This is a genomic window from Geodermatophilus sp. SYSU D00708, from assembly GCF_054050115.1.
This window is the reverse complement of record NZ_JBJGYS010000019.1, coordinates 1-56347: the sequence shown is the minus strand read 5'-3', so window position 1 is coordinate 56347 and position 56347 is coordinate 1. Positions and strand designations below refer to the sequence as shown.

Sequence of the window (56347 nt, the reverse complement as noted above, 5' to 3'; positions counted from 1 at the left end):
CCGACGCCGGGAAGTGGGCGAAGTTGGCCCCCGTTCCCGCGCCGACCTCGACGACCCGCCCGGAGACCTCCGCGAGCAGCCGCTGCCGGTGCTCCCCCGCCCCGGACCGCTCCATGGCCGGGGCCAGCCGGGCGTAGAACCGGGCGAACAGGGGGTGGTCCACCCCGTCGGAGGCGCGCACCCGCCCAGGTCACCAGAGCGCGCGGGCGGCTGTCCACGGGCCCGGACCCGGCGGGTCGGAGGTCCCGGCCGGTCAGCCGAGGGACAGGACCCGCACCAGCAGCCGGGCGGCGTCCCCGCCGTCGGTCAGCGCGACGTCGAGCGCGCCGGGGACGTCGAGGTCGTCGAGGAGCCGGTCGGTCACCGCACCGGCGGCGGACGGCGAGGACGACGGCCGGCCGGCGGCGGCGTACAGCGCGTCCAGCCGCTCCGCGGCCCGCTCCACCAGTTCCGGCCGGTACTCCCACGGCTGCGACCACGGCCGGTCGAGCACCAGCAGGCGCAGCGCCGGGCCGCTGGCCACCCGCAGCAGGTCGGCGACCAGGGTGAGGTTGCCGGTGGACTTGGCCATCTTCGCGCCGTCCTGGGAGACCGCCCCGACGTGCACCTGCGCCCGCGCGAACGGGCCGACGCCGGAGGCCGCCTCGGCCATCGCCGTCTGGTAGCCGTGGTGCGGGAAGGCGAGGTCCGCGCCCCCGACGAGGACGTCGACGCCGTGCCCGAGGGTCGCCGTCGCCATGGCCGCGCACTCGGCGTGCCAGCCCGGCCGCCCCCACCCCCACGGCGAGGGCCAGGCGGGGTCGCGGTCGCCGGAGGGCCGCCACACGGGCACGTCGAACGGGTCGTCGCGCAGCGGGTCGTCGGGACCGTCGCCGAACTCCGCGGCCAGCTGCCGCGCCCGGGCGGCGTCCAGCCCGGAGCGGGCGACGACGTCCCCGGCGCGGAAGTAGACGTGCCCCTCGCGCACGTAGGCGCGGTCGGTGCGCAGCAGGGCGGCGGCCAGCTGCTGCACGTGCGAGACGTGGTGCCGGGCCCGCGGCGCGGCCGTCGGCGGCCGCACGCCGAGGGCGCGCATGTCCTGCTCGAAGGCGAACTCCTGGCTGAGCGCGAACTCGTCGTAGTGCCGGCCGCGGGCGTCGGCGGCCCGGGTGAGGACGTCGTCGACGTCGGTCACGTTGCGGCTGGTCCGCACCTCGGCGCCGGCCATCCGCAGCACCGCCCCGAGGACGTCGGCCCACACGAACGTCGCCGCGTGCCCGAGGTGCGTGACGTCGTAGGGGGTGATGCCGCAGACGTAGACGCGGGCGGGGCTGACGACCGGCAGCGGGCGGCCGGCCAGCCGCAGGTCGCCGGTGCGGACGTCGACGGGCTCGCCGACCCGGCCGGCGGCGCCGACGATCCCCGAGGAGCTCAGTGGAGGCAGTGCCATGCCGCCATCCTGCCCGCCTGGCCTGGCCGGTTGCCGCCCGGCCGGAGGACGTGCTTCTCTCGGTGCGTGTACCGGGGTCCGCGCTCGAGCCGCGACGCGTTCTGCGTCTGCCTGCTCGCGGTCACCCCGCTGATCGTCGACGACCGGCTGTGTCCGGCGGGCCGCCCCGCCCGCTGAGCGCCCCCGCTCGGTGGGCCCGCTCCCCCGCCCGCCGGACCCCGAGGACCTCCCCGTGACCGACCGCGTCGCCGCTCCTGCCCTGCCCGTCCCCGACCGGCCCGCTCCCGCCGCGCCCCGCCCGACGCCGTGGCGCCGGCTCGTCGCCGCGGTGACCGCCGCCCACCGGGCGTCCGTCCCCTTCTGACCGCCCGCGGGGACCTCGGTCCCGCGCCTGCCCCGGCCCTGGACCCTGGTGCCCGGCGGGCCGGTGTGGTGCGCTCCGGGTACGGCGGCCGGCGACGGCCGCCGGACCCTCGGGAGGACGCCCATGTCCGCCGCTGCGCACTCGTCCCGGCTCCCCGACGTCGGCCCGGACGAGGCCGCGGCCATGGTGGAGCGCGGCGAGGCCGTGCTGCTCGACGTCCGCGAGCCCGCCGAGTGGGCCGCCGGGCACGCGCCCGGCGCGGTCCACCTGCCCCTCGGCCTGCTCGACCCGGCCGCCGTCCCCCCGGGCCGCACCGTCGTCGCCGTCTGCCGCTCCGGCAACCGCTCGGGCACCGCGGCCGACCGGCTCGGCGCGGCCGGCGTCCCGGTGCGGAACCTGGCCGGGGGCATGCGCGCCTGGGCGGCCGAGGGCCGGCCGGTGGTCACCGACTGCGGGCAGCCGGGCACGGTTCGGTGACCGCGGTCGCCGTCGCGCTGGGGCTGGGCATCGGCCTGGTCCTCGGCGCGCTCGGCGGCGGCGGAGCCGTCCTCACCGTCCCGGCGCTGGTCCACGTGCTGGGCCTGGACGCGCAGGCGGCGACCACGGGCAGCCTGGTCGTCGTCGGCACCAGCGCGGTGGTGGCGGCGCTGGGGCACGCCGCCAGCGGCCGGGTCCGGTGGGGTGTGGCGGCCGGCTTCGCCGCCGCCGGGGTCCCCGCGGGGCTCGCCGGCACGGCACTCAACCGGCGGGTGGACGGCGACGTGCTGCTGCTGGCCTTCTCCGGCGTGGTGCTGCTCGCCGCCGCGGCGATGCTGGCGCAGACGCGGACGGCCGACCGCCGGCCGGCACCGGTCGGCGCCCCGGCTCCCCCGGACGAGCCGCCGGCGCCGGAGGCGTGGGGCCGAACCGCGCGGGTGCTCGCCGCCGGGCTGGTCGCCGGGCTCGCCACCGGCTTCTTCGGTGTGGGCGGCGGCTTCGTCATCGTGCCGGCGCTCGTCCTGCTGCTGCGGCTGCCGATGCCCGTGGCGGTGGGCACCTCGCTGGTGGTGATCGCGGTCAACTCCGGCGCCGCACTGATCGGGCGGGCCGGCACGGCGCAGTTCGACTGGGCGGTCCTCGCGCCGTTCACGCTGGCCGCGGTGGCCGGGTCACTGGCCGGCAAGCGGGTCGCCGACCGGCTGCCGGCCCGCTCCCTCACCCGCGCGTTCGCCGTGCTGCTGGTGGTCGTCGCCCTGTACACCGGCGGCAACGCACTGGTCGGGTTGGCCGGGTGACCGCTGTGCGACCGTGTCCCGCATGGTCGCCGTCCTCTCCATCCAGTCGCACGTCGCCTACGGCCACGTGGGCAACTCCTCGGCGGTGTTCCCGCTGCAGCGCCTCGGCATCGAGGTGTGGCCGGTGCACACGGTCCAGTTCTCCAACCACACCGGCTACGGGGAGTGGCGCGGGCGGGTCTTCGACGGGCCGGCCATCGAGGAGGTCGTGCAGGGCATCTCCGAGCGGGGCGTGCTGGGCAGCTGCGACGCCGTCCTGTCCGGCTACCTGGGGTCGGCCGACATCGGCCACGCGGTCGTGCAGACCGTCGCCCGGGTGCGAGCGGCCAACCCCGACGCCGTGTACTGCTGCGACCCGGTGATCGGGGACGTCGGGCGCGGCGTGTTCGTCCGGCCGGGCATCCCGGAGTTCATGCGCGAGGTCGCGGTGCCCGCCGCCGACGTCGTCACGCCCAACCACTTCGAGCTCGACTCGCTGTCGGGCCGGACCACCCGGACGCTGGCCGAGGTCACCGACGCCGTCGCCGCCGTCCAGGCGCTCGGCCCGCGGGTGGTGCTCACGACGTCGCTGGTCACCGACGACACCCCGGAGGACTCGGTCGACCTGCTCGCCTCCGAGGGCGGCCGGCACGTCCGCGTCCGGACGCCGCGCCTGGGCGTCGACGTGAACGGCGCCGGCGACGCGATCGCGGCGCTGTTCCTCGCCCACTGGCTGGCCGGCCGCGACGTCGGCACCGCCCTGGGCGCCGCCGCGGCCTCGGTGTACGGGCTGCTCAAGCGGACCGAGGACGCCGGCTCCCGCGAGATCCTGCTCGTCGCCGCGCAGGAGGAGTTCGTGGCGCCGTCCCGCACCTTCGAGGTCACCGAGGTCTGAGCAAGCCCCCCTGCCCCCACCGCTCGCACGCTCGCGGCGAGACCCTGCAGGGGGGCCGTCTCCAACCGGCGAGTCGGGCACCCGGGGCTCAGCATGGACGGGTGAGCCTGTTCCGCACCAAGCCGGTCGAGACGCTCGGGGACGACGAGAGCGAGCACGTCGGACACCTGCGCCGGCACCTGAGCGCCCGCCACCTGGTCGGTTTCGGCATCGGGGTCGTCATCGGCACCGGCATCTTCACCCTCACAGGGGTGGAGGCCCGCGACACCGCGGGGCCGGCCGTGGTCATCTCCTTCGCCCTCGCCGGCGTCGTCGCCCTGCTCGCCGCGCTCTGCTACGCGGAACTGGCCGCCTCCGCCCCGACCGCCGGCAGCGCCTACTCCTACGCCTACGCCACCGCCGGCGAGCTGGTGGCCTGGGTGATCGGCTGGGACCTGTTCCTGGAGTTCGCCCTCGGCGCGGCCGTGGTGGCCCGGGGCTGGTCGGGTTACGTGGGCAACCTGCTGGACCTGCCGCCGTCCCTGTTCGGCGAGGAGGCCACGGTGAACATCGGCGCCGCCCTCATCGTCGTCGTCCTCACGGTGGTGGCGGCGCTGGGCGTCCGGGAGTCCGCCCGCGTCACCGGGGCGCTGGTGGTCATCAAGGTGGCCGTCTGCGTCTTCGTGGTCCTCGCCGGCGCCTGGTTCGTCCGCGGCGCCAACCTCACCCCGTTCGTGCCGCCCGCGCAGCCGGCCGAGGGGTCCGGGGGCCTGGCCCGCCCGGTGATCCAGGCGATCGCCGGCATCGACCCGGTCGCGTTCGGCGTCGGCGGCGTGCTCACCGCCGCCGCGGTGGTGTTCTTCGCCTACACCGGCTTCGAGGCGGTGGCCAACATGTCGGAGGAGACCCGCCGGCCCGGCCGGGACCTGCCGCTGGGGCTGCTGGGCACGCTCGGGCTGTCGACCGCCCTCTACATCGGCGTCTCGCTGGTCGTCGTCGGGATGGTCCAGTACGACCGGCTCGACCGCGGCGCACCCATCGCCGACGCCTTCGACCAGGTCGGCCTCGGGTGGGCGTCGGCGCTCATCGCGCTGGCCGCGGTCGCCGGGCTGACCTCGGTGATCCTGGTCGACCTGATCACGGTCAGCCGGATCGGTTTCGCGATGGGCCGGGACGGGCTGCTGCCGCCGGCCGTCGCGCGGGTCAGCCCGCGCACCGGCACGCCGGTGCGCATCACCCTCGGCTTCGCCGTCCTGGTGCTGGTCATGGCCACGTTCGTGCCGCTGGGCACGCTGGCCGACCTGGTCAGCATCGGCACGCTGTTCGCGTTCCTGCTGGTGTCGGTCGCGGTGATCGTCCTGCGGCGCACCCGCCCGGAGATGCGCCGGCCGTTCCGGGTGCCGCTGTCCCCGGTGCTGCCCGCCGTCTCCGCGCTGGCCTGCCTGTACCTCATGCTCAACCTGAGCATCGAGACGTGGCTGCGCTTCCTCGGCTGGCTGGCGCTGGGCCTGCTCGTCTACGCCGTCTACGGCTACCGGCACTCCCGGCTGGGCGCCCGGACCGGGCGGGACGTGCCAGCCCGGCGAGGCTGACGCGGGGCGGTCCGGCGACCGGCACCCGGGTGGTGCGCCATCGGCGAGTCGCATGGGTGCAGGGTCTCCGGGGTAGCCCCGGCCGACGTCCGCCGGGGAGCGACGGGAGCCCGGCCCGGGCTCCGTGCCCCCACGTCCTCGCGGACCCACCGAGTCGAGCCCCGGCTCTCCACGTCCTCCACTTCCTGGCCGTGCCACCGGCCGTGCCCCGGCTCATCGCCGCCGACACGAGGAGAGCGCCCCGTGAACCGCACCGTCATCGCCCGTGGCCTGGTCACCACCGTCGCCGCCATCGCACTCGGCGGCACCACGCCCGCGGCCGCCGCTGTCGGGGCCGCCGCTGCCCAGGCGCCCGTGGAGGTCCCCGCCTCGCCCGAGGTGCCGCCGACCTCACCGACGGCCTACCTGTTCGCCGAGACCCTCGCCAAGCTCTCGGGTGAGCAGCTCGAGACCACGTTCCTGGCGGAGATCATCCCGCACCACCGGGCGGCCATCGAGATGGCGCAGCTGGAGCTGGAGCGAGGGGCGAGCCCCGACATCCGCACGCACGCCGACAACATCGTCGCCAACCAGCAGCACCAGATCGACCAGTTCACCCGGTGGCTGGACGAGTGGTACGGGCTGACCCCAGAGGCGGCGATGGCCCAGGCGCCCGAGGAGGCGCGCCAGGAGATGGCGCTGCTGGAGCAGGAGACGCAGCAGATGGTCGACGAGCTCGCCGGGGTCCCCGCCGGTGAGGAGTTCGACGTCGCGTTCGTCCGCATGATGGTCCCCCACCACCAGGCCGGCATCGTCGAGTTCCTGGAGCCGCAGGCCCGAGCCGTGCACGCGGAGCTGCGCGTGGCCGCGACCTCGGGCATCACCACGCAGGAGATGCAGGTCGCCGACTTCCTGACCTGGTTGTCGGGCCGGGCCTGACGCGCGTCCGGGGGCACTCCGGGGTGGGAGCCCTGGCCCCGCCCCGGGGTCCCACGCTGAGCTTGCGACGGGCGGGGAGGACGGGCCCTTCTCAGGGGATGAGCACGAGCTTGCCGTGCGTGTGCCCGGCCATGCCCTGCCGGTGCGCCGCGGCGACGTCGTCGAGCGGGTAGGCCCCGGCGAGGACCACCTCGAGCCGGCCGTCGCCGGCGAGTTCGGCCAGCTCGGTACGGGCGGCGTCGCGCAGCGCGGTGCCCGGGTCGGCCCCAGGCCCGCTGCCGAGCACCTGCAGCCCCTCGGCGGCACCGCGGGCGAACGCGGCGATGGAGGCGATCCGCCGCCGGTCGGGCACCAGCTCCAGGGAGACGTCGACGGCCTCGTCGGTGCCGACAGCGTCCACCGCCACGCTGACCCCGCCGGGGGCGAGCTCCCGGACGCGGTCGGCCAGCCCGGGGCCGTAGCGGACCGGCTCGCCGCCGAGCCGGCGCACCAGGTCCGCGCCGTCCCCGCCGACCGTGCCGACGACGCGGGCCCCGCGCAGCGCGGCGAGCTGCACAGCCATGAGCCCGACGCCGCCGGCGGCGCCGTGCACGAGCACGGTGTCGCCCGCGCCGACACCGGTGGCGGTCAGCGCGTGCACCGCGGTGGCGCCGGTCAGCATCAACCCGGCGGCCTGCTCCCAGCCCAGCGACGCCGGCTTGGGCACCAGCGCCGAGGCGGGCGCGACCAGTTCGGCGGCGTAGGCACCGGAGAGCCGGAACCCGATCACCTCGTCCCCGACCGCGACCGGGCCGGCCGGGCCGACGGCGTCCGGCCCGACCGCGGTCACCACGCCGGCGGCCTCGAAGCCCAGCCGCAGCGGCAGCCGGGCCGGGTCGGTGCCGAACGCGCCGCTGTAGGACTTCCAGTCCGCGGGGTTCACCCCCGCCGCGCGGACGGCGAGCCGCGCCTGCCCGGGGCCGGGCTCGCGCACCGGCTCGTCGACGACGGAGAGCACCTCGGGCCCGCCGTAGCGGGTGGCCAGGACGACGCGGGTCATGCCGTCCCGAACCCGGTCGCGGGCCCGGCTGTTCCGGGCCCGCGACCGGCCGTCACTCGCTGGCGGCCTTGCCCGTGTCGCCCTCGCCCTGCTTGCTGCTCGGCGGGCCGATCCAGACCGTCTTGGCGTTGGTGAACTCGTACATGCCCACCTCGGTCAGCTCCCGGCCGTAGCCGCTCTGCTTGACCCCGCCGAAGGGCAGCTCCGGGTAGCTGGTGGTCATGCCGTTGACGAACGCCATGCCCGACTGGACGTCGCGGATGAACCGCAGCCGCTCGCCCTGGTCCTCGCTCCATAGGTTGGCGCCCAGCCCGTAGACGTGGTCGTTGGCGATGCGCAGCGCCTCGTCGAGGTCGGCGACGGTGAACAGCGCCGCGACCGGGCCGAACACCTCCTCGGAGTACACCGCCATGTCCGGGGTCACGCCGGTGACGAGGGTCGGCTCGTAGAACCAGCCGGGCCGGTCGACCCGCTTGCCGCCGGTCACCACGGTCGCGCCCTTGTCGACGGCGTCCTGCACGTACCGCTCGACGTCGTCGCGACCCGACTCGGTGGCCAGCGGGCCCACCTTCGTGCCGTCGTCCATGGGGTCGCCCACCGTCAGGGCCGCCAGCTTCTCGGCGAACAGGCGGGTGAACTCCTCGGCGACGTCGGCGTGGACGAAAAACCGCTTGGCCGCGATGCAGCTCTGCCCGTTGTTCTGGCAGCGCGCGGTCACCGCCACCTCGGCGGCCTTGTCGAGGTCGGCCGACGGCATGACGATGAACGGGTCGCTGCCGCCGAGCTCGAGCACGGTCTTCTTGACGACCTCACCGGCGACCCGCGCCACCGCCTCGCCCGCGGCGTTGCTGCCGGTCAGCGTCGCGGCCACCACCCGGTCGTCGCGCAGCACCCGCTCGACGGCGCCGGACCCGATGAGCAGGGTCTGGAAGACGTCGGCCGGGAAGCCGGCCTTGCGGAACAGCTCCTCGAGGTAGAGCGCGGTCTGCGGCACGTTGCTGGCGTGCTTGAGCAGGCCGACGTTGCCGGCCATGAGCGCCGGCGCGGCGAAGCGCATCGCCTGCCACAGCGGGAAGTTCCACGGCATGACCGCCAGCACCACGCCGAGCGGCTGATGGACGACGTAGGCCTCCACCGCCCCGACCTTCTCGGCGTCGGCCGGCTGGGGTTGCAGCATGTCCTCGCCGTGCTCGGCGAAGTAGCGCAGCGCCTTGACGCACTTGGCGGCCTCGGCCTTCGCCGACGCCAGCGTCTTGCCCATCTCGGTGGTCATGAGCTCGGCGACCTGGTCGGTGTCGGCCTCCAGGACGTCGGCCGCCGAGCGCAGCCAGCCCGCCCGCTGCCGGGGGTTGGTCAGCCGGTACTGCGCGAACGCCGCCGCGGCGCGCTCGAGCTTCTCCTCGATCGCCTCCTCCGACAGCGGCTCGTAGGTCTTGAGCGTCTCGCCGGTCGCCGGGTTGATCGTCGCGATGGCCATGGGGTCCTCCCTGGGGTGCTCGGTGTCGGCGTCGGCGTCCCGGGCGTCAGGTCTTGCTCTTGCCCTGGGCGCTGGAGTGCTCGTGCCGATCCTGCCCCTTCTCCACGTGCCGGGTCTGCTTCGAGGCGCCGGTGGTCACGCCGGCCTCGCTCGGTGACATCCCCTCCTTCTTCGCCTGCCGCGCGGCGGCCTGCTGCTCCTGCTGGTTGGTCTTCTTGCTCATGCCTCCCCGGTTCCCCGTCCCGGTCGGGCGCACACGCCCGCGAGGACGTCGAGGGTCCGTCGCGCCATCAGGCCGGCGTCGAACGCGGCGACCGCCCGCCGCCGGGCACGGGCGCCCAGTCCGGCGCGCCGGTCGGGGTCGGCCAGCAGCGCGGCGAGCGCCGCGGCCAGCGCCGCCGGGTCCTCCGGGGGGACGACGACGGCGTCCGCACCGACCGCGGCCGCGACGTCCCCGACGTCGGTGGCCACGCACGGCAGCCCCTCGGCCATGGCCTCCAGCAGCACCAGCGGCATCGCCTCCCGGCGCGAGGACAGGCAGAAGACGTCGAGGCCGGCGAGGAAGCCGCGGACGTCGGTGACGAAGCCGGGGAAGGTCACCGGGAGCCCGGCGGCCGCGGCCCGCAGCCGCTCGCCGTCGCGCCCCTCCCCGCCGACCACCACCTCCAGCGGCACGCCGTCGGAGGTCAGCCGCCGCACGGCCGCCAGCAGCACGTCGAAGCCCTTCTGCGCGGTGAGCCGGCCCAGCCCGCCGACCCGCGGCACCGGCCGGCCGGCCGGACCGGCGGGCGTGTCCGGGACGTCGACGCCGTTGGGCACCACGTGCACCCGCCCGGCCGGCACGCGCAGGTCGGCGACCACCTGGTCGCGGGCGCCCGACGCCGGGGTGAGCACCGCGGCCAGCCGGCCGTAGAGAGCGGCCAGGTGCGCCCGCCGCTCGCCGGCGCCGGTGTCCCCCGGCAGGTGCAGGACCCCGGCGGTGGGCGCGACGGCGAGGGCGGCGGCCAGCGCGGCCGCGTTGGAGCCGGGGTCGACCAGGTTGACCAGGACGGCGTCGGGCCGCTGGGCCGCCAGCGCCGCGCGCACCGCCGGGGCCGCGCCGGCGTGCCGGGCGAGCGGGACGACGGCCAGCCGGTCGGCGGGCACCTCCCCCGCGAACTGCGCCGCCACCGGCTCCGCGGCCACCAGGGACGCCACCGCGCCGAGCGGGCCGGCCCACCGCAGCAGGTGGGCGAGGTAGACCTCGGCGCCGCCCCAGGCGTCGGAGTCGCAGACCAGCGAGATCCGCAGCGGGCCGCTCACCGGGCCGCGTCCCGGGCCGCCGCGGACAGCAGGTCCCGGGCCGCGGCGAGCACGTCCGTGGGCCGCACCGAGGCGGCGCAGCGGAAGTCGATCGGGCAGACCAGGTGGGGGCAGGGCGCGCACGGGACGTCGGCGACGACCGCGCGGTGCCGCGGCCCGCGGTGCGCCCAGCGCACGGGGTCGCCGGCCAGGAAGACGGTGACGCTGCGCGCCCCGACCGCGGCGGCCAGGTGCGCCGTCCCGGTGTCGTTGCCGACCAGCAGCGCGCTGTCGCGCAGCAGCGCGGCCAGCCCGCCCAGGCTCGTCGCGCCGGTGAGGTCCGCCGCCGGCGCCCGCATCGCCGCGACGACCGCGGCGCCGACCGCCCGCTCGGAAGGCCCGCCGGTCACCACGACGTCCGCGCCGTCGCCGGCCAGCGCGTCCCCGACCTCGGCGTAGCGCTCGGCGGGCCAGCGGCGGGTCGGGGACGACGCCCCCGGGTGCAGGACGACGTACCGGCCGGGCACCAGCCCGTGCGGGGCGCGCTCGGCCGCGGCCTCCGCCTCGTCGTCGGCGGTGACCGGGAAGCTCATCTCCGGGGGTCCACCCCGCGGCAGGCCCAGGTGCTCGAACAGCCGCAGGTGGCGCTCGGCCTCGTGCCGGTCGCCCGGGTAGCGCAGGTGCAGCGGCCCGGTGCCCGGCGGCGGGGACCAGCCGGTCGGCGCGAACCCGCCCACGAGCCGCGCGCCCAGGGCCGCCGTCACCCGGTTGGCCGCCGGCCGGTCGCCGTACACCTGGAGGGCGAGGTCGAAGCGCCGCAGCGCGGCCTCGGCGAGGAACGGCGCCCAGCCGCCGGGGTCCGGCGCGCACCCGGGCGGGCGGTCGGGGACCTCCTCGACCCCGGGGAAGGGCAGCAGCTCGTCGACCGCGTCGCCCATCCGCGCCACGACCGGCGCCATCTGCGGCCAGGTCACCAGGCTGACCTCGAGATCGGGCCGGGCGGCGCGCAGCCGGCGCAGTGCCGGCAGGGAGCACAGCAGGTCGCCGAGCCCCACCCGCAGCCGCACCAGCGCCACCCGGCGCACGGACGGGTCGCGGAGGGGGGCGCGCACCCGGGTCCCCTTCCCGTCGGCGGGCCGGCCGTAACTCTGCTCTACTGCGGCAGGTGGGAGGTCCGCGACGCCGCGTCCCCGCTCCGGTCGGGGCGCTGCACGTGCTGCGGCTGTGCAGCGTGTTCGAGCCCGTCCCGGCCGGTGGCGCCGCCGGTCCGGGTGCCCTGGCCGGCGAGCTGGCGCACCGGGCCGCCCGCTACGACCCGATCGGCGGCATGCAGAACCACACCGCCACGCTGACCCGCTGCCTCGACGCGCGGGGGGCCGTCCAGACGGTGGTCACCTCCCGGCTGGCCGGCCCGCGCGGCAGCACGCCGCTGGGGCGCGCGGCGCGGGTGCACCGCACCGGCCTGCCGATCCCGCGGCTGCGCCAGCTGTGGGCGCTCGGCGCGCTGCCGGCGGTGCTGCGGCTGGCGCCGGTCGACGTGGTGCACGGCCACCAGGGCGAGGACCTCGCCACCCTGCCGCTGGCGCTGCTGGCCGCCCGGCGGCACCGCTGCCCCCTGGTGGCCACCGTGCACTGCAGCGTCGGGCACACCGTGCGCGGCCGGTCTCTCCGCGCCCGGCTGCTGCGGGCGGTCGGCGGGCGGATCGAGCGGGCGGTGCTGCGGCGGGCCGACACCGTCGTCGTCCTCACCGAGCGGGCCGCGGCGGCGCTGCGGGCCGACGGGATCCCGGCCGACCGCGTCGTCGTCGTCCCGTCCGGGTTCGACCCGGCGCTGTTCGCGGCCGTGCACGACGACGTGTTCCCGGCGGCCGGCCGGCCGCGGATCGGCTACGTCGGGCGCCTGGCCCCGCAGAAACAGGCCGACCTGCTGGTGGCCGCCTTCGGCCGGATGCGGCAGGCCGCCGACCTCGTCGTCGTCGGTGACGGCCCCGACCGGGACCGGGTCCGCGCGCTCGCCGCGAGCAGCCCCCGCGCCGACCGGATCACCCTCGCCGGGTTCGTGCCGCACTCCGCGGTCCCCGCGGTGCTCGCCTCGCTCGACGTCCTCGTGCTGCCCTCGGCCTACGAGGAGATGGGGTCGGTGCTCACCGAGGCGATGGCCGCCGGGCTGCCCGTGGTGGCCAGCGCCGTCGGGGGCATCCCCGAGGTGGTCCGGGACGGCGGCTCCGGCCTGCTCGTGCCCCCCGGGGACGTCGACGCGCTGGCCGCGGCGCTGGACCGGGTGGTCGCCGACCCGCGGCTGCGCACCCGCCTGGCCACCGGGGCGCGGGCCCGTGCGCGCGACTACGCCTGGCCGCGGCTGGCCGCGCGCGTGGCGGCGGTCTACGCCCGGGTGCGGGAGGAGGACGCCGCGGCCGGGGCGGCGGCGTGAGCGCGGTCGCCGTCCTGGTGCCGGTGCACGACCAGGCGGCCTTCCTCCCCCGCGCGCTCGACGGCCTGCTGGCCCAGCGGCACCGCGACTGGACCGCGGTGGTCCTCGACGACGGCTCCCCCGACCCCGGCGCCGTCCGGGCGGTGGTGGACGCCGTCGGCGACCGGCGGCTGCGGCTGCTGCGCTGGCCGGCCAACCGGGGCCTGGGCGCGACGCTCAACGCCGGCCTGGACGCGGTCGCCGCGCCGGTGGTCGCCTACCTCCCTGCCGACGACGTCTGGTCCCCCGACCACCTGGGCGCGCTGCTGGAGTGCCTGGCCGACCCGGCGGTCGCGCTGGCCCGCAGCGGGCTGACCGAGCCCTCGGGCACCGGCTACGCGCAGCTGGTGCAGGTCGCCCACCGCCGCACCGCCGACCGCTGGACCGAGCGGGCCGAGCTGGAGTCCGACGACCTCGGCCGGCTGATGTGGGACCGGCTGCGCACCCGCGGGACGACGGCCGACACCGGGCAGGTCACCTGCACCTGGACCCGGCACCCCGGCCAGCGCTCGGCGGCGATCCGCGAGTCCCTCGACGGCGGGCTCAACGTCTTCCGCAGCCGGTACCGGGTGGCCGGCCCGCTGCGCTTCGCCTCCACCGACGGCGGGTCCGTGGACGAGGCCGCCCGCTACGCCCGGTTCCGGGAGCGCGCGTACCCGTCGTCGGCCGACGGGCTCTCGGTGCTGCTGGTCGGCGAGCTGGCGCTCAACCCCGAGCGGGTGCTCGCCCTCGCCGAGCGCGGCCACCGGCTGACCGGCCTGTGGACCACCGACGGGCTCGGCGACGCCACGGTGGGGCCGCTGCCGTTCGGGCACGTCCGGGACCTGGACCGGGACCGGTGGCAGCAGGAGGTCGCGGCACTGGCCCCGGACGTCGTCTGGGCCCAGCTCAACTGGCGGGCGGTGCCCTTCGCGCACGCGGTGCGGCGCGCCGTACCGCACCTGCCCTTCGTCTGGACGTTCAAGGAGGCGCCGCAGCGCAGCATCGTGCGCGGCGAGTGGCCGCTGCTGGCCGACCTGGTCGCCGGCGCCGACGCGTGCCTGCTGGCCACCGAGGAGGAGCGGGACTGGTTCGCCGCGGCGCTGCGCGGCCGGGTCGACCCCGCGCGGCTGGACGTCCTCGACGGCGACCTGCCCAAGCGCGACTGGCTCGACGCGCCCCCGTCCCCGAAGCTCTCCGCGACCGACGGGCAGCCGCACACCGTCGTCGTCGGCCGGCCGGCCGGGTTCGACCTGGCGTGGGTGCTGGAGCTGGCCCGGCGCGGCGTGCACACCCACCTGTACGGGCAGGTCCGCGCGCCGGGGCCGAAGGGCGCGTGGGCCGGGTGGCTGGACCGGGCCCGGGCGGAGGCCCCCGGGCACGTGCACCTGCACGCCGCGGTCGGTCCCGAGGACTGGGTGCGGGAGCTGTCCCGCTACGACGCCGGCTGGCTGCACCGCTTCGGCAGCAGCAACGGCGGCGACCTGCGGACGGCCACGTGGGACGACCTCAACTCGCCGGCCCGGCTGCCGGTGTGCCTGGCCGCCGGGCTGCCCCTCCTGCAGCAGGCCAACCCCGGGTCGCTGGTGTCGGTGGAGCGCGTGCTGCGCCGGGACGGCACCGGGCTGTTCTACCGCTCCCCCGACGACGTCGCCGGCGTGCTGGCAGCGGAGCTCGCGGACCGGCGCGGCGGCGCGGCGGCCCTGGCGGTGCGGGAGCAGCACACCTTCGACGCGCACGCCGACCGGGTGGTGTCGCTGTTCCGGTCGGTGCTGGCCGCGCCCCGCCGCCCCTAGGACGTCGCCGGGCCGAGGCGGAGGCGGACCAGCCGGTCGCCGTCGACCTCGGCCTCGGCGACCCCGCGGTCGCCGGCTCCCCCGTCGTCGAGGCGCACCGTCCAGGTGGTGCGTTCCCGGCTCACCTGCTTGCGCGTCACGTCGATGCGCGCGGCGTGCGCCAGGTCGCCGAGCACCGCCCGGACCCCGGCCCCGCGGACCGGGCCGCGGACGGGGAACGGTGCGGCGCTGCTGACCTCGGCGTCGTCGGCCAGGCTGCGCACCATCGCGTCGGCGTCGCGCCGGTGCCACGCCCGCTCGAAGGCCAGCGCGGTGAGGAACGCGTCGGCCTGCCGTGTCCCCTGGGCGACCAGGCCGCGGAGGAAGCGGGCGTCCCGGTTGACCTTGGAGACGGGGCCCAGCCACCGCGACGACGGGGGCCGGGCCATCTCGATGACCCGCACGGTCACCTGCTTGTAGCCCCCGCCGACCAGCAGGCCGTCGGCGAGCAGCCGGTCGACCTTCTCGATGACGTGCAGCTCCTGGTAGAGGGAGAGGTTGCCGGCCAGCTCGTTGCGCCGGTCGGCGATGGCGAGCACGCTGCGCGGCACGCGGTCCCGGGCCGTCGGGTTGATCTGGACGACCCACAGCTCGTCCGGCTGCGCGTCGAGCAGCTCGCGGACCGGCGGGTTCTGCGAGAACAGGCCGTCCCAGTAGGTGCCACCGTCGGCGCGCACCGCCGGGAACGCGGTGGGGATCGCCGCCGACGCCAGGACCATCTCCGCGGTGATCCGCTCGTGGCGGCTGGAGAAGGCCCGGAACCGGCCCGACAGCACGTCGACGGCGCCGATCAGCAGCAGGGGGTGGCGCGCGTGCGCGTCGACCTGGAACCGGTCGAAGTCCACCCACCGGTTCAGCAGCGCCCGGAAGTGCTCCAGCCCGGTGACCGGGATGTCGTACGGGCTGACGGCCGGCAGCAGGCCGACGCTCTGCAGCGTGGTGCCCCACAGCATCCACCCGTTGATGACCCGCTCGACGGGGCCGGCGGCGGCGTTGTCCGCCCAGAAGCCCTCCAGCCGCGACCGGGCGGCAGCGGGCTCGCCGTCGACCAGCGCCGACCAGGCCAGGACCGCGCACACCGCGCCGCCCGAGGTCCCGCTGAGGCCGACGACGCGGTACCCGTCGAGCTCGTCGGCGGTCAGCAGCCGGCCGAGGACGCCCGCGGTGAACGCCGTGTGGCTGCCTCCGCCCTGGCAGGCGATCGCCACGCGCCGCTGCGGTGCGCCGGTCATGCGGCGGGGCCGGCCGGGGCCTGGGACGGCGAGTCGCTGGCCGTCCCGGGCGACTCCACGGACGGTGTGGTGCCGGCCTCCTGGTCCCGGGACCGGTCCGGCCGCCGCCGGCTCAGCCGGCCGTCCAGGTACGGCAGGTGCAGGTGCCGCAGGCGCACGTGCGGGTGCGGCAGCCGGGCGACGACGGCGGGCGGCAGGTGCACGTGCGGCAGGTGCAGGTGCGGCCGGTGCCGCCCGGTGGCCGCCGGGGCCTGCGCGAGCAGGGCGGCGGCCCGCGCGCGCAGGGACGCCTGCTCGCGGGCACGGATCGCCGCCTGGGCTGCCCGGTGGCGGGCCTCCCACCGCGCGGTGTTGCTCCGCGCCAGCCAGATGACCAGCGCGGTCACCACCAGGAAGCCGAGGACGCTGACGCCCGCCCACCCCATGACGGCCCCTCCTCTGGAGCCGCCGCGCAGCCCGGGAGCCCGGCGTCCGCGGCGATGAGCGGAGGATCCCCCCACGACGCTTGCGGAACAAGTCCGTCCGTCACGGCGCGCGGGCGACACGCCGGTAGACGTCCAGCAGCGCCTCGACGTGGTCTGCCGGGTCGTGCCGCGCGCGGACCCGGGCCCACCCGGAGCGGCCCATCGCCGCGGCCGCGGCGGGGTGCGCCACCACCCGGGTGAGCGCCCCGGCCAGGGCGCCCGCGTCGCCGGGCGGGACCAGCAGGCCGGTGCGGCCGTCGTCCACCAGCTCCGGGATGCCGCCGATGGCGGAGGCGACCACGGGGACGCCCTGCGCGGCCGCCTCGAGGACGGCCATCGGGCAGTTCTCCTCCCACAGCGCCGGCAGGACGGCGACGGTCGCCTCCCGCAGGTGCGCCCGGACCGCCTCCGGCGGCTGCGGGCCGAGGACGTCGACCGGCAGCCCCTCGGCGGCGACCCGCGCCCGCACCTGCCGCTCCACCCGGCTCGAGCCCAGCAGCCGCACCCGCACGCCGGCCGGCAGCCGGCCCGCGGCGTCCAGCAGCACGTCGACGCCCTTCTCCGCCACCAGCCGCGAGGCGTACAGCACGACCGGCGGGCCGTCCGGCGCCGGGCGCGGCGCCGGCGCGGCGGCCACCGGGTTGGGCAGCACGGTGACCCGCGCGGCCGGCAGCCCGCCGGCCACCACCCGCTCGCGCAGGTGCGCGCTCGGCGCGAGCAGGGCGTCGACCCGCTGGTACACCCCGCGCGCCCGGGAGGCGTAGGCGTCGGCGGCCGCGGCGACCGAGCGCCAGCGGGAGCCCTCCAGGCACCGGTGCCGGACCACCTGCCCGTACCGCCCCGACAGGCACCGGGTGCACGGGGCGCCCTCGGTGAACAGCCGGTAGTTCGGGCAGACCGGCTTGTAGTCGTGCAGCGTCATGACCGTCGGCACCCCGCGCCGGCGCAGCGCGTCGAGCACCGAGACGGTGAGCCGCTCGAAGACGTGGTGCACGTGCGCCACGTCGGGACGCGCCCGGTCGACCACCCGCGTCAGCGCCCGGTACGCCCGCGGTGACCAGGTGCCGGCCCACGCCTCCCCGGCGCGGGTGCGGGCGCCCGCCCCCGCCGCGGCGGGCAGCAGGTCGCGCACCGGGGTGGGCAGGGTGCGCTCCTCGGCGACGGCGAACGGCACCACCTCGGAGCCGGCGGCGCGCAGCAGGTCGGCGGTGAGCACCAGCACCGTCTCGGCTCCGCCTGGGCCCGGCGTCCAGTGGTTGCCGACCAGCAGGACCCGCACGTCAGGGGGCGGCGAAGCGCAGCACGGCCTGCAGCGGCGGAGCGGCCAGCCGGCGCCCGGCCAGGTCCGAGAGCAGCCGCGGCCCCTCCTCGAAGGGCAGGACGTCGGTGACCAGGCAGCCGCGGACCTCGTCCCCGCGGGCCCGCAGCAGGTCGAGGGTGACCTCGGCCAGCGCGGTCCGCGGCCACGCGCCGGCCATGCCGCGGGGCACCCGGCTGATCTGGGCGCAGACGACCGACAGGCCGTTGTGGTGGAACTCCTCGCCGAGCCGCACCGCCTCCGCCCCGGCCTGGTAGAAGCCCAGGTCGACGGCGACGCCCTGCGGCCGCAGCGCCTTGAGCGCGGTGGCCAGCGCGGCGTCGTGGCCGCGGCACTGCAGCACGACGTCGGCGCCGGCGTCCCCGGGGCCGTGCCGCCAGCGCTGCTTGACCGCCCGCCACGCCGAGGCGTCGGCGTCGTCCACGGTGGCCAGGCCCAGCGTCTCGGCGACCGCCCGGCGGGCCGGTGAGGGCTCGGCCACCACGACGTCGGCGGCGCCGTGCCGGACGGCCAGCAGCGCCGAGAGCAGGCCGATCACGCCCGCGCCGGTGACGAGCACGTGCCGGTCGCGGACGCCGGCGTCGAGGGCCGCGCCGGGCCCGGCGAACGCGGCGGCCGCGTGCAGCAGCCCGTTGACGCAGATCGGCCCCATCTGCGCCAGGTAGACGCCGAGGACCGGGTCGAGGTCGTCGGGCACCGGGACGACGGTCGTCGTGGCCGGGTCGACGCAGCGCCCGGTGCGGTGCCCGTAGGCCAGCGCCACCAGCGATCCCTCGGCGAGGGCGGGCGTGCGGCTCTCGGTGACCCGGCCGACCTCCATGTAGCCCAGCGCGCGGACGGGGTAGGCCGCGGTCGGGCCGCTGTCGTCGAACGAGCGGGTGTCGGGGTCCCAGTGCAGCAGGTGGTGCGGGTCGGTGCCGCGGACGATCGCCACCTCGGTGCCCGCGCTCACCCCGCTCCACTCGGTGTGCACCCACGCCTGGCCGGCGCCGGGCTCGGGCTCCTCGTCGTCCAGGATCGCCGGCTCACCGGGCGAGACGACCCCGATGGTGCGGATCGGCCGCCCGCTCACAGCTGCACCGTCCCGCCGTCGGCCGCGGCCCTCGCCACCGCGGTGGCCAGCCGGTGCGTGCGCAGCGCCTCCCGGTACGGCGTCCGGACGTCGTCGCCCTCCCCGCGGACCGCGGCGACGAACGCGCGGTCCTCGGCCTCGATCGGGTCGACCCGCCGGTCGACGGTCCGCTCGCCGTCGGCGTCGCTGACCACCAGCTGGTGCTCCGTGAGGAACAGGCCCAGTCCCGGGGCGATCAGCTCGACGCCGATCCGGAAGCCCCGGGGCAGCAGGCAGCTGTTGGCGAACGAGCCCACCGCCCCGCTCTCGAAGCGCAGCGCGGCGGTGCACACGTCGAGGATGTCGCCGGGGCCGTCCGGGGACCGGGAGCCGGTGGCCCAGCCGCCGGCCACCTCCCCGACCAGCACGCGGGCGACGTCGAACAGGTGGGTGGCCTGCTCCACGGTCTGCCCGCCGGAGCCGTCCTGCCGGGCCCACCAGTCGACCCGCGGCGCCCGGTCCAGCCAGGCGCCGAGCACCATGCGCGCCGGCGCGCCGGCGAGCAGGTTCCGGGCCAGATCCAGGGTGTCGAGGTGGCGCCAGTGGTAGCCGACCGCGGTGAGCAGGCCGGCGGCGTCGACGCGGTCGGCCAGCCGCTCGGCGGTCGCCAGGTCGGTGGCGAGCGGTTTCTCCACGAACAGCGGCAGCCCGCGGTCGACCGCGGCCTCCTCCACCGCGCCGTGCGCGTGCGGCGGCACGCAGACGTAGAGCGCGTCGAGCTCCTCGCCGTCGAGCAGGTCCTCCCACCGGGCGTACGCGGCGGCGCCGGAGCGGGCGGCCAGCACCTCCGCGCGGTCCGTGCGCGGGTCGGCGACCCCGGCGACGGCCACGCCGTCGATCCCGCACAGGGAGTCCACGTGCCGCCCGGCGATGAACCCGGCCCCCACCAGGCCGATCCTCGTCGTCACGCCGCCTCCCTGCCCAGGGCGCCCGCCCGGCAACCCCGGGACGGGCGGCGTACCGGCCGGCCGTCCCGGGTAGACCGGACGGGCGCAGCCCACGCGCGCGGAACGGGCCGACCTCCCGGGAGCACCGTGACCGCGAAGCCGTTCGCCGACCGGGCCGAGGCCGGCCGCGCCCTCGCCGCCCGCCTCGCCGACTCCGCCGGCCCGGACACCGTCGTCCTCGGGCTGCCACGGGGTGGGGTGGTGGTCGCCGCGGAGGTGGCCCGGGCGCTCGGCGGGACGCTGGACATCGTCGTCGTCCGCAAGGTCGGCGTGCCCTGGCAGCCGGAGCTGGCGATGGGCGCGATCGCCGCCGTCGGCGAGGAGGTGGAGACCGTGCGCGAGGAGCGGGTGCTCGCGCGCGTCGCCGTGGACGACGAGGCCTTCGGCCGGGCCCGGGAGGGCGAGATCGCCGAGCTGCGCCGCCGGGAGGCCGCCTACCGGCAGGGCCGGGCCGCGACCCCGCTGGCCGGGCGGCCGGTGGTCGTGGTGGACGACGGCCTGGCCACCGGCTCCACCATGCGCGCCGCCGTCGCCGCCGTCCGCCGGCAGGGACCGGCCCGGCTCACGATCGCCGTGCCCGTCGCCTCGCCGAAGGCCAGCGAGCGGATCGCGGCCGAGGTCGACGGCGTGGTCTCGCTCTGGGCGCCGGCGTCGTTCGCCGCGGTCGGCCAGGGCTACGACGACTTCCGCGCCACCACCGACGACGAGGTCCGGGCGGCGCTCGACGGCGCCGCGCGCTGAGGCGTCACGACCCCGGCCCCGCGGGTAGGGGGCGGCCATGAGCGAGCGTCTGGTCGCGGACCTGGTCGTCGAGCGGCTGCGGCAGTGGGGCGTCCCCCGGGTCTTCGGCTACTCCGGCGACGGCATCAACGCCGTCATGGGCGCGCTGCGGCGGGCCGGGAAGCCGGAGTTCGTGCAGGCGCGGCACGAGGAGGCCGCCGCGTTCATGGCCGTCGGGCACGCGAAGTACACCGGCGGCGTCGGCGTCGTGCTGTCCACCCAGGGGCCGGGCGCGGTGCACCTGCTCACCGGCCTCTACGACGCCAAGCTCGACGGCGTCCCGGTCGTCGCGGTCATGGGCCAGCAGCAGCGCACGGTGATGGGCTCGCAGTACCAGCAGGAGATCGACCTGCTCTCCCTGGTCAAGGACGTCGCCGCGCAGTTCGCGCAGGTGGCGTCCACGGCCGAGCAGCTGCCCCTGGTCCTCGACCGGGCGTTCCGCACCGCGCTGGCGACCCGCTCCCCGACGGTCGTCGTCCTCCCCCACGACGTGCAGCAGCTGCCGGCCCCCGAGGGCGACCAGGAGCACGGCGTCGTGGTGACCGCGCCGACCTGGCGGCAGGGGCGGGTCCTGCCGCACGACGACGACCTGCGCGCCGCCGCGGACCTGCTGGACGCCGGGGAGCGGGTGGCGCTGCTGGTCGGCCAGGGCGCCCGGACCGCCCGCGCCGAGGTGCTCGCCGTCGCCGAGCGGCTGGGGGCGGGCATCGCCACCAGCCTGCTGGGCAAGCCGCACGTCGACGAGGACCACCCGCTCGCGGCCGGCGTCATGGGCCACCTGGGGACGACGGCCAGCGGCTTCGTCCTCGGGAACTGCGACACCCTGCTGATGGTCGGCACCAACGACCCGTGGACCGAGTACTACCCGCCGCCGGGGCAGGCCCGGGCCGTGCAGATCGACCTCGACGGGCGCCACCTGGGCGGCCGCTACCCGGTGGAGGTCCCGCTGCTCGGTGACGCCGGCGAGACGCTGCGCGCGCTGCTCCCGCTGCTGGCCGAGCGGGACCGCGGCCCGTGGCGGGCCGAGGTCGAGGGCGCCGTCCGCTCCTGGCGGGATCTGGCGCAGCGGCGCGCGCACACGCCGGCCGAGCCGGTGAACCCGGAGCGGGTGGTGGCCGAGCTCAGCCCGCGGCTGCCCGCCGACGCGCAGGTGGCCGTGGACGTCGGGTCGGTGACCTACTGGTACGCCCGCCACCTGCGGCTGCCCGAGGCGGTGCCGGCCCACCTGTCGAGCACGCTGGCCTCGATGGGCTGCTCGGTGCCCTACGGGCTGGCCGCCAAGCTGGCCGAGCCGGGCCGCCCGGTGGTCGCGCTCAGCGGGGACGGCGCGATGCAGATGCTGGGCAACGCCGAGCTGGTGACCGTGGCGCACCGCTGGCGGCAGTGGGCCGACCCCCGGTTCGTCGTCTGCGTGCTGCACAACCGCGACCTGGCCGAGGTCACCTGGGAGCAGCGGGAGATGGAGGGCGACCCCCGCTTCGACGACAGCCAGTCGCTGCCGGACTTCCCCTACGCCGGCTACGCCGAGCTGCTGGGGCTCACCGGGATCCGGGTGACCGACCCCGCCGAGCTCGGTCCGGCGTGGGACCGGGCGCTGGCCGCTGACCGGCCGGTGGTGCTGGAGGTCCTGGCCGACCCCGACGTGCCGCTGCTGCCGCCGTTCCCGGCCGGGAAGCAGAAGCTGGACTCCTTCCGCTCCGGGCTGGCGCAGGAGGGCCCGGCCGGCGAGCACGCGCGGGCGCTGCTCGACACCTACGCCGCTCAGGAGGGCGCGCAGACCTCGTGACCCGCGGGTGGGCCGCCCCGGACACCGGGCGACCCCACCCGATCACCGTCCGCCGTGGCCGCGGTCACCCGGTCGGACGAATCCGAGCAGGTCCGCGCGCCGTGGCGTCGCAGGAGTTCACGCAGCGTGATCGGATCCGGCGCGTCGCTGCACCGAGCCGGGGAGAGCCGCGTGACCGCAGTCCAGCACCGTCCGACGAGCAGGACCTCCGCCGTGCGGCGGTCGCCGGTGCGCCGAAGGCTGGTCCTGCTGGCGGCGGCGCTCGGGCTGAGCCTGGTCCTGCCCGCGCTGCCGGCCACCGCGGCGTCCCCGGGTGCCTGGACCTCCCCGTCGGGCGGGAACGGCAACGCGCTGCACAACCCCGGCGAGGCGACCATCACCCAGGGCAACGCCGCCCGCCTGGCCCAGGCGTGGACCGCGGACCGGGCCAACGCCGAGGGTGGCCAGCGCCCGACCGTCGTCGGCGACGTCGTCTACTACGTGCACCGGTACTGGAGCCCGACCGACCCGAGCACCCTGGTCGCGGCCTCGACGCGCACCGGGAAGACCCTGTGGCAGGTGTCCCTGTCCGCGCCGAACAAGCTGTTCTTCCCCGACGGCGTCACCGTCGCCGGCAAGCTGGTGCTGATCCCGTTCCAGGAACCGCGCACGGCCGGGGCCGGGCTGATGGCGGTCGACACGTCCAGCCGCAGGGTCGTCTGGACCAGCGAGGTGGCCCCGAACAGCGCGCAGAGCTACGCCTGGTCCAGCCACCGCGTCTACGCCGACGCCACCCGGGCCTACGTGTACCTGTCGGACTACACGCTGGCGGCCTACCGGCTCAGTGACGGCAAGCTGCAGTGGACCGTCCGCCTCGAGGACCGCGAGGGCGTCGGGATCGCACTGGGCGCCGGCGTCCTGTACGTCGGCTACGAGCCGCGGACCTCGGGGATCACCGCCTACGACGCCGCCACCGGACGCAGGCTCTGGAGCGCACCCGGGCAGGGCACCCCGGTCGTCGCCGGGAGCCGCGTCCTCGCGCGCACCGGGAACTCCGTCGTCGCGGTCGCCGCCGCCGGCTGCGGCAGGGCCACCTGCCCGGCGGTGTGGACGAGGTCGTTCCCGTCGGGCACCGAACTGGCCCTGGGCGCGGCCGACGGCAACACCGTGTTCGTCACCTACCGCAGGCCCGTGCCGGCCAACCGCTACGGCGACACCCACGCCGGGGTGATCGCCCGCCTGTCCGTCGCGACCGGCGCGCAGCAGTGGACGACGACGCTCGGCGACTACTCCACCCCGGTGGTGCGCGGCGGCAGCGTGGTCTGGGTCGTCAACGAGTACCGGACGTCGTCCGGCGTGCTCGCCTACCGGATCCTCGGGTTCGCCGCCACCGGCACCAGGACCTCGGCCCTGGTCAGCATCCCGGCTCGGCAGAGCGGCTTCCCGCAGACCCTGACCATCGGCGGCGGCACGCTGTTCACCAAGACCAACGTCCCGCAGTCGCTGGTCGCCTACCGCGTCCCGGGGACCTGAGCCGCCCACGGCGTCGGAGGGCGACCCGGGGGCTCGGGACCAGCCGGACCCATCCGGTGGCAGCGGGCCTCAGCCGGAGGTGAGGACCGACCAGGCCGTGGGCTGCACCCGCCACGTCCGGGCCGGGACCGGGTCCCCGAGCTCGCCGTCGGCGTCGAGCATGACCGGCGTCCCGGAGATCGTCACCTCGCGGCCGGTCACGACGCGGACGTCGTTCCGCGCGGTGTGCCGGCCGGTCCGCAGCGCCAGCGCGAACGCGGCCCGGGCCAGCGGCCCGGTCGCGGTGCAGACGACGACGTGGGCCAGGCCGTCGTCCGGCCGCGCGGCCGGCGCGAGGGGGCGTCCGCCGCCGATCGTCGGCCCGTTGCACACCGCCGCCATGAGGACGCGCTCGGCGCCGACGGCCCGGCCGTCGACCGCCACGGTGAGGTCCCAGCCGGTCGCGGCCAGGCCGGCGAGCACCGCACCGACAGGGAAGGAGGCCCGCTTGAGCCGCGGCTTGACCCGGGCCGCCACCGCGTAGGCGCGGGACCCGACGCCGGCGTGGACGGCGTTGACCACGACGCCGCCGGCGTCGTCGCGCAGCAGGTCCAGCGGCCGCGGCACGCCGCCGTGCACGACCGCGGCGGCCGCGACCGGGTCCAGCGGCAGACCCAGGGCTCGGGCGAGGTCGTTGCCGGTGCCGAGCGGGATCAGCCCGATCGGCTCGCCCGGGTCCAGGTGCCCGGCCCGGTCCAGCGCGCGCACCACCGCGTGCACGGAGCCGTCCCCTCCCACGGCCACCAGCCGCCGGCCGTCGCGGGTCGCGATCGCCCCGTCGAGCTCGGCCTCGTCGCCGGTCGCGGCCACGGCGACCTCGGCGTGCCGGCGCAGCTCGGCCACGGCGGCGGCCACCGCCTCGTCGTCCGCGGTACCCGCCGACCGGTTGACGACCAGGAGCAGCCGGCGCACCCCCCGTTCCTACCCCGGTCCGGTCAGCGCAGCCGCACCGGCCCCGCGTCGATCGGCGTCCGGAACAGCACGTAGGGCCTGCGCCGCCGGTCCTCTCCGCCGCGGTACTTGTCCTGCCGGTACAGCTGGTTGGCCGTGACGTAGAGGTGCCCGTCGGCCGCGACGGACATCGTGTCCGGCCAGAGCAGCCGCGCGTCGTGCACGACGGTCTCCCAGGTGCCGTCGGGCAGCCGCCGGTGGATCGCGTCGTGCTCGCCGTCGGTCACGTACAGCCGGCCGGCGTCGTCGGTCTCCAGGCCGTCGCTGACGCACCCCTTGTCGCCCTCGTCGACCACGGTGGCGGCCACCGCGGCGTCGTCGCGCGACCGGTCGGCCAGCGCGTCGACCGACACGCTCCACCACCGCCGCCCGGCCAGCGGGCAGTAGAACAGCCGCTCGCCGTCGGCCGAGATCGCGATGCCGTCGGCGCCCATCCGCACCGGCGAGGTGCTGCCGTCGGGTGACCGCTCGCAGAACTCCTGGCCCTCGACGACCATCCGCAGCTCCGGCGGCAGGGTCGCCTTGGTGCTGGGGTGCTCGTGCAGCCGCCGCCACGACTCCCCCGTGGCCAGGTCGACGACGATGACGCCGTTGGGGCCCTGGTCGGAGGAGTCGGTGATGAACACCGTCCCGGCCTCGCCCCGGCGCAGGTCGAACCGGACGTCGTTGAGGTACGTCGTCGGCAGCGCCACGTCGGTCGGGAAGAGGATGGTCTGCACGACCTCGTCGGAGGTCAGGTCGACGCAGACCAGCTTCGGCCCGCCGTGGTCGGTCGGCTGGAACAGCGGCGACCCGGTGTCGAGGATCCAGAGCCGGTCGGCGGGGTCGACGACGACGCTCTGCACCGACACGAGCCGCTCGGGGTCGGCGTCCGACCGGTTGTCGTTGAGCTCCTGCGACGGGAAGGCGACCGCCTCGCCGTCGCGGATCTCCCCGACGGTGAAGCCGACGTCGTCGCCCCACTTCGGGTAGCAGACGAAGACCCGGCCGGTGTGCGAGACGGTGACGCCGGTGGGCATCGCCCCGTCGAAGAGGTGGACGACCTCCAGCTCGCCGAGCGTCTCCTCGGTCGCGATGCGGTCGGCGCTCACGCGCCGGCCCCGGCGAACGCGCGGGTGAGGTGGTCGGCCGCCTCCTGCTGGGCCTGCTCGGCCTCGTCGAGGACGGCGGCGGCACCGAAGAAGGCGGCCGGGGTCCCGACGATCTCCTGGTGCTCGTGCTCGGCGTCGTCGTGCTCGTCGGTCATCCCGACCTCGGGCCAGATCGGGTAGAGCACCGTCTCCTCCGCGAAGGCGTGCAGCGCCAGCTCGAAGGAGATCTGGTCGACCAGCACCCGCCGGTTGCCACGGCCGGCCTCCAGGTGCTGGAACTGCCGGTCGACGACCGCGTGGTCGTCGGCGATCAGGTGGTCGATGTCGCCGGGCTGGGTCGGGTGGTCCAGGGCCACGGGGTCTCCATCGCTCGGTTGCGCACGATCAGTTGTGTCCGTCACCTACCCGTTGGGTCCGCGGCCACGCCTCCGAGCAGGTCACAGCTGCGGACGGACGCCGGCCTCCGCGGCGAGCGAGGACGGCGCCAGCGGACCGTCCCCCTCGACGGCGGCCCGGCCGGGTCCACGGCGGCCGAGCGGCAGGACGGTCCGTCGCTCGCTGCCCTCCAGTTCCAGCGCCAGCGCCGCGTACAGCGCCAGCACCCCGAGCGCGAGACCGACCCACCCGGCGGCCGACTGCCAGGACGCGGAGCCGGTGAGGTGGGCGGCGCCAGTGACGGCGAACCGGATCCCGGCCAGGCACATGACCGCGGCGGGGACGAGCTTGCTCGCCGCGGCGGAGACCGCCGGCACCTGCATGGCCACTCCGGCGGTCACCAGCAGGACGCCGAGGCCCGCGCTGGTGGCACCCGCGGGCGACGTGAGCGTGGTGAGGGCGACGACGGCCCACGTGCCGGTCAGCACGCCCATCCCGGTGGCGGCCACCGGGTCGCGCGCGAGGAATCCGACGACCGCCGCGGTGAGTTGCAGCGGCACCGTGGCGGCCAGGGCGGTGAGGCCGGCGATCCGGCCCTGGTCGGGCGGGATCCACCCGAGCTGGACGGCGGCGAACACGACGGTCGCCAGGGCGAGGGCGAGGAAACCCAGCGGGAGGGGCGTGGCGATCGGGCGGAGGACGACGCGGGTCAGCGGCTCGCTCATCAGCTCACCAGGGCCTGGGTCGCGGACTCCTTGAGCTTGGCGTTGGCCCAGCGCATCTGCCGCAGCGTGTCGGGGTGACAGCGCCGCGCCAGCTGGAAGAGGTCGCGCTGCCGCGCGCCCTGGGCGGCCTGGGCGAGCAGCTCCCAGTCCAGCGACACCCCCGCGGCCTCCCGGTGCACGTGCCGCAGGTCGGCGAGCAGCAGCAGCCCTGGTTCGGGACGTCGTCCGAACAGGTCCGAGGCCGCCTGTTGGACCCGCTCGAGGATGCCGGGCTCGCCCCGGGGTTCCGGGTCCAGGTCGAGGCCGTGGTCGGTGCCGATCCGGGCCAGCTCGGTGACGTGCCGGCCGGACCACCGGGCGATGTCCCGGGCCACGTAGAAGACCTCGTGGTCGGCCTTGTGCCGGTCCGACACCGCCAGCAGCACCCGGTGCAGGTGGTTCTCCGAGCGGTGCAGCTCCTCGATGGCCAGGTGCAGCTTCACCGCGCACCTCCCTCGACCAGGTCCTCGACCGCCTCGGCAGCGGTGCCGCCGCGGGTGGGTGGCACCTCCGCCGCCACCGGCCGCGACCCGGTCGTCGTGGGCGCCGGGGCGGGGCCGGTGGCCTCGGCGAGCCGGGTGACCGCGGCGGCAGCGGTCTTGAAGTTCGGCTGCTTGGAGCAGGCGTCCCAGTCGGTGAGCGTGAGCTCGTTGGCCGCTCGCCCGCCGTCCCCGGAGGGTTCGGAACCGCCGGGCTCGTCCCAGTAGCCGTAGTGGAAGGGCAGGAAGACCACGCCGGGCCGGATACCGCTGATCCGCAGCCGGCCCTGCACCCGGCCCCGGGGGGTGACGACCTCGAGCAGGTCGCCCTCGCCCCAGTCGCGGTCGGCGGCGTCGGACGGCGACATCTCGACCCACACCTCGGGTGCGGCGGCCTGCAGCTGGGGTGCGCGGCCGGTCTTGGTGCGGGTGTGGAAGTGGTACAGCGTGCGGCCGGTGACCAGCTGGAAGGGGAAGTCCTGGCTGGGCAGCTCGTGGGGCGGGAGGTACTCGGCCGCTTTGAGCACCGCCTTGCCGCCGGGGTTGAGCGCCCGGTACTCGGTCTCGTCCAGGGGCGCTCCGGTGACCAGGTCGCGGCCGTAGCTCTCGCAGTGGTCGGGGTCGGCCCAGAACTGCCCGTCGACGTAGATGTGCTCGGTGCCCTCGGGGTGCTCCTCGGTGCACGGCCACTGGATGCCGCTGCCGCCGCGCAGCTCGTCGTAGGACAGGCCGGTGTAGTCGCACGGCCGGCCGCGGCTGCACTCCTTCCACCCCTCGAACGCGCCCTCCGGGTCGGACCACTTGACCAGCGGGGCGCCGTCCTTGTCCCGCAGCCCCAGCCGGGAGGCGAAGTCGATCAGGATGTCGAGATCCGGCCGCGCCTCCCCCGGTGGGTCCACGGCCTTCTCCGACAGGTGCACGGTGCGGTCGACGTTGGTGAACGTCCCCGTCTTCTCCCCCCAGGTGGCCGCGGGCAGGACGACGTCGGCCAGCTGCGCGGTCTCGGACAGGAAGAGGTCCTGGACCACCAGGAACAGCCGCTCCTGGCTCAGCAGCTCACGGACGCGACGCAGTTCCGGCAGGGACACCGCCGGGTTGGTCGCCGTGACGTAGAGCAAGCGGATCGAGCCCTCCTCGATGTACCGCAGCTGCTGCATCACGTGGGTGGGCGGTGAGTAGTGCGGGATGTCCATCGGATCGACGTTCCAGACCCGGGCGAGGTCCTGCACGTGGGCCTCGTTGGACCAGTTGCGGAAGCCCGGCAGATCGCCGTCCGCCCCGGCCTCGCGCGTGTTCTGCGCGGTGGGCTGGCCGTTCATCTGGAGCAGCCCGCACCCGGGCCGCCCGAGCATGCCGCGCAGGATGTGCACGTTGTTCACCTGAACGGCGGCCGCGGTGGCCTGGTGGGACTGGTAGAAGCCCTGCAGCACGGTGGAGACCAGCCGCTGCGCGGTGCCGATCAGCCGGGCGGCCTCCCGGATCTGCGCCACCGGGACGTCGCAGACCTCGGCGGCGACCTCGGGCGGGTAGTCCTGGACCCGCTTCGCCAGCTCGTCGAAGCCGACCGCGTGCGCCTCGACGTAGTCGGAGTCGACCCAGTCGTTGGCGACGATCTCGTGCAGCAGGGCGTTCATCAGCATCACGTTCGTGCCCGGCCGGGGTGCCAGGTGCACGGTCGCCGCCCGGGCCACCGGCGTCTCCCGCGGGTCCACGCAGACCAGCGCCGGCGGGTTGGGCCCGGCCAGCCGGTCGAGCACGCGGGTCCACAGCACCGTCTGGGTCTCGGCCATGTTGTGCCCGTAGAGGGCGATCACGTCGGCGGAGTCGATGTCGGTGTAGGAGCCGGGCTGTCCGTCGGAGGCGAACGACTCCTTGAGCGCGGCGGCCGCGGTGGCCGTGCACAGCCGGGTGTTGCCGTCGACGTGGTTGGTGCCGATGCCGCCGTGCGCGATCAGCCCGAGCGTGTAGTACTCCTCGAGGAAGAGCTGACCGGTGGTGTAGAACGCGATCGCACTGGGCCCCTGCTCGTCGAGCAACTCCCGGCAGCGGCCGGCGACCGCGGCCATCGCGGTGTCCCAGTCGCACTCCACCAGCTCGCCGTCCCGCCGGATCAACGGCTTGGTGAGCCGGTCCGGGGAGTTGTTGGCCTGCCAGCCGAACAGGTCCTTGGGGCCCAGCCGGCCGTGGTTGACCCGGTCCACCGCCCGGCCACGGACGCCGACGATGCGGCCGTCCTTCACCGCGATGTCCAGGCCGTCGCCGTTGGAGTGCAGGATCGTTGCCGACTGCACCCACCGGTCGACGTCGTCCTCGGTCAGCCCGTCGGCCAGGTACGAGTCGACCCGCGTCGGCCAGGTCTCCCCCGGCCCGTACGGCGTTCGGCTCCCCCACGGCTCGGCGATCCGGTCGATGTGCGCCATACCGGTTGTCCTACCCAACCGGGGACGGCCGCTCCCATGACGGCTCCGTGAAGAGACGCGTCCCAGGAGGCGGCCCGGGTAGGACACCGGTGCCCACCGCACACGACGAGGGAGACCACCGTGACCGTTGCCGACCGGATGCTCGACACCTACCCGAAGGACCTCGGCGGCGTCGACCGGGCGAAGCTACTGGCCTGCATCGACGCGTGCGTCGAGTGCGCCCAGGCGTGCACCGCGTGCGCCGACGCCTGCCTGAGCGAGGACTCCGTCGCCGAGCTCACCAAGTGCATCCGCACCAATGCCGACTGCGCCGACGTCTGCGACGCCACCGGGCGGGTGCTGTCCCGGCACACCGGCTACGACGCCAACCTCACCCGCGCGGTGCTCGAGGCGTGCGCCGCCGCGTGCAAGGCCTGCGGCGACGAGTGCGACCGGCACGCCGAGATGCACGAGCACTGCCGGGTGTGCGCCGAGGCCTGCCGCCGCTGCGAGCAGGCCTGCCGGGACCTGATCGGCTCCCTCGGCTGAGAGCCGGCCCGAGGGGCAGAGATGGCCATCTCTGCCCCTCAGGCCCGGGTCACTGGGGCATGCGCAGGATCGGCTTGACGACGGCGCCGCTGTGCGAGGCCTCGACGGCGTCCTGGATCTGCTCGAGCGGGAAGTACTCGACCAGCCGGTCGAACGGGAACCGGCCCTGGGCGTGCAGGTCCATGAGCGACGCGATCAGGTTCTGGCCGTGCCCGCTGCCGCCGAGCGTGCCCCGGATGGTCTTGCCCCACAGCGTGGTCAGGTGGTCGGCGCTGAACTCCGCGCCGGCGGGCGCCCCGCCGATGAGCAGCGCCGTGCCCAGCATCCCGACGGAGTCGATCGCCTGCCGGACGACGGAGATGACCCCGGTGCAGTCCAGCGCGGCGTCGGCGGGACCAGCGCAGATGTCCTGGACCGCCTGCACCGGGTCGGTGTCGCTCGCGTCGACGGTGTGGGTGGCGCCCAGGTCGGCGGCCAGCCGGAGCCGGCCGGCGTGCCGGTCGACGGCGATGATCGTCGTCGCCGCCGAGTTGCGGGCGGCCATGACCGCGGCCAGGCCCACCGTGCCGGCGCCGTAGACCACGAGCGAGCTGCCCGGCTCCGGCCGCAGCGTGTTGAACACCGCGCCCGCGCCGGTGGCCAGGCCGCAGGCCAGCGGGCCCATGAGCTCGACCGGCAGTCCCTCGGGGACGGGCACCAGCGAGGAGGCGGTCGTCATCGAGTAGGTGGCGAACGACGACTGGCCGAAGAAGTGGCTGGCCAGCGGCTGCCCGTCGGTCGTGCGCAGCGCGGAGGGGCCGTCGAGGCGGTGCCCGCCGCCGACCAGCTCGGCCATCCGCAGGCAGTAGCGGGGTTCGCCGGCGACGCAGTTGCGGCAGTCGCCGCAGTACGGCCAGCCGAGGACGACCGCCTGTCCCTCGTGGAACCCGGTGACGCCCTCCCCCACGGCGACGATCGTGCCGGCGCCCTCGTGCCCCAGCACGCCGGGCAGCGGGAAGGGCAGGTCACCGTCGCGCGCGATGCCGTCGGTGTGGCAGAAGCCGGTCGCGGCGACCTTCACCAGCACGTCGCCGGGTCCGGGCTCGTCGAGTTCGACGTCCTTGACGACGAACGGGCCGTGCAGTTCCTCGACGACGGCGGCGGTGATCCTCACGCGGGTCCTCCTCGGTGGTTCAACGGGACTCCTCGGCGGCGGCCGCCGGTCCTTCGACCGGCCAGCCGCCGCCGGCGGACTGGGTGAGCACGCGGGAGATGCCACGCGCCGCGGCCCGCACGCCCGGGGCGGCGGTGCGGACGGCGGCCGGGGAGTCCCCGCGCACGACGACGGACAGCGCCGCGACGACGCTGTCCTCGAGGGTGATCGGCGCGGCCACGGACACCGCGTCGGTGGTCACCTGGCGGTCGCTGATCGCCAGGCCGGCGCGGCGCACCTCGGCCAGCACCCGGCGCAGCTCCCGCGGGTCGGTGATGGTGTGCGGCGTGTAGCGCTTCAGCGGGGCGGCCAGCACCCGCTCCTGGACGTCGACCGGCGCGTGCGCCAGCAGCACCAGCCCCACCCCGGTCGGCGGCAGCGCGAACCGGCCGCCGACCCGGGTGAGCACGGTGACCGAGTCGCGCGCGGCGAACCGCTCGACGAAGAGGACCTCGACGTCCTCGCGCACGGCCAGCTGCACGTTCTGGTGGGTGACCTCGTAGAGGTCCTCCATGAACGGCAGCGCCGCCTCCCGCAGGCCCAGCCCGCGGGGGGCGAGCGCGCCGAGCTCCCACAGCCGCAGCCCCACGCGGAAGCGGCCGTCGGCGTCCCGCTCGAGCCCGCCCCACCGGCGCAGCTCGCCGACCAGCCGGTGGGCGGTCGACAGCGGGACGTCGACGAGGCGGGCGATCTCGGACAGGGTGAGCGCCGGCCGCTCCCGGGTGAAGGCGTCCAGCACCGCCAGCAGCTTGCCGCCCGACGTCCTCGGCCGGGTCAGCTCACCGGCGCTCAGAGTTCCAGGACCAGCTTGGGGCACGCCGCCCGGGACACGCAGATGAACATCGTGTCGTTCGCGGCCTGCTCCGCCGGGGTCAGCAGCGAGTCGCGGTGGTCGACCTCGCCCTCCAGCACCGGCGTCTCGCAGGTCCCGCAGGTCCCCTCCTGGCAGGAGGACAGCACCGGGACCCCGGCCTCCTCGACGACCTCGAGGATCGACTTCTCCGGCGGCACGGTCAGCGTCAGGCCGCTGGTGGCGAGCTCCACCTCGAAGGACTCCGCGAGCACCGGCGCGCCCTGCTCCTTGGGGCTGAACCGCTCCAGGTGCAGGCTGCCCTCCGGCCAGGCGGCGGCCACGTGCTGCTCGACGGCCTTGAGCAGCGGCTCGGGGCCGCAGGTGTAGACGACCGTGTCCGGCCGCGGGGTGCCCAGGACCTTCGGCAGGTCGATCAGGCCGACCTCGTCCTGCGGGTGCAGGGTGACCCGGTTGCCGGTCGCGTCCTCCAGCGCCTCCAGGAACGCCATCGACCGGCGGCTGCGCCCGCCGTAGTGCAGCTCCCACTCCGCGCCGGCGGCCTCGGCGGCGGTGAGCATCGGCAGGATCGGGGTGATCCCGATGCCGCCGGCGACGAACAGGTACTTCGGCGAGTCGACCAGCTCGAAGTTGTTGCGCGGCCCGCGGACGTCGACCTCGACGCCCTCGACCAGCGACTCGTGCACGTGCTCGGACCCGCCGCGGCTCTCCGGCTCGCGCAGCACGCCGATCCGCCACACCGAGCGGTCGTTCGGGTCGCCGCACAGCGAGTACTGGCGGACCAACCCCTCGCGCAGCTTGAGGTCGATGTGCGCGCCGGGAGACCAGGCGGGGAGCTCCCCGCCCGACGGGTCGCGCAGGTCCAGGACGACGACGCCCTCGGCGCCGGTCCTGCGGGCGGCCACCTGCAGGTGCAGGTCCACCTCGTCGTGGGTGGTGTGCACGGGGGTACTCCGTTTCGACGTCGGACGAGCCGCGTCCCCGGCCCCGCCGACGGGCGGGGGCCGGGGACCACGGGCTCAGACCAGGACCGGGGTGCGGGACCTGATGATCGACGGGTCGGTCACGCGGTGCGCGGGCGGGGGTGGCAGGACGTCGGGCAGCGGGCGCACCGTCGGCCCACCGGCCGGGTGGTCGGGGTGCGCGAGCAGCCACTCCCACATCTCGATCGGGTCCTCGCCCTCGGCCTCCGCGCCGCAGTGGCACAGGCCCCGCAGCCGGTCGGAGCCGGGCAGCCAGTTCACCCGGAGCACCTTCTCGCCGATGAGCACCTCACGCGGTGGAGGCAGGGTCATGCCGTTCCCTCCCGAGCTCGTGCCGTAGGAGGCGGTCACTGCGCCGTCGCCGTGGCCTGCTCGACCGGGGCACCGGAGGCCTCGGCGGCCAGGCGGGCGTTCAGCCGGCGGGCGGCCAGCCCACCGGTGTCGATGTTGATCGACAGCTCCTGGTAGCCGTCGGGCTCGCCGGTGAGGACCTGCTCCAGGACGTCGAGCGCGGTCACGTCCTGCAGGACGACGGTGCGGTTGTTCGTCGCGAGGAACTCCGAGACCTCCTGGTCGCCGAGCGCGAAGTCCCGCGCGACCGCCCAGAAGTCGTGGGTGGAGTGCTCGGTCTCCGGCGTGATCGCGTACACGACCTCGACGTGGAAGGCGTCCGGGTCGGTGCCGTCCTCGTTGGGCAGCACGCCGACCGGGGCGATCCGGCTGTGCAGCTTGTACAGGCACGGCGGGGTGTACTCGATGTCCTGCCAGCGGGTGATCCGGCCCTGGATGCCGGTGCTCTTGGAGTAGAAGGGCGGGCACTCCGCGTCGGCCATGTGCCGGCTGACGTAGACGATGCCGGCCTCCTCGTCGACCTCGGTGGTGATCGGCGTCTCGGCGACCTCGGGGGTGCCGATGTAGCCGCCGTGCAGGTACGTCTCGTGTGAGAGGTCCATCAGGTTGTCGATCAGCAGGCTGGCGCGGGCCTGGAGGGGCTCCATGCCGCTGACGACGGTCCAGCCCTCCTGGTCCAGCCACGGCGCCCGCGGGATGCGGGTGCTCTCGGCCTTGTCCGGGTCGCCGATGAAGACCCAGATGAAGGAGTCCTGCTCCACGACCGGGTAGGACTTCAGCCGCGCGGTACGCGGGACCCGCTTCTGGCCGGGGACGGCGACGCAGACGCCGTCGGCGCCGTAGGTGAAGCCGTGGTACCCGCAGACGACGGTGTCGCCGTTGAGGTGACTGGGCTTCTCCGACAGCGGGAATCGGCGGTGCACGCAGCGGTCGCTCATCGCCGTGACCTGACCGGCCTCGGTCCGCCAGAAGAGGATCGACTCGCCGCAGATCGTGCGGCTGAACAGCTCGCGGCCGATCTCACGGCCGTAGGCGGCCACATACCACTGGTTCTGGACGATCGACGTCATCGCATGCCTCCGTGCTCGGGCTCCACAGCTCGATACCCACGGTGACGGCCATCACCGCACTCCGGGTACCGGACTTCCACGATGTGGAAGCCCTTGTGATCGTCATCCGACGGTCCGCGGCCGTCCGGCCAGCACCGCCGCCCCGGCGTGCACGGCGGCCACCCCCAGCAGCAGGACCAGGGGTGCGGCCCACCCGCCGGTGGCGGCGTAGACGGCCCCGACCAGCAGCGGGCCGGTGGCGCCCACGGAGTACCCCACCAGCTGGGCCATGCCCGACAGCCGCCGGGCCGCGGCGTCGTCGGCGGCGCGCAGCACCAGGACGGTGAAGGCGAACGCGATGCCGGCTCCCTGGGTGAGGCCGCCGACCACCGCCCACACGACCCACAGCCCCGGCGCGACCAGCAGTCCCAGCACGAGCACCGCCCAGGAGGCGGCGACGAGGAGGCCCAGGCCGCTCTGCCCGGCGGCCTGACGGCGCCGGGCGAGGACCGCCGGGACCAGCAGGCTCCCGGGGATGCCCAGCACCTGGAACAGGGCGGCGGCCACGGCTCCCGGCCGCAGCCCCTGGCCGAGCTCGTCGAGCAGCAGCGTCGGCAGCCAGGCGGTGATCGCGTAGTACAGGACCGACTGGAGGGCGAGCACCGTGGCGATCGCCCACGCGACCGAGGAGCGCCAGACGGGGACGGCCGGCGCCGGTGCAGCCGCCGGCGCCGTGCCCGGCTCGGCCGCCGCCCGCGGTCCGCTCCCCCGCCCGCGGGTGGCGACCGCCCAGAGCGCGGCGGACGCGACCGCGAGGGCCGCCCACGCGGCCAGCGCCGTCCGCCAGCCGGTGAGGCCGGCGAGCGGGGCGGTGAGCGCGGCCGTCAGTGCCGCCCCGGCGCACAGGGCGGCGGTGTAGAGCCCGGTGACCGTCCCGGCGCGCTCGGCGAACTCCCGCTTGGTCACAGCGGGGAGCAGCACGTTGCCCAGCGTCATGCCGGCCCCGATGACGGAGGTCCCCACCAGCAGCAGCGGGGCGCCGTCGAGCGCGCGCAGCACCGTGCCCGCGGCGATGGCGAGCAGGCCGGCGCACACCGCCGCCTCGGCGCCCATCCGCCGGCCCAGCCAGGCGGCGGGCGGCGCCAGGACGGCGAAGCAGAGCACCGGCAGCGTGGTGACCAGCCCCGCCACCGTCGGCGAGAGGCCGAGCTCGGCGCGCATCTGCGGCAGCACCGGGGAGACCGCGCCGATCGCGCCGCGCATGTTCAGGCCCGCCAGCAGGACGGCGGCCAGCAGCAGGCCGCCGTCCCGCGCACGGGACGGCCGCAGGCCCGCCCGGGGGTCCGGACGGGCCTGCGACAGGTGCTCGGAGGTCACTCCTGAGGCTTACTCCTGCGGGAGCAGGCCGTCGATGTCGGGCTCGCCGTCGAGCAGGCCGGCCTCGACCATCAGCTCACCCATCTGCTCGATCTGCGGACGGCGCAGGTCGGTGCCGAACTCCTCGATGCCGACCTCGGCCAGCGCCCCGGGCGGGGTCCCGAGGAACTCCTCGGCCTCGGTCTTGACCGTGTCGGTGTTCTGGTCGGCCCACTCGAGGGTCTCCTCCAGGGCCGCGGTGAAGTCCTCGACCAGCTGCGGGTCGGACTCGACCAGCTGGCCCGAGGTGAAGAACAGCTGGGTCGGGTGGCCGGGCACCGACTCCTGGCTGGAGTAGGTGGCCAGCGGGTGGCCGGACGACATCAGCTGAGACAGGAAGGGCTCGGGCACCCAGACCGCGTCGACGTTGCCGGCGTCCAGGGCCGCGGGCATGTCCGGGAAGGGCAGCTCGACGTACTGGATGCCCGACGGGTCGCCGCCGTCCTTGCGCACCGCCTCGTCGATGGTCAGCTGGCCCATGCCGTTGAGGGTGTTGACGGCGATCCGCTTGCCGGCGAGACCGGCTGCGGAGGTGATCCCCGAGTTCGTGCCGGCGACGACGCCGTTGACGTCCTCGCCCTCGGCGTGCGTCGAGGTCCAGTGGCCGATGACCCGGACGTCGAGGCCCTGGTCGCGGGCCTGCAGCAGCGAGACGGGGTTGCTGGTGGCGAACTGCATCTGACCGGAGGCGACGGCCGGGAGGAGGGCCGCCCCGCCCTGCCCGGTCTCGATGGTGACCTCGATGCCGTGGTCCTCGAAGAAGCCCTGCTCGATGCCGCCCTGCAGCGCGCCGGTCACGGCGACCGGGAGCAGGCCGGCGGTCACCTGGCGCAGCTCGCCGCTGCCACCAGCGGCGGTGCCGCCCGACGCGGCCTCGTCGTCGCCACCCCCACACGCGGCGAGCGCGAGCGTCGTCGCGGCCAGCACGGGGACGAACTTGCGGAGCATCTGCTCTCCTGGGGTCGAAATGAGTGAGAACCTCAACGGTTGACGATCGGGATGATGCACGTCACACGTCTCCGGGGCAAGCCCCCTCGCCGGTCAGCCCGGGACGGCGGCCGGGCGGACGGCGACCAGCCGGCCCAGGAGGTCGCGCAGCCGGTCCTGCTCCTCGTCGGAGAGCGCGCCCAACTGCCCCGCGTGCGCCTCCGCGGTCGCCCGTGTCGCCTGCCGCCGCACCGCGCGGCCCGCGTCGGTGGCGACGACCAGCTTGGTCCGCCGGTCGCTCGCCGAGGGGCGCCGTTCCACCAGCCCGGCCTCGGTGAGCTCGTCGACGAGGAGCACCACCTGGCTGGGGTCGAGCCCCAGCGCCTCGGCGAGGTCCCGCTGCGAGATGCCGTCGGCCGAGTCGCAGGCCAGCAGCAGTGCGGAGTAGGAACGCACCCGCAGGCCGTGGGTGGCCAGCGCGGCGTTGGTGGCCCGCACGAGCAGCCCGCTGGCCCGGGAGAGCAGGAAGCCGACGTCGTCGGTCAGGGCGGTGCCGTCCATGAAGACCTCCATCGTTGACGACCTCCACGATAACGGCATAGCGTCGTGCGTCACACCTCTTCGTGCGCTGGAGGACCGATGGACCTCGCGGAGCTGGTCGCCATCGACGTGCACGTGCACGTCGAGCAGGACCTGCACGGCCACCTGTCGATGGACGACGAGCTGCTGGAGGCGGCCGCCGCCTACTTCAAGGGCGAGCCGCACCACCCGACGGTGCCGCAGATCGCCGATCACTACCGGGCGCAGCGGATGGCCGCGGTGGTGTTCACCGTCGACAGCGAGCTGGCCACCGGGCACCCGACGCTGTCCAACGAGGAGATCGCCGAGGCCGCCGCGGCCCACCCCGACGTCCTCATCCCGTTCGGCTCGATCGACCCCGCGCGCGGTCGGGCGGGCGTCCGGGCGGCCCGCAGGCTCGTCGAGGAGCACGGCGTCCGCGGGTTCAAGTTCCACCCGTCGATCCAGGCCTTCGAGCCCAACGACCGTCGCGTGTACCCGCTCTACGAGGAGCTGCAGAGCCTCGGCGTGCCGGCGCTGTTCCACACCGGCCAGACCGGCATCGGCTCCGGGCTGCCCGGCGGGCGCGGCATCAAGCTGCGCTACTCCGACCCGATGCTGCTCGACGACGTCGCCGCCGACTTCCCCGGCCTGACGATCATCATGGCCCACCCCTCGGTGCCCTGGCAGGACGCCGCGATCTCCGTCGCCCAGCACAAGGCCAACGTCTACATCGACCTGTCCGGCTGGTCGCCGAAGTACTTCCCGCCGCAGCTGGTCCGCGCGGCCAACACCCTGCTCAAGACCAAGGTGCTGTTCGGCTCGGACTACCCGCTGATCTCCCCCGAGCGCTGGATCAAGGACTTCGAGGCGCTGGAGATCCGCGACGAGGTGCGCCCGCTGGTCATGAAGGAGAACGCCGTCCGGGCGCTGGGGCTGCAGTGAGGAACGCCGGGCTCGGCTCCTGGCCGGAGCGCCGGCTGCGCATCTCCCCCGACCGGGACGCCCTCTGGTTCGAGGGGACGACGACCACGCACGCCGGGTTCGCCGAGCGGGTCCGCCGCACCGCGGGCGCCCTGGCCGGCCTCGGCGTGCGCAGCGGCGACCGGGTCGCCTGGACCGGTACCAACCACCCCTCGGCGCTGGAGACCCTCTACGCCTGCGGCCAGCTGGGCGCGATCTGGGTGCCGGTCAACGCCCGGCTGACCGCCCCCGAGGCGCAGTACGTGCTCGAGCACTCCGGCGCCACCGTCGTCGTGCACGGCCGCGACTCCGGGGAGCTGGCCGACGCGCTGCGGGACCGGCTGCCCGACGTCCGCGCGTGGGTGGCCACCGAGCCGCCGTCCGCCGGTGGTGCGGACTCGCTGCCCTACGAGCCGCTGCTCGCCGCCGCGGACCCCGAGCCGCGGGACGAGCCGGTGGGCCTCGAGGACCCCTGCCTGGTCATGTACACCTCGGGCACCACCGGCCGGCCCAAGGGCGCGGTGCTCACCCACGGCAACATGACGTGGAACGCGACCAACCAGCTGCTCGGCTTCGACTTCGCCGCCGACGAGCGGACCCTGGCTCTCGCGCCGCTGTTCCACATCGGGGGGCTCAACGGGACGGTCAACCCGACCCTGCTGCGCGGCGGGTGCGCGGTCGTCGTGCGCCGGTTCGACCCCGCCGAGACGCTGCGGGTCATCGAGGAGCAGCGGGTCAACTCGTTCTTCGCCGTCCCCACGATGCTCGACGCGATGAGCCGCGAGCCGGGGTTCGCCACCCGCGACCTGTCCTCGCTGCGGTCGATCGGCGCCGCCGGCGCCGCCGTCCCGCTGCCGACGCTGCGCACCTGGCTGGCGCGCGGGGTGACGATGCAGCAGGCCTACGGCATGACCGAGGCCGCGCCCGGCTGCACGGTGCTGGACTCCGCCGACGCCGAGCGCAAGGTCGGCTCCGCGGGCAAGCCGGTGTTCTTCACCGACGTCGCGGTCCTGCGCCCGGACGGCAGCCCGGCCGGCGTCGACGAGATCGGCGAGGTGGTCGTCTCCGGCCCCAACGTCATGGCCGGCTACTGGCAGGACCCGGAGCAGACCGCCGCGGTGCTCCGGGACGGCTGGTACCACACGGGCGACGCCGGGTCGCTGGACGCCGAGGGCTTCCTCTACATCCGCGACCGCTACAAGGACATGATCATCTCGGGCGGGGAGAACGTGTACCCGGCCGAGGTGGAGTCCGCGCTGCTGGAGCTCCCGCAGGTGCTCGAGGCCGCGGTCATCGGCGTCCCGGACGAGCGGTGGGGCGAGGCCGGGCTGGCCGTCGTCGTGCCGGCGCCGGGCACGCCCGAGGACCCCGAGGCGATCCGCACCGCGCTGCGCGCGCGGCTGGCCGGGTTCAAGGTGCCCCGGCACGTGGAGTTCGTGGACGAGCTGCCGAAGACCGCCACCGGGAAGATCCGCAAGCCCGACCTGCGCGGCCGGTTCGCCGGCCGGTAGCTCAGGGCAGGCGGTAGGCGGCGTCCGGCACGTCGGTCACGAACATGTGGCCGGGGGCGTGCGTGATGGCGAACCGCGGCCGGGAGGCCATGAGCGCCGCCTGCGGGGTGACCCCGCACGCCCAGAAGACCGGGACGTCGCCCTCGGCGGCCTCGACCGGGTCGCCGAAGTCGGGGCGGCCGAGGTCGGCGATGCCGAGCGCCCCGGGCGGGCCCACGTGCACCGGCGCCCCGTGCACCTCCGGCATCCGAGCGGTGACCTGGACGGCGGTGGTCACCAGCTCGCCCGGGACCGGCCGCATCGTCACCACCAGCGGCCCGGACAGCCGCCCGGCGGGCCGGCAGGCCCGGTTCGTGCGGTACATCGACACGTTGCGGCCCTGCTCGATGTTGCGCACCGGGACACCGGCGTCCAGCAGCGCGGTCTCGAAGCTGAAGCTGCAGCCGACGAGGAACGCGACCAGGTCGTCGGTCCACAGGTCGCTGACGTCGGTCGGCTCCCCGGCCAGCTCGCCGTCCCGCCACACCCGGTAGCGCGGCAGGTCGGTGCGCAGGTCGGCGCCGGGGGCGAGCACGGTGTGCGGCGAGCCGGCGTCGGTGACGTCGAGCAGCGGCACCGGCCGGGGGTTGCGCTGGGCGAACAGCAGGAAGTCGTAGGCCCAGTCCCGCGGCAGGACGACGAGGTTGGCCTGCGCGTAGCCGGGCGCGACCCCGGAGGTGTGCACGGCCGACCCGCCGCGGCAGGCCGCCCGGACCTCGGCCGGGGAGACCGTCAGCGTCATGGCGCCATGCTGCCCCGGCCCGCTCCGGTCGGCAGATCCTCGTCGGATGAGCAGGATGGGCCCGTGGACCTCAACTCCGACCTCGGTGAGGGCTTCGGCCAGTGGCAGCTCGGCGACGACGACGCGCTGCTCGGCATCGTCACCAGCGCCAACGTCGCCTGCGGTTTCCACGCCGGCGACCCGTCGATCATGCGGCGCGTCTGCGAGCGGGCGGCGGAGAACGGCGTGGCCGTCGGCGCGCAGGTCTCCTACCGGGACCTGGCCGGCTTCGGCCGCCGGTTCATGGACGTGGAGCCCGACGAGCTCACCGCCGACGTCCTCTACCAGCTCGGCGCGCTGGAGGGCTTCGCCCGGGTCGCCGGCACGCGGGTGCGGTACGTCAAGCCGCACGGCGCGCTCTACAACACGATCGTGGGCAACGACGAGCAGGCGGCGGCCGTGGTGCGGGCCGTCGTCGAGTACGACCGCACCCTCCCGGTGATGGGCCTGCCCGGCTCGGCCTGGCTCCGGCTGGCCGGGGAGGCCGGGCTGGAGGTCGTCCGGGAGGCCTTCGCCGACCGCGCCTACACCCCCGCGCGGACGCTGGTCCCCCGCTCCCATCCCGGAGCCGTGCTGCACGACCCCGAGGAGATCGCCCGGCGCTGCGTGGCCATGGCCACCGGGGAGCCGATCACCGACGTCCAAGGGGGGATCCTCCACGTGGACCCGGAGTCCATCTGCGTCCACGGCGACACCCCCGGGGCGGTGGCGATCGCCCGGCGGGTGCGGCGCGCCCTCACCGAGGCCGGCATCGAGCTGGCCCCGTTCGCGGCCTGATGCGCGTGCTGCCCAGCGGCTCGGCCGCGCTGCTGGTCGAGCTGGACGGGCTCGACGAGGTGCTCGCGCTGTACGCGGCGCTCACCGAGGACCCGGTGCCCGGCGTGGTGGACGTCGTCCCGGCGGCGCGGACCGTGCTGCTGGTCGTCGACCGCGCGCGCACCGACCTGGCCGCGGTCGAGCGTGCCGTGCGCGACGCCCGGCCCCGCCCCGACCGCCGCGGCACCGGCGAGGAGGTGGAGCTGCCGGTCGTCTACGACGGCGCGGACCTCGGCGACGTCGCCGCACTCCTGGGCGTGTCCCCGGAGGAGGTCGTCCGGCGGCACACCGGCACCGCGTGGACGGTCGCCTTCTGCGGGTTCGCCCCCGGGTTCGGCTACTGCACCCCCGACGGCGAGCCCTGGTCGATACCCCGGCGGGAGACGCCGCGGACCAAGGTGCCCGCCGGGTCGGTCGGGCTGGCCGGGGAGTTCACCGGTGTGTACCCGCGGGAGTCCCCCGGCGGGTGGCAGCTCATCGGGCGCACCGACGTCGCCGTCTTCGACCTGTCGCGGGACCCGGCCGCGCTGCTGCGGCCCGGTGTGCGGGTGCGCTTCGTGGAGCGGACGTGACCCGGACCCTCACGGTGCTCGCGCCGGGCCCGCTGACGACCGTGCAGGACACCGGCCGGCCCGGGCAGGGCGCCCTCGGCATCGGCCGCTCCGGCGCCTGCGACCGGGCGGCGGCCGCGCTGGCCAACCGGCTGCTGGGCAACGACCCCGGCGCGGCGGTGCTGGAGGCGACCCTCGGCGGGCTCGCGCTCCGTGCCGACGCCGACCTGGTCGTGGTCACCACCGGCGCCCGGTGCGCGGGCGGGGACGCCCACAACGCGCCGGTCCGGCTGGCCGCCGGCGCGGAGCTGCGGCTCGGCCCGCCCGGGGCCGGGCTGCGCACCTACGTCGGCGTCCGCGGCGGGATCGCCGTCGAGCCGGTGCTGGGCAGCCGCTCCACCGACCTGCTCTCCGGGCTCGGCCCGCCGGCCGTCTCGGCCGGTGACGTGCTGCCCGTCGGCACCGCGGCCGGCCCGCTGCCGGGGGTCGACCTGGCGCCGGTCGCCGACCCGCCGGGCGGCGAGGTGACGGTGCGCGTGCTGCCCGGCCCCCGCGCGGACTGGTTCCCCGACACCGCGCTCGCCGCGCTCACCGGCACCGCGTGGGCGGTGACCGGCGAGAGCAACCGGATCGGCCTCCGGCTGGACGGGCCCCCGCTGGAGCGCGAGCGCGACGGGGAGCTGGCCAGCGAGGGCATGGTCCGCGGCGCGCTGCAGGTGCCGCCGTCCGGTCTGCCGGTGCTGTTCCTCGCCGACGCCCCGGTGACCGGCGGCTACCCGGTCCTCGCCTACGTCGCCGACGAGGACGTCGACCGGTGCGGCCAGCTCCGGCCGGGGCAGTTCCTGCGGTTCCGGGGGGCGCCTCTCGGCAGATGAGACACTGCTCGCCGTGGGGCGGGTGGCGACGGGCGAGTCGGTGCTCTCGCGCGCCGTCCGGATCCTCGCCGCCTTCTCCGCCGACGAGAAGGAGCTGCAGGTCTCCGAGATCGCCCGCCGCACCGGCCTGCACGTGGCCACCGCGTCCCGACTGGTCGCCGAGCTGGTGACGCACGGGCTGCTGGAGCGGGGGCCCGACCGCCAGGTGCGGGTCGGCGTCCGGATGTGGGAGCTGGCCTCGCGGGCCTCGCTCACCGTGTCCCTGCGTGAGGCGGCGATGCCCTACCTGGAGGACCTGCACGCCGTCGTCGGCCACTCCGCCCAGCTCGGCGTCCGGGACGGCGACGACGTGCTGTTCGTCGAGCGGCTCTCGGCGCGCGACGCCGTCGTCAACTTCTCGCGCATCGCCGGCCGGCTGCCGCTGCACATCTCCTCCTCGGGCCTGGTGCTGCTGGCCTACGGCCCGCCGGAGGTGCAGGCGCGGATCCTGTCCCGCCCGCTGGAGCGGCACACCGCGAACACGATCACCGACCCGGAGCGGCTGCGGGCCACGCTGGCCGACGTCCGCCGGCAGGGCTTCGTCGTCACGCCGGGGCACGTGCACCCGGACGCCGCCGGGGTCGCCGTGCCGGTGCGCAACGGGCTGCAGGAGGTCGTCGCCGCGCTCGCGGTCATCGTGCCCAACGACGGCCGGGCGATGGCCCAGGTGCCGGCGCTGCTGGCGGCGGCCCGCGGCATCACCCGCACCCTCTCCGCCGGCCCGCTGGCCCGCCTCTCGCGCTGACTCTCACTCTTCGAGAGACTGGTGGGCGGGCTGTGACCCGGATCGCATGATCTGCGTCACGTCCGCGAGCCGGGATGGCCCGCGGAGCACCGAGAGGAGACCTCCTTGTCCCCTGCGCCCGGGGTCCTCACCCCCCACGGACGCCCCCGCCTCCACCGCACCGGCCTCGCCCTCGGGTGCGCGATGGCGCTCGCGCTGGCCGCCTGCGGCTCCGACGACGGCGGCGGCGAGGAGGCCTCCGGCGGCGCCGGCGGCACCACCGCGATGACCGTCGGCTACTTCCCACTGGTGCACACCGCCAGCGCGGTGAACGCCGAGGAGACCGGCCTGTTCGAGCAGCAGGGGCTCGACGTCACCCTGGAGCAGACCTCCGGCGGAGCGCAGGCCATCCCGTCGCTGATCGCCGGCGAGTACGACATCACCTACGGCAACTACACCTCGGCGTTGCTGGCGGCCCAGCAGGGGCTGCCGGTCCGCATCATCGCGGGCAACGACGTCGGCGCCGACGACCACGCGATCATGGTCTCCGCCGACGCGCCCTACCAGTCCCCCGCCGACCTGGCCGGGGCGCGGATCGCGGTCAACAACCTGCAGAACATCGGCACCGTGGCGGTCAACGCCGTCCTCGAGGACGCCGGCGTCGACGTCTCCACCATCCAGTTCGTCGAGCTGCCGCTGCCCGACATGGCCCCCGCCCTGGACGCCGGGGACGTCGACGCCATCTGGCAGGTCGAGCCGTTCCAGGCCGCGGCCAAGGCCGCGGGCGCCCGCGTGCTCTTCCCGCTGTTCAGTGGTCCGGTCGAGGACATGCCGGTGGCCGGCTGGCTGACCACCGAGCAGTACGCGCAGGAGAACCCCGAGGCGGTCGAGGCCTTCCGCGGAGCGATGGCCGCCTCGATGGACGAGCTGGCCGGCAACCGCGAGCGGCTGGTCGAGCTGGTGCCCACCTACACCCAGGTGCCGGCCGAGACCGTCGAGCAGGTGGCGCTCCCGGAGTGGGACGCCGAGGTCGACGAGGCGCAGCTGCAGGAGATGGCGGACCTGATGCTGCAGTACGGGATCATCAGCGAGGAGTTCGACGTCCAGACGATGATCGCCGACTGACCCGCGTTCGCGGCGAGATCACGTGATCTCGCCGCGAACCCTCCCGGATGCCGCCGAGATCACGTGATCCCCGGGCCGTCAGCGGTGCAGCGCCGGTGGGGACTCCCCCGCCCAGGCGGCGTGCAGCAGCGCCTCGACGCCCTCGCGGGTCACCGGCCGCGGGTTGGCGTACGGACTCGCCACGGCGAGCTCGGCGATCCGCGGGACGTCCTGCTCCGCCATGCCGAGCTCGGCCAGCGACATCGGCGCCCCCAGCACCCCGGCGAGCTCCCAGAGCGCCCGCGCCGGGTCCGGGACGCCGCCGAGGGCCCGGCTGAGCGCGGTGACCGCCCGGGGCGCGGCCGGCTGGTTGAACGCCAGCGCGTGCGGCAGGACGACGGTGTGCGTGGGCGCGTGCGGCAGGTCCAGCGTGCCGCCGAGGGTGTGGCACAGCTTGTGGTGCAGCGACATGGTGGTCGCGCCGAGCACGGAGCCGCACAGCCAGGACCCGTAGAAGGCGTCGGTGCGGGCGTCCAGGTCGCCGCCGTCGGCCACGATCGCCGGGAGCGCGGCCGTCAGCGCGCGCACCGCCTCCTCGGCCATGAGCGCGACCACCGGGTTGGTGTCCGGGGCATAGAGCCCCTCGACGGCGTGGGCCAGCGCGTTCACCCCGCTGGTCACCGACAGGTCCGGCGGCAGGCCGAGGGTGAGCTCGGGGTCGTAGACCGTGGCCTGCGGCAGCACGCGGGGGTCGCGGCCGGTGCGCTTGGCCCCGCCCTCGGTCAGCCCCCAGACGGGCGTCATCTCCGAGCCGGAGTACGTGGTCGGCACCGCGACCAGCGGCAGACCCGGGTCGAGCGCGAGCGCCTTGCCCAGCCCGATCGCCGAGCCGCCGCCCACGGCGACGCACCCGTCGGCCGCCAGTTCCCGCGCCCGGCCCCGGGCCCGGCCGGCGACCTCCACGGGCACGTGCATGCGGGCCTCGGCGAGGACGCCCACCGCCCGCTCGCCGAGCAGCGCCGCCACCCGCCGTCCCAGGTCCTCGTGGTGTGGACCGCACACCACCACGACCCGGGAGAGCCCCAGCGCGGCCACCTCCTCGGGCAGCCGGTCGAGGACGCCGGCGCCGAAGACCACCCGGGTGGGCAGCGACCGGTGGACGAAGGACAACCGGTCGCTCACGCACCGGCCCCCACGGTCGCGTCCTGCACGTCGCCCCGCGCCGCGGCCTCGGCGTCGTACCCGTACAGCCAGGCGTTGTGGGCCAGGGGGTCGTCGCCGGCGAACGCGTCGTCGCGGGCCCGCTGCTCGGGACCGTCGGGCAGGTGGTGGTGTGCCTGGCGGCCGCGGCTGGACTGCTGCAGCTGGGTCGCCCGCGGGACGCGAACGGCCTCGTAGCGGGCCAGGGCGTCGGGCACGCTGCCGGCGGAGGCCAGGCAGACCGCCAGCGCGGCCGCGTCCTCCACCGCCTGCGCGGCTCCCTGGGCGAAGAACGGGAACATCGGGTGCGCGGCGTCGCCCAGCAGGGCGAGGCGGCCCGAGGTCCAGGTCGGGATCGGCTCGCGGTCCAGCAGGGCCCAGCGGCCGACCTCGCCCGCGGCGGCGATGAGCGCCTCGAGCCGCGGGTCCCAGCCGGCGAACTCCGCCGCGAGGTCCTCGACCCGGCCCCGCGACTCCCACGACTCGACGTCGAAGTCCCCGGCCGGGGAGAAGGCGACGAGGTTGACCAGCCGGCCGCCGGACACCGGGTAGTGCACGAGGTGGTGCCCCGGTCCGAGCCACAGCGTCTGCACCGGACGGCGGGCCAGGTCCGGCGCGGCCTCGGAGGGGACGAGCGACCGCCAGGCGCAGATCCCGGAGTACCGCGGCGGCTCGGGCTGGGCGACCGCGCCGCGGAGCGTGGAGTGGATGCCGTCCGCGCCCACCACGACGTCGGCCGTCCGGGCGGTGCCGTCGGCCAGCACGAGGCGGGCCGTGTCGGCGTCCTGCTCGACCCCGGTGACGCGGGCGCCCAGGTGCAGGGCGTCGGCGGGTACCGCCGAGAGGAGCAGGTCGAGCAGGTCGGCCCGGTGGACCACCCAGGTGTCCTCGCCGTACATGGCGGCCGAGTCGGCCAGGTCCTGGCTGAACAGCACCCGGCCGTCCTCCCACCGGCGGAACTCCCAGCCGACCTCCAGCCGGACGCCGCGTCCCTCGAGGCCGTCGGCGAGCCCGAGCCGGCGCAGCAGGCGCATGAGGTTGGGCGCCACGACCAGCCCCGCGCCGATCTCCCGGTACTGGCCCGCCTGCTCGTGCACCGAGACCTCGATCCCGGCACGGTGCAGGAAGGCGGCCGTGGCCAGCCCCCCGATCCCGCCACCCGCGATGGCCACCCGCATGCCGTCCGCCCTCCCCGTCTGCCGACCCACCCGGCGTACCCGCCGCCGGACGCCCGCGATCCTGCGGCTTCGCACCGGCTCCCCGCCAGGACTCTTCCACCCAGCCGATCGTCGGGGGGCCACGCAACCCCGGTCCCACCGGGACCGGGGTTGCGTGGCCGGGCGGGTCAGTCGCCGCTGACGATCAGCTCGGCGGTGTCCACCTCACCCTCGACCAGTCCGTACTCCCGCATCAGCTCCTCCACCTGGCTGATGCCCTCCGGCTGGTCGTCCTCGGCGAACACGACGGGGTTCAGCCCGGCCGCCACCTCGGGGGTCAGCTGGGTGTACGTCGGGACCACCTCGGCGACCAGGTCGGGCTGCTCGGCGATCCTCGCGATCGCCTCGTCCATGGCGGCCTGGAAGGCGGCGACGGTGTTGGGGTTCTCCGCGGCGAACGGCGCGGAGGTGATCCAGCCGGCCACCGGCAGGTCCTCCGTGGGCCCGGCGAACACGTCGAGCACGAGCTGCGCCTGCTGGGTGTCGGTGCCGATGCTCACGAACGGCTCCACCAGCCACGCAGCGTCGACGTTGCCCGAGGCCATGCCGGGGAGGAACTCCGGCGGCGCGAGCTCGACGAACTCGACGCTGTTCGGGTCGACGCCGTTCTCCTCCAGGGCGGCCCGGGTCGTCAGCTCCATGATGTTGCCGAGGCCGTTGATCGCGATGCGCTTGCCCGCCAGGTCCGCGGGGCTGCTGATCCCGCTGCCCGGCAGCGCGTACACGCCCTGCACGCCGGGACGGTCGTTCTCGCGGACCACCCGCAGCGGCAGCCCCTGCGACGCGGCCTGCACGACCGACACGTAGTTGCTGTAGGCGAACTGGGAGTCCCCGGAGACGAGCCCGGTGATCAGGCCGGCTCCCCCGCCCGCCGCCACCTGCGGGGTCACCGTCAGGCCGTGCTCCTCGAAGAGCCCCTCCTGGACCGCGACGTAGAACGCCGCCACCTCGGCGAACGGCTGCACCCCGACGGTGATCTCCGTCGTCTCCGGCGCCGCGGTCGCGCCGCCGGACCCGCTCGCCGAGGCGGCGGGCTCGTCGGACGAGCCGCCGCAGGCGGCGACGGACGCGGACAGGACGAGCGTGGAGACCGCCAGCGCGAGCCGGGTGGTGGAGGAACGCTTCACTGGATTCCTTCTCTCGGAGGGCAGGTGGACAGGTGGTGCGGGCGGGGGTGGGTCCTCACGTGAACAGGAACCCCTCGTAGTCCTTGGCGGCCACGTCGTCGGCGATCTGCCGGTAGGTGCCGACGCCGCCGACGTAGGGCATGAAGACCCGCGGCTTGCCGGGGGTGTTGGCGCCGAAGAACCAGGAGTTCGGGGAGCGGGGGTAGAGGGTCCGGTGCGCCACCTCGTCGACGTGCTCGACCCAGGCCTGCTCGGCCTCGGCGGTGGCCTCGATCCGCCGCACCCCACGGAGGTCGGCGTCGGCGAGCAACCCGGTGATCCACTCCACGTGCTGCTCGATGCTGTTGACCATGTTGCTGAACACCGAGGGGCTGCCCGGGCCCGCCACGACGAAGAGGTTGGGGAAGCCGGCCGGTGCGACGCCGAGGTAGCTGCGCGGGCCGTGTGCCCACTTCTCCTGCAGGGTGCGTCCCCCCCGGCCCCGGATGTCGATCTTCAGCATGGAGCCGGTCATCGCGTCGAAGCCGGTGGCGAAGATGATCACGTCGAGCTCGTACTCGGCCTCCGAGGTGGCCAGGCCGGTGGGGGTGATCCGCTCGATCGGCGCGTGCCGCACGTCGACCAGGGACACGTTCTCCCGGTTGAAGGTCTCGTAGTAGCCGGTGCCGGAGCACAGCCGCTTGGTGCCGAAGTGGAAGCCCCGCGGCGTGAGCAGCTCGGCCACCGCGGGGTCCGAGACGATCTCCCGGATCTTGCCGCGCACGAACTCGGCGCACTCCTCGTTGGCGGCCGGGTCGACGAGGATGTCGGAGAAGGCCCGCATCATGTACAGGCCGCCCAGCTGCCAGCGCAGCTCGAACTCCCGCTGCCGCTCCTCGGCCGACACCTCCATGGCCTTCTTCGGGTTGCTCAGCTGGTTGTGCCCGAAGCCGGAGACGCGGGCCTTCGCCCGGCGCTCCGGGTACTCCGCCTTCCACTGCCGCTCGACCTCGGCGACCATCGGGTGGTTCTGCGCCGGCATGCAGAAGTTGGCGGTGCGCTGGAAGACCGTCAGGTGCCCGGCCTGCTCGGCCACGAGCGGGATCAGCTGGGTCCCCGAGGACCCGGTGCCGATGACGCCCACCCGCTTGCCGGTGACGTCCACGCCCTCGTGCGGCCAGTCCCCCGTGTGGAACCACTCCCCCTGGAAGCCGTCCAGGCCCTCGATGGCCGGCACCTGGGCGACCGACAGGACGCCGGTGGCGAGCACGCAGTGGCGCGCGGAGACGACGACGCCGTCCTCGGTGCGGACGGTCCACCGATCGGCGGTCTCGTCGAACGTCGCCGCCGCCACCCGGCTGTCGAGCCGGATGTCCCGCCACAGGTCGTGGCGGTCGGCGACGTGGTGGATGTAGCGGAGCAGCTCGGGCTGGGAGGCGTACCGCTCCGACCAGTGCCACTCCTGCTGGAGGTCCTCGTCGAAGGAGTACGAGTAGTCCAGGCTCTCGATGTCGCAGCGGGCGCCCGGGTAGCGGTTGTGGTACCAGGTGCCCCCGATGTCGCTGCCGGCCTCGAAGACCTGCACGCTCCAGCCCAGCTGCCGCAGGCGGTGCAGGGCGTACAGCCCGGCGAAGCCGGCGCCGACCACGACCGCGTCGACCTCCCGCGGCACCCCGGCGTCCTCCGACCCGATCAGGTGCGTGTGCACCTGCTGCTGCTCTGCCACGTGTCGCCTCCCGCACAGTCGTCCTCGAGCGAGCACGACTGTCGCGGCGGCTCCGCGTCCTGACCACGCCACTTCTCGCCTGGCGAGAACCTCGTGGTGGTCGGAGTCACACCCGGTGCGACGATCGCCGGGTGACCGACGCCGCTTCCCGGGAGAACCTGCTCACGCGAGCGGTCCGCATCCTCGAGGCCTTCGACGCCGACCACCCCGCGATGCCGGTCGCCACGCTGGCCCGCCGCGCCGACCTCCCCACGCCGACGACCTACCGCCTGGTCGACCAGCTGGTGGCGCTGGGTGTGCTGGAGCGGGCACCCCACCGCGGGGTGCGCGTCGGGCGGCGGCTGTGGGAACTGGCCTCCCGCTCCTCGGAGACCGTCGGACTGCGGGACGCCGCGATGCCCTACATGGACGACCTGCACGCCGTCGTCAAGCAGCACACGCAGCTGGCGGTCCTCGAGGGCGACGAGGTCCTCTACCTTGAGCGGAAGTCCTCCCGCGGGGCCGAGGTCGTCAACATCACCCGGACCGCCAGCCGGTTGCCGGCGCACGCCTGCTCCTCCGGCCTGGTCCTGCTGGCGCACGCCAGTGCCGGCGCCCAGGAGCGGGTGCTCTCCTCGCCGCTGCGCAGGATGACGCCGATGACGGTGACCGACCCGGCGGAGCTGCGGCGGCTGCTCGCCGAGACGCGCTACCGCGGTCACGCGGTCGTGCGGGGGTGGGTGCACGAGGAGGCGGCCGGGGTGGCGGTCCCGATCTGGGGCCCCGACGGCGAGGTCGTCGCCGCGCTGTCGGTCATCATCCCCTGCGAGGAGGCCCGGTCGGCCGCGGTGATCCCGGCGCTGCTGGCCACCGCGCGCGGCATCGGGCGGGCACTCGCCACGCCCCCGCGGTCGGCCGCGTCACGGCTCGACTGAGCCGGGGACGCCGCGAGCCCGGCACCCCGTGACGGGGCGCCGGGCTCGCGGGCGCTGAGGGTCAGGCCGAGGGCTGGCCGATGACGGCCGGCGCGTGGGTGTCGACCGCGCCGGGCGTCTCCTCCTTCGGCCGGTGGATCTGCGAGTAGACCTGCGCCCGCAGCTCGGCGAAGCGCTGCGAGGAGCGGGTGTGCAGCTGGTCGCGCTCGTCGGGCAGGTCGATGGCGAGGTCCTGGCGGATCACCGTCGGCGAGTTGGACAGGATGAGCACCCGCTGCCCGAGGTAGACCGCCTCGTCGATGTCGTGGGTGACGAACAGCGTGGTCACCTGGAAGCGGTGCCACAGGTCGCGGATGAGGTCCTCGAGGTCGGCGCGGGTCTGCGCGTCGACCGCCGCGAACGGCTCGTCCATGAGCAGCACCTGCGGCTCGTAGGCGATGGCGCGGGCGATCGCCACGCGCTGCTGCATGCCGCCGGAGAGCTGCCACGGGTAGGCGCTGTGCGCCTCCTTGAGCCCGACCGCCGCGATCGACTCCTCGACCAGCTCCTTGCGGCGGGCCGCCGGCACCTTCCGCTGCTTGAGCGGCAGCTCGACGTTCTCACGCACGGTCATCCAGGGGAACAGGCTGCGGCCGTACTCCTGGAAGACGATCGCCATGCCCGGCGGCGGGCCGACGACCTTCTTGCCGTCGAGCACCACCGAGCCCGAGGTGGGCTCCAGCAACCCGGACATGCACTTGAGCAGCGTGGTCTTGCCACAGCCCGAGGGGCCGACCAGGCAGACCAGCTCGCCCTTGTCCAGGGTGAAGGTCAGGTCGCGGACGGCCTCGACCGTCCGGGACTTGCCCTCGTAGACCTTCTTGAGGCCGGTGACCTCGAGCATCGCGTTGCGCCTTCCGTTCGGAGAGTTCAGGAGTGTCGGGGGTGCGGCCGTGCGGTCAGCCGGCGCGCTGAGCGCGGCGCAGGCCGTGGTACCAGGCCAGCCACCGGTTCTCGACGATGCGGAACAGCAGGGAGAGCAGGAACCCGAGCAGGCCGAGCATGAGCATGCCCGCCCACATCTCCGGGATGGCGAAGCTCCGCTGTGCCTGGACGATGGCGAAGCCCAGGCCGTCGCTGGCGGCGAACAGCTCGCTGATCACCATCAGGATGATGGCCACCGACAGGCCCTGCCGCAGGCCGGCGGCGATCTGCGGGCTGGCCGCCGGGAGGATGAGGTGGCGCAGCCGGGCCGCGCCGCTGATCCGGTAGGTGCGGGCGGTGTCGGACAGCACGCTGTCGACCGCGCGCACGCCCTCGGCGGTGTTCAGCAGGATCGGCCACATGCACCCGAACGCGATGACGACGATCTTCATCGTGTTCTCGATGCCGAAGATCAGCATGAGGATCGGGACGATGACCGGCGGCGGGATGGCGCGGAAGAACTCCAGCACCGGCTCCAGCAGGTCCCGCAGCCGCTTGTACGTGCCGATCAGCACGCCGAGGGTGACCCCGATCAGCGCGGCGATGAAGTAGCCGGCCGCCAGCCGCAGCAGGCTGGGCACCACGTCGTTGGCCAGCCGCGGGCCGAACCACTCCTCGACCAGGCTGTCGATGATCCGGGACAGCGGCGGGAAGTAGAAGTCGGTGCTGCTGGCCGACGTGACCCACCACAGCACGAACAGCACGATCGGCAGGGCGAAGGTGAAGCCGATCCGACGCAGGACCCGCATCAGAGGGCCACCTCTCCTCGCTGGGACGGGTGCCAGCTCAGCGCCCGTCGCTCGATGAACCGGAACACCAGGTTGACCGCCACGCCGAGCAGACCGGTGACGACGACCAGCGCGTAGGTGGCGGCGATCGCGCCGCTGCTCTGGGCGACCGCGATCCGGTTGCCCAGACCCGGGTTGCCGATGACCAGCTCGGCGGTCACGGCCAGGATCAGCGCGACCGACGCCGACAGACGCAGACCGGTCATGACGTAGGGCAGCGCCGTCGGCCAGGTGACGTAGCGGATCCGCGCGAGGAACCCGAAGCGGTAGGCGCGGGCGGTGTCCTGGGCGACCGGGTCGACGTCCTGCACGCCGTAGAGCACCTGGATGAGCATCTGCCAGAACGCCGCGTAGACGACCAGCAGCAGCTTGCTCTCGATCTGGGTGCCGAACAGCAGCACCGCCAGCGGGATCAGCGCGACCGACGGGATCGGCCGCAGGAACTCGATGGTGGAGGCGGTGAACTCGCGCAGGAAGTGCGAGCTGCCGATCACGATGCCCAGCACCACACCGGCGACCGCCGCGATGGCCAGGCCCAGGGCCCAGCCCTGCAGCGTGTCCAGCAGCGCCGTCCAGAAGTCCGGCTGCCCCAGCTGGTCGACCAGCGCCGACCCGATCTGCGAGGACGTCGGGAAGAACTGGTTGGGCAGGACGCCGATGCGCGGCAGCACCTCGAACAGCAGGACGAGGACGATGAGGCCGATCGAGCCGAGCACGACCGGCGAGCCGGCGACCGACCGCTTGGCCGGCGGCTTCGGCGCGACGCCGGCGTCGGGGTTGTCGGCGGCCGGCTCGTAGACGGTGACGGGCGCGGAGTCGGTCACGGCCGCGTCACCGCCGGGCCGGCATCCCGGACACCGCTACGGTGGGCCGGCTCGCCAGGGGCGGGGGCCGCGCCGCGGACGGCGGACGACGGCGGCGCGGCCGCGAGGACCGCTGGGGTTCGGAGCATCGGCGCTCTCCCGGGAGCTTCAGGTGGGGGGCCAGCAGTTGTTCGCCCTGCGAACCACTGTTCTTCCTGAGAACGGAAACAGGTGACCCGCCTCACCGTCAAGCCTCAGTTTCGGGACGTGATCCCGCCGTGATGCTGAGTCACGCCTGCTTGCCGAACACCCGTTCACTCTGCGCACAATGTGACGCGGAGCGCAAACCGGCGCTCCACCCCGGGAGGAGCCGCGTGGAGATCGCCGACCTGCCCCAGGACCCCGCCGTCCTGCCGGCACGCGACAGCACGTTCGTGCAGTCGCTCGACCGCGGGCTGGCCGTGATCCGGGCCTTCGACGCCGACCACCCCCGGCTGGGCCTGTCCGAGGTCGCGCGCGCCACCGGGCTGACGCGGGCCGCGGCGCGGCGCTTCCTGCTCACCCTCGTGCAGCTGGGCTACGTGCGGATGGACGGCCGGGAGTTCTCGCTGCGCCCCCGGGTGCTCGAGCTCGGCTACTCCTACCTGTCCGGGCTCACCCTGCCCGAGGTCGCCGAGCCGCACCTGGAGACCCTCGTGTCCCAGGTCAACGAGTCGTCCTCGGTGTCGGTGCTGGACGGCGACGACATCGTCTACGTGGCCCGCGTCCCGACGAAGCGGATCATGACCGTGCTCATCGCGGTCGGCACCCGCTTCCCCGCGCACCCGACGTCGATGGGCCGGGTGCTGCTGGCGGGCCTCCCCCACGCCGAGCTCGCCGCATACCTGCAGCGGGCCGAGTTCACCGTCCACACCGACCGGACGATCACCGATCCGGTCGAGCTGCGGGCCGAGGTGGAACGGGTGCGCCGGCAGGGCTACGCGCTCGTCGACCAGGAGCTGGAGGCCGGCCTCCGCTCGGCGGCCGCGCCCATCCGCAACGCCGACGGCCAGGTGGTGGCGGCGGTCAACGTCTCGGTCCACGCGAGCCGGACGTCGATGCAACAACTGGAGCACGAGCTCGTCCCGAGGCTGCTCGAGACGGCGCGGCACATCGAGCAGGACCTGCTCCAGACCGGGCGCCCGCGGTCGTGACCTCCCCGGAGGAGCACCGGTCCCGCCGGTGGTGGGTCTGGCTCGCGCCCGCTGCGGTCCTCGTCCTCGTCGCTCTCTGCCTGCGCGCGCCCTTCGCCGCGGTCGGCCCGCTGCTGGGCGAGCTCAGTGCCGAGCTGTCGGTGCCGACGTCGGCACTGGCGGTCCTCACCGCGCTCCCGCTGGTCTGCTTCGGCCTGGTGTCGCCCACCGCGCCGGCGCTCGCCGCGCGACTCGGGGTGCACCGCGCCGTCCTGGCGGGGGCGCTCGTCCTCACCGCCGGCGTGGCACTGCGGCTGGCCGGCACCTGGGGGCTCTACGCCGGCACGGTGCTGCTCACCGGCGGGATCGCCGTGGTGAACGTGCTGCTGCCCGCGGCCGTGCGCGCCGAGTACGGCCCGCGCAGCGCACCGGTCCTCGGCGCCACGACGGCGTCCATGGCCCTGTCGGCCAGCCTCGGCGCCGGGCTCGCCCAGCCGCTGGCCGACGCCGCGGGGAGCGCCGTGGGCGGCCTGGCGCTCTGGCTCGCGCCGGTGGCGGTCGTCACCGTCGTCGTCGGCGCGCTGGCCCTGCGCCGACGGGACCCGGTCGGTGCTCCCGCGGCCGCGCGGCTCCCGGTCGCCGCCGTCCTGCGCGACCGCGTGGCCCTCGCGGTGACCGCCTTCATGGGCCTCCAGTCGCTGACCTTCTACGCGATGCTGACCTGGCTGCCCGACGTCCTCGAGGACGACGCCGGGGTCTCCGCGGTGGCCGCCGGTGGACTGCTGGCCCTCGCCGCCGCGGTCGGCGCCCCGTGCGCCCTCGTCGTCCCGCCGCTGGCCGCCCGCCGACCCGGCCAGGTCCCGTGGGTGGTCGGCTGCAGCGTGCCGATCCTGGTCGCGCTCGTCGGCCTGCTCGTGGCCCCGGCCGCGGCGCCGGCGGTCTGGGCGGTGCTGTACGGCCTGGGCACGGGCCTGTGCTTCCCGTTGGCCATGACGCTGGTCCTGGTGCGCACCCGGGACGTCGCGCAGACCGGCCGGCTGTCGGCGGCCGCGCAGAGCGTCGGGTACCTGCTGGCCGCCACCGGCCCCCTGGCCGTGGGCCTGCTGCACGACGCGACCGGCGCGTGGCGGCCGAGCATGGCGCTGTTGCTGGTGCTGCTGGTCCTCCAGGTGGCCGTCGGGGTGTCCGCGGCCCGGCCCCGCCTGGTCACCGAACGGGTGCCGGTGGAGGCCGCGGAGCCCTCCCCCGCACGATCCTGACCGACGACGACAGGAGCTCTCTGGTGGACAAGGTGGTGGGCAGCGCCGCTGAGGCGGTGGCCGACGTGCCCGATGGCGCGGTGCTGGCCGTGGGCGGGTTCGGGTTGTGCGGGATCCCGTACGCGCTGATCGACGCGCTGCTGGACAAGGGCGCCACGGACCTGACCACGATCAGCAACAACTGCGGCGTGGACGACGCCG

Annotated in this window: 56 protein-coding genes and 1 pseudogene (1 of these 57 cut by a window edge); 23 read left to right on the top strand and 34 right to left on the bottom strand. The window is 75.4% G+C overall.

From position 1 onward, the window contains the following. Together ACI79D_RS16545 and ACI79D_RS16540 are read right to left on the bottom strand one after the other, a co-directional pair. Nucleotides 1-181, bottom strand: the 5' end (the start) of a protein-coding gene (locus ACI79D_RS16545) for a class I SAM-dependent methyltransferase (RefSeq protein WP_456919535.1). Its footprint begins 464 nt before the window's first position; the window shows 181 of its 645 coding nt (coding positions 1-181); its start codon is at nt 179-181; its stop codon lies beyond the left edge, outside the window. Between the two features lie 72 nt (nt 182-253). Beyond that, entirely contained in the window at nt 254-1429 is a 1176-nt protein-coding gene (locus ACI79D_RS16540) for a cysteine--tRNA ligase (RefSeq protein ID WP_456919534.1), read from the bottom strand. 232 nt (nt 1430-1661) lie between these two features. Here ACI79D_RS16540 and ACI79D_RS16535 point away from each other — a divergent pair, with 232 nt between their 5' ends. The 6 genes from ACI79D_RS16535 to ACI79D_RS16510 all read left to right on the top strand — a co-directional run bounded on the left by ACI79D_RS16535 (nt 1662) and on the right by ACI79D_RS16510 (nt 6430). After that, nucleotides 1662-1793: a hypothetical protein gene (locus ACI79D_RS16535; RefSeq protein WP_456919533.1), complete on the top strand. Its 132-nt coding sequence runs from the start codon at nt 1662-1664 to the stop codon at nt 1791-1793. 123 nt (nt 1794-1916) lie between these two features. After that, nucleotides 1917-2270 (top strand): rhodanese-like domain-containing protein, encoded by a 354-nt coding sequence (locus ACI79D_RS16530; protein WP_456919532.1) that lies wholly within the window; start codon nt 1917-1919, stop codon nt 2268-2270. Beyond that, complete coding sequence (locus ACI79D_RS16525; protein WP_456919531.1) at nt 2267-3067, top strand: sulfite exporter TauE/SafE family protein; 801 nt, start codon at nt 2267-2269, stop codon at nt 3065-3067. Before ACI79D_RS16530 ends, ACI79D_RS16525 begins: the two co-directional genes overlap by 4 nt. Nucleotides 3068-3089: 22 nt before the next feature. Then, on the top strand, nt 3090-3941 hold the full coding sequence (gene pdxY / locus ACI79D_RS16520) for a pyridoxal kinase PdxY (RefSeq protein WP_456919530.1): 852 nt from the start codon (nt 3090-3092) through the stop codon (nt 3939-3941). 101 nt (nt 3942-4042) lie between these two features. Beyond that, nucleotides 4043-5512: an amino acid permease gene (locus ACI79D_RS16515; protein WP_456919529.1), complete on the top strand. Its 1470-nt coding sequence runs from the start codon at nt 4043-4045 to the stop codon at nt 5510-5512. Nucleotides 5513-5755: 243 nt separating this feature from the next. Further along, entirely contained in the window at nt 5756-6430 is a 675-nt protein-coding gene (locus ACI79D_RS16510; protein WP_456919528.1) for a DUF305 domain-containing protein, read from the top strand. A gap of 91 nt (nt 6431-6521) precedes the next feature. Here the strand turns inward: ACI79D_RS16510 and ACI79D_RS16505 are convergent, their stop codons facing one another. Genes ACI79D_RS16505 through ACI79D_RS16485 form a run of 5 tightly spaced genes read right to left on the bottom strand, consistent with a single transcriptional unit; the run spans nt 6522 to nt 11339 of the window. Continuing rightward, complete coding sequence (locus tag ACI79D_RS16505; RefSeq protein WP_456919527.1) at nt 6522-7469, bottom strand: quinone oxidoreductase family protein; 948 nt, start codon at nt 7467-7469, stop codon at nt 6522-6524. A 52-nt stretch (nt 7470-7521) separates the two neighbouring features. Next, nucleotides 7522-8946: an NADP-dependent succinic semialdehyde dehydrogenase gene (locus tag ACI79D_RS16500; RefSeq protein WP_456919526.1), complete on the bottom strand. Its 1425-nt coding sequence runs from the start codon at nt 8944-8946 to the stop codon at nt 7522-7524. 46 nt (nt 8947-8992) lie between these two features. After that, entirely contained in the window at nt 8993-9169 is a 177-nt protein-coding gene (locus ACI79D_RS16495; RefSeq protein WP_456919525.1) for a hypothetical protein, read from the bottom strand. Continuing rightward, the gene (locus ACI79D_RS16490) at nt 9166-10248 is read right to left on the bottom strand and encodes a glycosyltransferase (RefSeq protein ID WP_456919524.1); all 1083 of its coding nucleotides are present in this window, start codon (nt 10246-10248) and stop codon (nt 9166-9168) included. Before ACI79D_RS16490 ends, ACI79D_RS16495 begins: the two co-directional genes overlap by 4 nt. Beyond that, nucleotides 10245-11339, bottom strand: coding sequence for a glycosyltransferase family 9 protein (locus tag ACI79D_RS16485; protein ID WP_456919523.1), 1095 nt, complete (start codon nt 11337-11339; stop codon nt 10245-10247). Before ACI79D_RS16485 ends, ACI79D_RS16490 begins: the two co-directional genes overlap by 4 nt. Nucleotides 11340-11392: 53 nt before the next feature. Here ACI79D_RS16485 and ACI79D_RS16480 point away from each other — a divergent pair, with 53 nt between their 5' ends. Beyond that, a complete protein-coding gene (locus ACI79D_RS16480) occupies nt 11393-12658 on the top strand; it encodes a glycosyltransferase family 4 protein (RefSeq protein ID WP_456919522.1) in 1266 nt (421 codons plus the stop codon). Continuing rightward, nucleotides 12655-14472, top strand: a complete 1818-nt coding sequence (locus tag ACI79D_RS16475) for a glycosyltransferase (RefSeq protein ID WP_456919521.1) — start codon at nt 12655-12657, stop codon at nt 14470-14472. The genes ACI79D_RS16480 and ACI79D_RS16475 overlap by 4 nt, the downstream gene beginning before the upstream one ends. Here the strand turns inward: ACI79D_RS16475 and ACI79D_RS16470 are convergent. The 5 genes from ACI79D_RS16470 to ACI79D_RS16450 form a co-directional block, all read right to left on the bottom strand. Further along, the gene (locus tag ACI79D_RS16470; RefSeq protein WP_456919520.1) at nt 14469-15743 is read right to left on the bottom strand and encodes a patatin-like phospholipase family protein; all 1275 of its coding nucleotides are present in this window, start codon (nt 15741-15743) and stop codon (nt 14469-14471) included. The two genes, ACI79D_RS16475 and ACI79D_RS16470, sit on opposite strands and share 4 nt — an antisense overlap. Beyond that, complete coding sequence (locus ACI79D_RS16465; protein ID WP_456919519.1) at nt 15740-16168, bottom strand: hypothetical protein; 429 nt, start codon at nt 16166-16168, stop codon at nt 15740-15742. Before ACI79D_RS16465 ends, ACI79D_RS16470 begins: the two co-directional genes overlap by 4 nt. Before the next feature lie 100 nt (nt 16169-16268). Further along, nucleotides 16269-17486, bottom strand: coding sequence for a glycosyltransferase (locus ACI79D_RS16460; protein ID WP_456919518.1), 1218 nt, complete (start codon nt 17484-17486; stop codon nt 16269-16271). 1 nt (nt 17487) lies between these two features. Beyond that, nucleotides 17488-18597, bottom strand: a complete 1110-nt coding sequence (locus ACI79D_RS16455; protein ID WP_456919517.1) for a zinc-dependent alcohol dehydrogenase — start codon at nt 18595-18597, stop codon at nt 17488-17490. Beyond that, nucleotides 18594-19544, bottom strand: a complete 951-nt coding sequence (locus tag ACI79D_RS16450) for a Gfo/Idh/MocA family protein (RefSeq protein WP_456919516.1) — start codon at nt 19542-19544, stop codon at nt 18594-18596. The genes ACI79D_RS16455 and ACI79D_RS16450 overlap by 4 nt, the downstream gene beginning before the upstream one ends. A gap of 126 nt (nt 19545-19670) precedes the next feature. Here ACI79D_RS16450 and ACI79D_RS16445 point away from each other — a divergent pair, with 126 nt between their 5' ends. The 3 genes from ACI79D_RS16445 (at nt 19671) to ACI79D_RS16435 (ending at nt 23661) form a co-directional block, all read left to right on the top strand. Beyond that, on the top strand, nt 19671-20324 hold the full coding sequence (locus ACI79D_RS16445) for a phosphoribosyltransferase (RefSeq protein ID WP_456919515.1): 654 nt from the start codon (nt 19671-19673) through the stop codon (nt 20322-20324). 37 nt (nt 20325-20361) lie between these two features. Further along, nucleotides 20362-22149, top strand: a complete 1788-nt coding sequence (locus ACI79D_RS16440; RefSeq protein WP_456919514.1) for a thiamine pyrophosphate-requiring protein — start codon at nt 20362-20364, stop codon at nt 22147-22149. 171 nt (nt 22150-22320) lie between these two features. Continuing rightward, nucleotides 22321-23661, top strand: coding sequence for a PQQ-binding-like beta-propeller repeat protein (locus tag ACI79D_RS16435; RefSeq protein ID WP_456919513.1), 1341 nt, complete (start codon nt 22321-22323; stop codon nt 23659-23661). 69 nt (nt 23662-23730) lie between these two features. Here ACI79D_RS16435 and ACI79D_RS16430 read toward each other — a convergent pair whose 3' ends face one another. The 6 genes from ACI79D_RS16430 to ACI79D_RS16405 form a co-directional block, all read right to left on the bottom strand. Continuing rightward, a complete protein-coding gene (locus ACI79D_RS16430) occupies nt 23731-24612 on the bottom strand; it encodes a diacylglycerol/lipid kinase family protein (RefSeq protein ID WP_456919512.1) in 882 nt (293 codons plus the stop codon). Nucleotides 24613-24635: 23 nt separating this feature from the next. Next, entirely contained in the window at nt 24636-25742 is a 1107-nt protein-coding gene (locus ACI79D_RS16425; protein WP_456919511.1) for an L-dopachrome tautomerase-related protein, read from the bottom strand. Then, a complete protein-coding gene (locus tag ACI79D_RS16420; protein WP_456919510.1) occupies nt 25739-26098 on the bottom strand; it encodes a hypothetical protein in 360 nt (119 codons plus the stop codon). The genes ACI79D_RS16425 and ACI79D_RS16420 overlap by 4 nt, the downstream gene beginning before the upstream one ends. An 81-nt stretch (nt 26099-26179) precedes the next feature. After that, a complete protein-coding gene (locus tag ACI79D_RS16415) occupies nt 26180-26842 on the bottom strand; it encodes a hypothetical protein (RefSeq protein WP_456919509.1) in 663 nt (220 codons plus the stop codon). Beyond that, on the bottom strand, nt 26842-27324 hold the full coding sequence (locus ACI79D_RS16410) for a hypothetical protein (RefSeq protein WP_456919508.1): 483 nt from the start codon (nt 27322-27324) through the stop codon (nt 26842-26844). The genes ACI79D_RS16415 and ACI79D_RS16410 overlap by 1 nt, the downstream gene beginning before the upstream one ends. Beyond that, nucleotides 27321-29780, bottom strand: a complete 2460-nt coding sequence (locus ACI79D_RS16405) for a molybdopterin oxidoreductase family protein (protein WP_456919507.1) — start codon at nt 29778-29780, stop codon at nt 27321-27323. The genes ACI79D_RS16410 and ACI79D_RS16405 overlap by 4 nt, the downstream gene beginning before the upstream one ends. Before the next feature lie 120 nt (nt 29781-29900). Here ACI79D_RS16405 and ACI79D_RS16400 point away from each other — a divergent pair, with 120 nt between their 5' ends. Continuing rightward, nucleotides 29901-30308 carry a four-helix bundle copper-binding protein gene (locus ACI79D_RS16400; protein ID WP_456919506.1) on the top strand — a complete coding sequence of 136 codons (408 nt, stop codon included), beginning with the start codon at nt 29901-29903 and terminating at the stop codon, nt 30306-30308. Nucleotides 30309-30357: 49 nt separating this feature from the next. Here ACI79D_RS16400 and ACI79D_RS16395 read toward each other — a convergent pair whose 3' ends face one another. The 8 genes and pseudogenes from ACI79D_RS16395 to ACI79D_RS16360 form a co-directional block, all read right to left on the bottom strand. Beyond that, complete coding sequence (locus tag ACI79D_RS16395) at nt 30358-31461, bottom strand: NAD(P)-dependent alcohol dehydrogenase (RefSeq protein WP_456919505.1); 1104 nt, start codon at nt 31459-31461, stop codon at nt 30358-30360. 19 nt (nt 31462-31480) lie between these two features. After that, nucleotides 31481-32239: an IclR family transcriptional regulator gene (locus ACI79D_RS16390; protein WP_456919504.1), complete on the bottom strand. Its 759-nt coding sequence runs from the start codon at nt 32237-32239 to the stop codon at nt 31481-31483. A gap of 50 nt (nt 32240-32289) precedes the next feature. Then, a pseudogene (locus ACI79D_RS16385) lies at nt 32290-33273 on the bottom strand (PDR/VanB family oxidoreductase); the annotation flags it as partial. Between the two features lie 57 nt (nt 33274-33330). Continuing rightward, nucleotides 33331-33606: a hypothetical protein gene (locus tag ACI79D_RS16380; RefSeq protein WP_456919503.1), complete on the bottom strand. Its 276-nt coding sequence runs from the start codon at nt 33604-33606 to the stop codon at nt 33331-33333. Between the two features lie 35 nt (nt 33607-33641). Continuing rightward, nucleotides 33642-34715 carry a Rieske 2Fe-2S domain-containing protein gene (locus ACI79D_RS16375; RefSeq protein ID WP_456919502.1) on the bottom strand — a complete coding sequence of 358 codons (1074 nt, stop codon included), beginning with the start codon at nt 34713-34715 and terminating at the stop codon, nt 33642-33644. Between the two features lie 102 nt (nt 34716-34817). Next, on the bottom strand, nt 34818-36071 hold the full coding sequence (locus ACI79D_RS16370) for an MFS transporter (RefSeq protein ID WP_456919501.1): 1254 nt from the start codon (nt 36069-36071) through the stop codon (nt 34818-34820). A gap of 9 nt (nt 36072-36080) precedes the next feature. After that, on the bottom strand, nt 36081-37058 hold the full coding sequence (locus ACI79D_RS16365; protein WP_456919500.1) for an ABC transporter substrate-binding protein: 978 nt from the start codon (nt 37056-37058) through the stop codon (nt 36081-36083). 93 nt (nt 37059-37151) lie between these two features. Continuing rightward, a complete protein-coding gene (locus ACI79D_RS16360) occupies nt 37152-37598 on the bottom strand; it encodes a MarR family winged helix-turn-helix transcriptional regulator (RefSeq protein WP_456919499.1) in 447 nt (148 codons plus the stop codon). 78 nt (nt 37599-37676) lie between these two features. Between ACI79D_RS16360 and ACI79D_RS16355 the strand changes: the two genes are divergently transcribed. Both ACI79D_RS16355 and ACI79D_RS16350 read left to right on the top strand, forming a co-directional pair. Further along, nucleotides 37677-38540, top strand: coding sequence for an amidohydrolase family protein (locus tag ACI79D_RS16355; RefSeq protein ID WP_456919498.1), 864 nt, complete (start codon nt 37677-37679; stop codon nt 38538-38540). Next, complete coding sequence (locus ACI79D_RS16350) at nt 38537-40069, top strand: acyl-CoA synthetase (protein WP_456919497.1); 1533 nt, start codon at nt 38537-38539, stop codon at nt 40067-40069. The genes ACI79D_RS16355 and ACI79D_RS16350 overlap by 4 nt, the downstream gene beginning before the upstream one ends. 1 nt (nt 40070) lies before the next feature. Here the strand turns inward: ACI79D_RS16350 and ACI79D_RS16345 are convergent, their stop codons facing one another. Further along, a complete protein-coding gene (locus ACI79D_RS16345) occupies nt 40071-40850 on the bottom strand; it encodes a putative hydro-lyase (protein WP_456919496.1) in 780 nt (259 codons plus the stop codon). Nucleotides 40851-40913: 63 nt separating this feature from the next. Between ACI79D_RS16345 and ACI79D_RS16340 the strand changes: the two genes are divergently transcribed. The 5 genes from ACI79D_RS16340 (at nt 40914) to ACI79D_RS16320 (ending at nt 45019) form a co-directional block, all read left to right on the top strand. Then, nucleotides 40914-41666: a LamB/YcsF family protein gene (locus ACI79D_RS16340; protein WP_456919495.1), complete on the top strand. Its 753-nt coding sequence runs from the start codon at nt 40914-40916 to the stop codon at nt 41664-41666. Then, entirely contained in the window at nt 41666-42277 is a 612-nt protein-coding gene (pxpB, locus tag ACI79D_RS16335; protein WP_456919494.1) for a 5-oxoprolinase subunit PxpB, read from the top strand. Before ACI79D_RS16340 ends, pxpB begins: the two co-directional genes overlap by 1 nt. Next, nucleotides 42274-43131 (top strand): 5-oxoprolinase subunit C family protein, encoded by an 858-nt coding sequence (locus ACI79D_RS16330; RefSeq protein ID WP_456919493.1) that lies wholly within the window; start codon nt 42274-42276, stop codon nt 43129-43131. The genes pxpB and ACI79D_RS16330 overlap by 4 nt, the downstream gene beginning before the upstream one ends. 13 nt (nt 43132-43144) lie before the next feature. Beyond that, complete coding sequence (locus tag ACI79D_RS16325; RefSeq protein WP_456919492.1) at nt 43145-43915, top strand: IclR family transcriptional regulator; 771 nt, start codon at nt 43145-43147, stop codon at nt 43913-43915. Between the two features lie 183 nt (nt 43916-44098). Next, nucleotides 44099-45019, top strand: coding sequence for an ABC transporter substrate-binding protein (locus tag ACI79D_RS16320; RefSeq protein ID WP_456919491.1), 921 nt, complete (start codon nt 44099-44101; stop codon nt 45017-45019). 78 nt (nt 45020-45097) lie between these two features. Here ACI79D_RS16320 and ACI79D_RS16315 read toward each other — a convergent pair whose 3' ends face one another. The 4 genes from ACI79D_RS16315 to ACI79D_RS16300 all read right to left on the bottom strand — a co-directional run bounded on the left by ACI79D_RS16315 (nt 45098) and on the right by ACI79D_RS16300 (nt 50247). Next, nucleotides 45098-46180: a maleylacetate reductase gene (locus ACI79D_RS16315; protein WP_456919490.1), complete on the bottom strand. Its 1083-nt coding sequence runs from the start codon at nt 46178-46180 to the stop codon at nt 45098-45100. After that, entirely contained in the window at nt 46177-47376 is a 1200-nt protein-coding gene (locus ACI79D_RS16310; protein ID WP_456919489.1) for an FAD-dependent monooxygenase, read from the bottom strand. Before ACI79D_RS16310 ends, ACI79D_RS16315 begins: the two co-directional genes overlap by 4 nt. Before the next feature lie 167 nt (nt 47377-47543). Continuing rightward, nucleotides 47544-48542, bottom strand: coding sequence for an ABC transporter substrate-binding protein (locus ACI79D_RS16305; protein ID WP_456919488.1), 999 nt, complete (start codon nt 48540-48542; stop codon nt 47544-47546). Nucleotides 48543-48597: 55 nt separating this feature from the next. Beyond that, nucleotides 48598-50247, bottom strand: coding sequence for a flavin-containing monooxygenase (locus ACI79D_RS16300; protein WP_456919487.1), 1650 nt, complete (start codon nt 50245-50247; stop codon nt 48598-48600). A gap of 131 nt (nt 50248-50378) precedes the next feature. On the opposite strand from ACI79D_RS16300, the gene ACI79D_RS16295 reads away from it, so the two are divergent. Continuing rightward, entirely contained in the window at nt 50379-51161 is a 783-nt protein-coding gene (locus ACI79D_RS16295) for an IclR family transcriptional regulator (RefSeq protein WP_456919486.1), read from the top strand. 61 nt (nt 51162-51222) lie between these two features. Here ACI79D_RS16295 and ACI79D_RS16290 read toward each other — a convergent pair whose 3' ends face one another. Genes ACI79D_RS16290 through ACI79D_RS16280 form a run of 3 tightly spaced genes read right to left on the bottom strand, consistent with a single transcriptional unit; the run spans nt 51223 to nt 53736 of the window. Next, nucleotides 51223-52044 (bottom strand): ABC transporter ATP-binding protein, encoded by an 822-nt coding sequence (locus ACI79D_RS16290; RefSeq protein WP_456919485.1) that lies wholly within the window; start codon nt 52042-52044, stop codon nt 51223-51225. 55 nt (nt 52045-52099) lie between these two features. Beyond that, nucleotides 52100-52873 carry an ABC transporter permease gene (locus ACI79D_RS16285; RefSeq protein ID WP_456919484.1) on the bottom strand — a complete coding sequence of 258 codons (774 nt, stop codon included), beginning with the start codon at nt 52871-52873 and terminating at the stop codon, nt 52100-52102. Then, nucleotides 52873-53736: an ABC transporter permease gene (locus tag ACI79D_RS16280; RefSeq protein WP_456919483.1), complete on the bottom strand. Its 864-nt coding sequence runs from the start codon at nt 53734-53736 to the stop codon at nt 52873-52875. Before ACI79D_RS16280 ends, ACI79D_RS16285 begins: the two co-directional genes overlap by 1 nt. 353 nt (nt 53737-54089) lie before the next feature. Here ACI79D_RS16280 and ACI79D_RS16275 point away from each other — a divergent pair, with 353 nt between their 5' ends. The 3 genes from ACI79D_RS16275 to ACI79D_RS16265 all read left to right on the top strand — a co-directional run. Beyond that, complete coding sequence (locus tag ACI79D_RS16275) at nt 54090-54908, top strand: IclR family transcriptional regulator domain-containing protein (protein WP_456919482.1); 819 nt, start codon at nt 54090-54092, stop codon at nt 54906-54908. Continuing rightward, on the top strand, nt 54905-56146 hold the full coding sequence (locus ACI79D_RS16270) for an MFS transporter (RefSeq protein ID WP_456919481.1): 1242 nt from the start codon (nt 54905-54907) through the stop codon (nt 56144-56146). The genes ACI79D_RS16275 and ACI79D_RS16270 overlap by 4 nt, the downstream gene beginning before the upstream one ends. A 23-nt stretch (nt 56147-56169) precedes the next feature. Next, on the top strand, nt 56170-56347 hold a 178-nt coding region (locus ACI79D_RS16265; protein WP_456919576.1), incomplete at its 3' end, for a CoA-transferase.

Excerpts from the sequence above, each read along its gene's own strand:
- ACI79D_RS16500 (WP_456919526.1), bottom strand. The coding sequence starts at position 8,946 with ATGGCCATCGCGACGATCAACCCGGCGACCGGCGAGACGCTCAAGACC.
- pdxY (WP_456919530.1), top strand. The coding sequence starts at position 3,090 with ATGGTCGCCGTCCTCTCCATCCAGTCGCACGTCGCCTACGGCCACGTG.
- pxpB (WP_456919494.1), top strand. The coding sequence starts at position 41,666 with ATGCGCGTGCTGCCCAGCGGCTCGGCCGCGCTGCTGGTCGAGCTGGAC.
- ACI79D_RS16415 (WP_456919509.1), bottom strand. The coding sequence starts at position 26,842 with ATGAGCGAGCCGCTGACCCGCGTCGTCCTCCGCCCGATCGCCACGCCC.
- ACI79D_RS16530 (WP_456919532.1), top strand. The coding sequence starts at position 1,917 with ATGTCCGCCGCTGCGCACTCGTCCCGGCTCCCCGACGTCGGCCCGGAC.
- ACI79D_RS16505 (WP_456919527.1), bottom strand. The coding sequence starts at position 7,469 with ATGACCCGCGTCGTCCTGGCCACCCGCTACGGCGGGCCCGAGGTGCTC.
- ACI79D_RS16285 (WP_456919484.1), bottom strand. The coding sequence starts at position 52,873 with ATGCGGGTCCTGCGTCGGATCGGCTTCACCTTCGCCCTGCCGATCGTG.
- ACI79D_RS16405 (WP_456919507.1), bottom strand. The coding sequence starts at position 29,780 with ATGGCGCACATCGACCGGATCGCCGAGCCGTGGGGGAGCCGAACGCCG.
- ACI79D_RS16380 (WP_456919503.1), bottom strand. The coding sequence starts at position 33,606 with ATGACCCTGCCTCCACCGCGTGAGGTGCTCATCGGCGAGAAGGTGCTC.
- ACI79D_RS16375 (WP_456919502.1), bottom strand. The coding sequence starts at position 34,715 with ATGACGTCGATCGTCCAGAACCAGTGGTATGTGGCCGCCTACGGCCGT.
- ACI79D_RS16470 (WP_456919520.1), bottom strand. The coding sequence starts at position 15,743 with ATGACCGGCGCACCGCAGCGGCGCGTGGCGATCGCCTGCCAGGGCGGA.
- ACI79D_RS16355 (WP_456919498.1), top strand. The coding sequence starts at position 37,677 with ATGGACCTCGCGGAGCTGGTCGCCATCGACGTGCACGTGCACGTCGAG.
- ACI79D_RS16465 (WP_456919519.1), bottom strand. The coding sequence starts at position 16,168 with ATGGGGTGGGCGGGCGTCAGCGTCCTCGGCTTCCTGGTGGTGACCGCG.
- ACI79D_RS16360 (WP_456919499.1), bottom strand. The coding sequence starts at position 37,598 with ATGGACGGCACCGCCCTGACCGACGACGTCGGCTTCCTGCTCTCCCGG.
- ACI79D_RS16365 (WP_456919500.1), bottom strand. The coding sequence starts at position 37,058 with ATGCTCCGCAAGTTCGTCCCCGTGCTGGCCGCGACGACGCTCGCGCTC.
- ACI79D_RS16290 (WP_456919485.1), bottom strand. The coding sequence starts at position 52,044 with ATGCTCGAGGTCACCGGCCTCAAGAAGGTCTACGAGGGCAAGTCCCGG.
- ACI79D_RS16310 (WP_456919489.1), bottom strand. The coding sequence starts at position 47,376 with ATGCGGGTGGCCATCGCGGGTGGCGGGATCGGGGGGCTGGCCACGGCC.
- ACI79D_RS16440 (WP_456919514.1), top strand. The coding sequence starts at position 20,362 with ATGAGCGAGCGTCTGGTCGCGGACCTGGTCGTCGAGCGGCTGCGGCAG.
- ACI79D_RS16495 (WP_456919525.1), bottom strand. The coding sequence starts at position 9,169 with ATGAGCAAGAAGACCAACCAGCAGGAGCAGCAGGCCGCCGCGCGGCAG.
- ACI79D_RS16540 (WP_456919534.1), bottom strand. The coding sequence starts at position 1,429 with ATGGCACTGCCTCCACTGAGCTCCTCGGGGATCGTCGGCGCCGCCGGC.
- ACI79D_RS16345 (WP_456919496.1), bottom strand. The coding sequence starts at position 40,850 with ATGACGCTGACGGTCTCCCCGGCCGAGGTCCGGGCGGCCTGCCGCGGC.
- ACI79D_RS16320 (WP_456919491.1), top strand. The coding sequence starts at position 44,099 with ATGGCGCTCGCGCTGGCCGCCTGCGGCTCCGACGACGGCGGCGGCGAG.